Below are 54942 nucleotides of genomic sequence, written 5' to 3'. Positions count from 1 at the left end.
GGTTAACGTAAGCCATGGCTTACTCTTTCGTAAGTGTTCGGTTTTTCTACCGGGTAGTGGTCGTCTATCTTTGTTGGCTTAATTATGTAAATTATTGATTTATAACAATATTTTTCATAGATAAACATGTCGTTTCATTCGGGCTTACCCGTGGCAGGTGATTGCTCTTACCGGGGAACTCTTTAATATCAGCCCTGTGTCGACGGATAGACACAGCCATCAAGGATGATGGTCAAGGAACATCGCAAGGACGTGATTCATCAGGACGATGAAAAGGAACACAAGGAATAGGGAAAAAATGTGGGCGGGTCATACCGCCCCTTTTTTTGCCCGCAGAAAAGGATCGCACCCCCTGAAACGCAAAAAGGCCCGCAAGGGGCCTTTTCAAGAGCGCGACAATGATCAGCGAGCGAGGTCTTTGATCTTGCCTTTAACGCCATCAAACTCTGCCGCGTCTGGCAGCGGATCTTTCTTCTCAGTGATGTTGGGCCAGATCTCGGCCAGTTCAACGTTCAGCTGAATGAATTCTTGCATCTCACTCGGGACTTCGTCTTCAGAGAAGATGGCCACAGCAGGGCATTCCGGCTCGCACAGGGCGCAGTCGATGCACTCATCCGGGTGAATCACCAGGAAGTTCGGGCCTTCGTAAAAGCAGTCCACCGGACACACTTCTACGCAGTCGGTGTACTTGCACTTGATGCAGTTGTCGGTGACGACGAAGGTCATTCTAATTCTCTCCTCAGGCGGCGGCGTGCTGCGCCCCTTCACGGTGGGGTCGCCAGGTTTGGGAGCGATAGTCTGCAGACCAGGCTATTTGCCTGCAGCATCCCAAACCGCGCGAGATTCTAACAGCTTGCAGGCCAGTGCGTTAGATCCGTGTCTTTAATGTATAGAGCATTTCGAGCGCCCTACGGGGGGTTATGTCATCCAGATTAAGCTTGGCAAGTTCATCGAGCACTGGATGCGGCAGGCTGGCGAACATATCGCTCTGCTGCGGTGCGGCCGGTTTGCCTTTGCTTGGCTGCGCCGTTTCGTGAGGCAGTGCCGTGGCTTCCAGTCGCCCCAGATGCTCGCGAGCCCGCACAATCACCTCGGTGGGAACGCCGGCCAGCTGTGCAACCGCCAATCCGTAGCTCTGGCTGGCAGGGCCAGGCAGTACGTGATGGAGGAATACGATGCGCTCGTTGTGCTCGGTGGCATTGAGGTGGACGTTGGCCACCAGCGGCTGGCTTTCCGGCAGTACCGTCAGCTCGAAGTAATGGGTGGCGAACAACGTATAAGCGCGCAGCTGAGCCAGACGCTCGGCCGCAGCCCAAGCCAGCGACAGACCGTCGAAGGTGCTGGTGCCGCGACCGACTTCGTCCATCAGCACCAGGCTGCGTTCGGTAGCGTTGTGCAGGATGTTCGCGGTTTCGCTCATCTCGACCATGAAGGTCGAACGGCCACCGGCCAGGTCATCACTGGAGCCGATCCGGGTGAAAATCCGGTCCACCAGCGACAATTCGCAGCTGGCGGCAGGCACGAAGCTACCGATATGCGCCAGCAGCACGATCAGCGCGGTTTGCCGCATGTAAGTGGATTTACCGCCCATGTTCGGGCCGGTAATCACCAGCATCCGCGTGCTGTCGTCCAGGCTCAGGTCGTTGGCCACGAACGGCGTGGTCAATACTTGTTCAACCACCGGGTGACGGCCCTGGCTGATGCGCATGCACGGCTCGCTGACGAACCGTGGGCAGTTCAGGTCAAGGTTCAGCGCACGCTCGGCCAGGTTGCTCAAGACATCCAGCTCGGCCAGCGCCGCGGCAGTGTCCTGCAGCGGTGGCAGTTGGCTGATCAGGTCTTCGAGCAGGGCTTCGTAAAGCATCTTCTCGCGGGCCAGCGCGCGGCTCTTGGCTGACAGGGCCTTGTCTTCGAAGGCTTTGAGTTCTGGCGTGATGAAACGCTCGGCACCCTTGAGGGTCTGGCGGCGGATGTAATCGGCCGGTGCCTGCTCGGCTTGCTTGCTTGGCAGCTCGATGAAGTAACCGTGAATCCGGTTGTAGCCGACTTTCAGGTTGGCCAGGCCGGTGCGAGCCTTCTCGCGGGCTTCGAGGTCGATCAGGAATTGTCCGGCGTTTTCGCTCAGCGATTGCAGCTCGTCGAGTTCGACGTCGTAACCGGTTTTCAACACGCCGCCGTCGCGGATCACCGCCGGCGGGTTGTCGATGATGGCTTTTTCCAGCAGGGCGGCCAGCTCGGGATAGGTGCTGGTAGTCACCGCCAGTTGGTGAAGGTGTGGCGCCTCAAGCTCGGTCATCGCCACTTGCAGTTCTGGCAGGGCACCGAGAGCGTCGCGCAGGCGAGCCAGGTCACGCGGGCGAGCGTTACGCAGGCCGATACGCGCCAGAATTCGCTCGATGTCACCGATCTCTTTCAACTGCGGTTGCAGTTTCTCGAAGCGGTAACCGTCGAGCAGGCAGGTGATCGAGGTCTGGCGTGCCAGCAGCACGCTCAAGTCGCGCAGTGGGCGATTCAGCCAACGGGTCAGCAAGCGGCTGCCCATGGCAGTCTGGCAACGGTCGACCACCGATTGCAGGGTGTTCTCGCGGCCACCCGCCAGGTTGGTGTCCAGCTCCAGGTTGCGACGGCTCGCACCGTCCAGCACCACGGTATCGTCCAGACGCTCATGACGCAGGCTGCGCAAATGCGGCAGGGCGGTGCGTTGGGTTTCCTTGGCGTAGCTCAACAGGCAACCGGCGGCACCGATCGCCAGGGTCAGGTTCTCGCAGCCGAAACCTTTGAGGTCCTGGGTGGAAAATTGCTGGCAAAGACTTTTCAGCGCCGAATCACGCTCGAAATCCCACGGTGCGCGACGACGAACGCCACGGCGCTTCTCCGCCGGCAAGTCTTTTGGCCAATCGTCCGGAATCATCAGCTCGACCGGATTGACCCGCTCCAGCTCCGCCAGCAGGTTTTCCCAGCCTTTGATCTCCAGCACGCTGAAGTTGCCGCTGGTGATGTCCAGCACGGCCAGACCAAACAGGCGCTCGTCACCCAGCACCGCGGCAATCAGGTTGTCGCGGCGCTCATCCAGCAGCGCTTCATCGCTGACGGTGCCGGGGGTGATGATCCGTACAACCTGACGGTCTACCGGACCTTTGCTGGTCGCCGGGTCGCCGACCTGTTCACAGATCACCACCGACTCACCGAGCTTGACCAGTTTCGCCAGGTAACCTTCCGCCGCGTGGTAAGGAATCCCGCACATCGGAATCGCCTGCCCGGCCGATTGCCCACGGGCAGTCAGGGTGATGTCCAGCAACTTGGCGGCCTTCTTCGCGTCTTCATAGAAGATCTCGTAGAAGTCACCCATGCGGTAGAACATCAACTGGTCAGGGTGCTGGTTCTTCAGACGCCAGTACTGCTGCATCATCGGAGTGTGGGAAGACAGATCGGAGAGTGCTTTATTCATCAGGTAATCAGGCGAATTCGTTGAAAGGGGTGGGGCAAAAGAGGGACATCAGCCCGGCTTTTCCGCGATGGGCGCAAGGTTACCATGGGCAGTCCGACCTACGCAGGGATGAAAGGCCCGATGCACAACTCTGCGATTTATGCACTTGTTATGCAAAACAGCATTTGTCATCTTCGATAAGAACAAGCACTATGCGCGTTATGCAAAAACGCAATGTTTCTACCGTCTTAAGAGCACTGCTCGATCAGCACGGGATCTCCCCCACGGAGCTTCACCGTCGCACCGGCGTGCCTCAATCTACCCTCTCGCGGATTCTCAGCGGGAAGATCGTCGATCCTTCGGATAAACACATCTCGAAGATCGCCGAGTACTTCCGTGTGAGCACTGACCAGTTGCGTGGCCGCGCCGATGTTGCGTCGGCCAATGCGCCTGCACGCGAAGAGTCGCATTCGGAACTCAAGGACATAAGTCTGTGGGATGACGATACCCCCGTCGATGACGACGAGGTCTCGGTCCCCTTTCTTCGCGAGGTTGAATTGGCTGCTGGATCAGGAAGATTCGTCATCGAAGAAAGCGAGCGCTCAAGCTTGCGCTTCGGCAAGCGCAGTTTGCGGCATAACGGTGTGCAGTTCGACCAGGCCAAATGCGTGACCGTGCGCGGCAACAGCATGTTGCCGGTGCTGCGCGACGGCGCCACGGTTGGGGTCAATGCCGGCAAGTCCGGGATTGGCGATATCGTTGATGGTGATTTGTATGCCATCAACCATAACGGCCAGCTGCGGGTGAAGCAGCTCTATCGTCTGCCAACCGGTATTCGTCTGCGCAGCTTCAATCGCGATGAACACCCGGATGAGGACTACACCTTCCAGGAAATCCAGGAAGAGCAGATCGTCATCCTCGGCCATGTCTTCTGGTGGGGCATGTACGCCCGCTAACGCTTAGCTGTCAGACAAAACCCGCTATCAAGCGGGTTTTTTTTCGCCCGACGAAAACCATCCCACCCTTTGTTTACGGGGCTTTCATGCGTCAGTGCATTTCTGATGCGTAAATAAATGCATTTATGCATTGACTGTATATGCATCCATGCATATTCTTTGTCTCAAGCCGCTCAACAACGGCTCGCAACGAAGCTCTTTAGTTCCACAGCAAAGGCAGCGATGAACCGGCCTCAACGGTTCAGAGGGTTGGCAACTGACCCGGGTGTGCAGCGTAAAGCACCGTAAGCAGTTATCCGGCGGACAGGGTCGCGGTCGGAGGAACAATTTGAATGGATCCGTACCGCGCCAGTAGCGCCGAAAGATCGGAAGGACCGTATTACTGAAAAGCCCGGGCGACCGGGCTTTTTGGAATGCCTACCTACCGTCAGGCACATCAAGAGACAGCGTTTGAACAACACACAAACCCATCACCTATTTATCAACGCAGGAGGCGTGACATGACAAACGAGCAGCAAGCGTTGGCGGACATGCCTATCTGGCTGGTCATCGCTCTGGCGGTGGTCGGCGGGGTGTCCGGCGAAATGTGGCGCGCCGACAAGGAGGGCGCTCGCGGCTGGCCACTGTTGCGGCGTCTGGTGCTGCGCTCCGGGGCCTGCATGGTCTGCGGGGTCTCGACCATCATGCTGCTGTATGCCGCTGGCGTGTCGATCTGGACCGCCGGCGCTTTCGGTTGCCTTACCGCGATGGCCGGTGCCGACGTCGCTATCGGACTTTACGAGCGCTGGGCGGCGAAGCGGATTGGTATCGATGAAATGGCGCCGCGTGATTCCAGCCAGGACCGCTAATGGTACTGGCAGCAAAGAGGTCACCGCTGAACAAGTCCAATGGACTGGCTGACGGGGGGCGTAGACAACGACCCCGACCTGCAAGGATGCAGGTCATCGGCGGTAATTTCCCTTAACTCAACAACTGACACTGTGACACTTGAACAGGAAACCGCTTTATGTCTCCAAGCGTTATCAATAAACCCTCGGAGCTGATTCTCGCTATCGGTGAGGCACTTCGGCCGATTTATCCAGGCCTGAAGGTTGGGGGATATCAGGATTTCGATGGGGTTGTCGATGATGCCTGGGTCCTGATCGCGATTCAGCGCGATGCCGCGGGCACCCGCGCCAACGACGGGCGTATCGCTCATGTCCTGACGATCTCGCTGCAAGGCGTGGTCGCCGGGAAGAGCGGGCATTCAGGGTTTGAGGCCTGCAATCTCGCCAGCGCACTGAAGGACATCGTCACGGATAACCGTTGGGGCGTATCGGGAGGGCAATGCGACCTGCCGATGAGCATCGAGGCAGTGCCGTCGACGTTCACCAGCGGTGAGCAGGTGTACGACGCATGGACGGTTTCGTTTTCCCAGACGTTGTACTTCGGTCCGCCGTTGCTCGATGAGCCAACGGGGACGCCAAAGTTCGCGTTCACCTCGCAAGTCTCGAACATCGACGATCCGGATCAATACACAACGCTTGTTTAACAAGCACTCAAGGAGTGGCCCATGTTTGACGCTCTTCTACGTATGCAGCTCGGTCCGATCATTGAGCGTTTGGCTGAGATGGAGACCGAGTTCGAAGACCTGCACCGGCGTGCCGACAGCTTCTGTCGCATCGGCGTGTGTGTAGAGGTCGATGCCGCCAGCAACACCTGCAAGGTCAGCCATGGGGATCTGCTGACGCCGGCGATCAGGTTCTTCAACCCGAGTGCTGGCGAACAGAGTGAATCGCGCATTCCTTCCGAGGGTGAGCAGTGCTTGCTGCTGAACTATGGCGGCGGCGATAGCGCCGGGCAATCGGTCGCCTTGTTCGGCCTCAACAGCAACCGGTTCCCGCCGGTTTCGACCGTGGCCACGCTGACACGTCGTCGACACAAGGACGGCACCGAAAGCAGCTACGACGATGCAAGCCATGTCCTGAGCTGGACCAATGGACAGACGACGTTCAAGGGCTCGCGTGAGTCGGTCGAGTTGACTGTCGGCCCGGCCCGGCTGGCGCTGACCCCTGAGGCCATCGAGCTGAAGCTGGGCGCAGTCGGCGTGCTGCTCGACGCCTCTGGCGTTCACTTCCTCGGCCCTTTGGTGGATCACCAGGGACGAGTCATCAGTACGGCATAAGGGACTTCCCATGATTGGAGTCGATAGAAATACCGGAGCAGCGGTCGACGACTGGCTGCAGTTTGTGCAGCGCGCAACCCGCGCACTGACCACCCCGCTGGGCACTCGTCAAAAGCGTCCGCTGTATGGATCGCTGGTGCCCGATTTGCTGGGGCAGAACGTTGGCGACGACATGTTGATCCTTGCGCAGAGCCACGCAGCACAGGCGTTTTACAACAAGGCAAACGGTATCGATGATTTTCAGCCTGAGGTCATCGTCGCCAGTCGTCGAGGGGCGGGGCTGTTGTTGCGCTTCGCCGGCACCTGGAAAAACCGCAAACAGACATTCGAGGTCGTGACATGAGCATGCTGATACCCGGTCAAAACCAGTTGGCTGAGCCGGCGATTGTCACGGTCGAGGCGTTCGAGGCGCTGCTCGCAGAATTCAAGGCGTTTGTCGTCGACTACGTGGCCGCCCGTTCACCGGAAACTGCCGCCAAACTGCAAGTCAGCCTCGACAACGAAAGCGAGCTGCTGACCCTGGCCCTTGAGGCCTTTTGTGTGCGGCTGCAAACCCACGAACGCAAATACAACGCCCGCATCAAGCAGATGCTCGCGTGGTGGGCGACCGGCAGCAACCTCGACGCCCGCCTCGCGGACATGGGTCTTGAGCGTCAGGTGCTGAACCCGGGAGACCCGACGGCATTCCCGCCGATCCCACCCACTTATGAAAGCGACGACGATGCCCGGCTGCGTTACTACCTGGCGCCGCATGCACCGGCAGCGGGTTCGCGGATGCAGTATCGCCGCGAGGTGTTCACCCTCGGCGAACGGCCCGCAGTGAAGGTCGACACCACGGCCCCGGGTGTGGTGACGGTGACCTACAGCTTTGATCCGGATGGCTACGCGGCGCAGGTCAAGGATGGCAACGGGCGCCGAACAGCGCCTGGCGAGGTGAGGGTTACCGTGCTGTCGCGAGAGGCTGACGGCACGCCGTCTGCGGACCTGCTGGACGGGGTTCGCCGGCACTTTGCCCGCCCTGACGTGAGGCCCGAAACGGATCTCGTCACGGTGCAGGCCGCCGAAATCAAACGCTACAAGATTCGGGTGGTCGCGAAGATCAACGCCGGACCGGATTCGGGTCTGACCAAGGTGGCCGCTGAGCAGCAGTTGCAGGCATATGCCGATGCGTGCCATCGGCTGGAAGGGCGGGTCGATCCGAGCTGGATCGATTACACGATACATACCGCCGGCGCGGTACAGCTGGAGATCCTTGAGCCAGTGGAGCCTATCGTGACCACGGCCTTCCAGGCACCGTACTGCACGGGCGTCGAGGTTGAGGTGCTGACGCTATGAGTGATCAAGCTTCTCGTCCGAGCCTGTTGCCGGCGAACAGCTCGCCGCTGGAAAAAGCGCTTGATCTCGGTTTTGGTCAATTGCTCGATCGTATTGCTCTGCCGTTCCCTGAATTGATGAATCCAGTGAAGACACCGTCGGCGTTCTTGCCGTATCTCGCCGCGGATCGTGGTGTCAGCGAATGGGACGCGGGCGCCAGCGAGTCAGAAAAGCGTTTGACCGTCTCACTGTCCTGGCAGATCCAGCGGCAGGCCGGAACCAATAAAGCGTTGAGTCATGCCGTCGAATCGCTGGGTTTCACACCGAATATCTCTGCCTGGTACGAGCAGCGACCTCTCGGTAACCCCTACACCTTCGACGTGCAGGCGATCATCGGTCGAAGCTGGTCGAGTGGCGATCACAATCGCTTGATACGCCGCGTCAATGCGGCGAAGAGCGAGCGAGACGATGCAACCATCACCGTCGTTCACGAGACGAGCGGCGGCCTGCGTGTTGCTGCGGGTGCTGATCCTGGGCTGAGTATCAGCGACGACAGTCAACCGGGCGCATTGCCTGAAGTGAGGCTGCACGCTTGGCTTGCAATGCACAGCGCCGCACACACGCCGCTTTCCGATGGCGAACTATTCCTTTTTGGGGCGCTGCCTGAATGCGACTGACAGGCGCTGGGGTGTCTCAGCGCTACACCATTAACGATTACGACCTCAGGGCGCAGCTATGACAGAAGACATTACGCGCTTGGTTCGCTTCACTTCCGCCGGTCTGGATGAAGTGTTGCAGGCAAAAAACCAAGGCTTGAAAGGTGAGATTACTCACATCGGTGTGGGCACCGCTCGCTATGACCCGAATGGCTCGGAAACGGCCCTTCGCGATGAGCGGCAACGGGTGGCGATTGTTGACTACGAGGACCTGGGTTCCCGGCAGCTACGGATGGCCGCGCTGTTCAGCGGTCCGGATGAATACGAGATTGGCGAGTTTGGCTTCTATCTCGCCAGCGGCACGTTGCTGGCGGTTTACTCGGTCGCTGGAAAGCTGCTGACGTATAAGGCCAGCGCCGCTCGTGTATTGCAAAAATTCACCCTCGATATTTCGCCATTGCCGGCGGACAGCGTGACCATTGTTGTCGGTAGTGAAAACCTCAATGTGTTGCTGGCTGAGGAGATCTCGATCATGGCTGCGGCCTCGATCGGCAACATGTCCCGCCATGTTGATCTGATGTTGCGGGTTATGAATCTTGAAGCGAAATAGGAGGGTATAAGTGTTCCGCATGTGACGAACTTCGACGGTGCCATTTTTAGCTTTAAGTAGTTTGCGCATCTGCTGATCGCGTTTCAATGCTGGACGCGAATATGAACTATGGCTTTCATTAACTTGTGGCGGCGTTTAACGCTGGTGCTGAAAAGATAAACTTTACCAGGGGTTGATTATGGGAATTGAAACAACTATCACAAAGGTTGTAGATGCATGTGAAAAACTTACCCAGACGGTGACTGATCAGATCGGCAAGATCGATGCACGTATGGACGCGGCATTAGGTCAGTTCACTGCATGGCGTGGCGCTGTACAGGCAAAGGATATTAACGGGCGGGCCTCTTACTCACAGATTATTGATCTGACCGGGTTGTCTACTAATATTTTTTATCCGGTTTGGTGGCGAATGCCTGGCAACGAGCAGGGAATCTCCGAGATTCTGATATCCAGGAACTACAGTCTCGACAGTGAAAAAAATCCGTTCAACAACAATTTTGAAGTCCACGTGGCTGGCTTGAATTTGCAGATGGAGGGGTGTGGGATTCCCTGGAATGGTGATGCAAACTTTCTGGCAGTAAAACGGGTTTCTCAAACGTATCGGGAAACCGTTCGGCGCGTTGAGTTTGGGATGCTTTCGTACGTCCGTCCGGTAACAGGTGTTAAACCGATTTATCTTAATCAGGTTTCCGGTGCGTTGGTGAACTCTCCGCAGGAGTCGGGATGCTATTTGCGTGGCGGACTGTCCTATATCATTACAAAAAGTTTTGAAGCGCCGGTGAAGTACAGTCGTTCTGATGCTGAAGTTGAACTGAGTCAAGCTGTAACTTCTGAATATGAGATTTCGTGGAAGGTAAAACCTTTTGCAGTTACCGCGCCTGAGTTGGGCACAACGTATCCCGAAAACAGAATGGCTTATACGTTTGACAACGATAAACGCTATGCAGCAAAAGGGGTTTAAAGATGACCGGTTTTATCAAAGAGCTATTGCTTGACTCGGGTGAGACGCTGATCAATGTGCCAACTGATCGCCCCACATTGGTAGCGCTTGGATTCAGTGAGGCCCGAGCCGATGAGCTCTGCCTTGAAGCTGAGCGCGTAGCGAAGTCGGTGGCAGTCGGGGTTGCGCGTCGTGCCCTGTACGTAGCTGAGGCTGATCCGTTGTTTCTTGAGTGGCAATACGACGAAACACCTGAAAAGGAAAAAGCGTGGCGCGATAAAGTGGCCGAAATCAAGGCGCTCTATCCGTTACCTGATCGCACCTGAATCCCCAACCGCGTAAGCGGTTTTTTTTTCGCCCGCACAAAGCCCCTGCAATGGGGCTTTTGTGTTGTTGAGTCTGGAGAAATTCGTAAATGTCCAATCGTCAGAAATACACCGTCCTCATCCCATTCCCCACCGGTGGTGGCCATTGGTCGAGTGTCGGCCAACAGCTCGAACTGCTCGACGTTGAGGCCAATGCGTTGCGCAGCGCTGGCCGTCTGGAGCTGACCAGCGTCCTCGAGGCCGAGGCCTCCCCAACCACCCCGGCCAAAAAGGCCACCATCAAGAAGGCTGAATAACCATGGCTGAGGTTTTGAACTTCGAGCACAACGGCATCACCGTCAATGCCACCGAATCCCCCGAGGCCATGGGTGGCCTCGGTGACAACGTCATCGGTCTGGTCGGCACGGCGCCGAATGCCAACCCGCTGATCCCGAAAAATACCCCGTTCCGCATCAACAGCTTCACCACCCACGCGCAGCTCGATCCGACCGGCGCCGAGGCGGGCACGCTGTATCAGGCGGTTTACCAGATCCTGAAAGTGGTCAAGGTGCCGGTGTATGTGGTCATCGTCGAAGAGGGCGCGACCCCGGCCGACACCCTGAACAACGTCATCGGCGGCAACGAAGCGCTGACCGGTCGCAAGTTGGGCCTGGCCGCATTGAGCGGCGTGCCTGAAGACCTGACCATCATCGGTGCTCCGGGCTTTACCGGCACCAAAGCGGTGGCCAGTGAGTTCGCCTCGTTCGGCAAGCGCATCAAGGCCCGTGTGGTACTCGATGGCAAGGACACTTCGGTCGCCGATCAGGTGACCTACAGCAAGGAACTGGGCGGTGCGGATCTGGGTTTCGACCGCTGCCTCGTCGTACACAACATGCCTGCGGTGTACTCCAAGGCGGCGAAGAAAAACGTGTTCCTGGCGCCGTCGAGCCTGGCCATCGCGGCACTCGCCAAGGTCAAGCAATGGGAAAGCCCGGGCAACCAGGTGACCTACGCCGAAGACGTTTCGCGGACCGTGGAATACAACATCCTCGACACTTCGACCGAGGGCGATCTGCTCAACCGCTACGGCATCAGCTACTACGCCCGGACCGTCCTTGGCGGCTTCTCGCTGCTGGGTAACCGCTCGATCACCGGCAAGTTCATCAGCTACGTCGGCCTGGAAGATGCGATCAGCCGCAAGCTGGTCAAGGCCGGCCAGAAAGCCATGGCCAAGAACCTGACCAAGTCGTTCATGGATCAGGAGGTCAAGCGCATCAACGACTGGCTGCAAACCCTGGTCGCCGACGAAACCATCCCTGGCGGCAGCGTGTACCTGCACCCGGAATTGAACAGCGTCGAGAAGTACAAAAACGGCACTTGGTTCATCGTCATCGACTACGGCCGCTACGCGCCGAATGAACACATGGTTTATCAACTCAACGCCCGCGATGAAATCATCGAGCAGTTCCTGGAGGATGTTCTCTAATGTTTACCAACCGCGTAAGACAGGCCATCGCGGCCACCCTGCAAGGCCTGCCGTTGTCGGCGACCGTGGAAGAATTTACCCCGCCGAAGATCGAATTCGAGATGGAAAACATGGTCGGCGGCCGCTTTATCGGCGAGGAAATGGCCAAGAGCGGGAAAGCGCTGACCTCCAAGCTGATTCTGCAAGGCGCCGGCCCGGAAATCATGCTTGCTCTGGGCGTGAAGCTGGGCGACGACATTCTGCTGAACGTGCGTGAAGCCGGCCAGGATCAGGATGGCAACACCTGGTTCACTTACCACACCGTCGGCGGCAAGTTGAAATCTCTTGAGGAAGCCGTTCTCAAAATGAACGAGAAGCCCAAGACCACCCTCGAGCTGTCCTGCCGCACCTACAACCGTCTGGAAAACGGCATCCCGGTGATCGACATCGACGTGCGCACCCAGAAGTTCGTGCTCAACGGCGTCGACATTCTCGGCGACGCACGCCGCGCCGTGCTGTTGCCTTAAGCGACCGCAACACCTTCCTGTATCGCCGTCTTCACCTGCTGGTTTCCGGCTTGCTGCGGACGGCTTTTTTGTATGAGCAAGGAATCATTTCATGTCCTGGATGCCGCCTAAACATGTCCTGTTGTCGCCGATTACCGGTGACGATGAGTTGCAGATCGAGCAGATCCAACTCAAGCCGCTGCACTACGCCGCGCAGAAAGAGGCGCTGGCCCGCGCCGGCGAGGATGAGGACGATCAGTTCTTCGAACTGGCCAAATTGGCCACCGGCCTGTCGGTCAAGGAACTGGATCAGCTCAAACGCCCGGACTACGTAAGCATTGCGCAGTACGTGCACGAAATGTCGACCCGCCCGGCGTCGTACTTTCTACAGCAGGCTGACGAAGTTTCGGACGACGATCCCGATCAGGTGCAACTGCTGCAACCGCTCAATGTGGCAGGCCGTAGCATGACTTCGCTGACCCTGGAAATGCCGGTGCTGCGCGCCACCAAGGCGATGAAAAAACTGAAGACGGCCAAGGAACGCGCCGAGTTCATCACCGCTCACTGTACCGGCCTGATGCTTCCCGACCTGGCCTCGCTGACCGTGCCCGACTGGACCCAGCTGCAGGTGCGCATCGACGATTTTTTAAACAAACCGGCGGACTTCTTTCGGAACGCGACATCGAAGTAATCCTCGATGTGGTGCCGCTCATTTACCCGGTAAGTGAGGCGGAAATTCTGGAGTGGGACGCTGGCAAGGCATTGCGCCGCTACGACATCGCGATCACTCGCCTTGGCGTGAAACAGGAGTAGAGCGGGATGGCGGACGATAGATATTCGCTCAAATACGCGGCCCTCAACGACAGCGGGTTGGCGTTCGGTAATACCAGCCTGACTACGGCAGCCACGAGTGTTGCGTCAGCACAAGGTACGGGCACGTCCGCCAGGGATCAGATGTCTGGCCTCGGTCTGGCGCTGGAAAACGTCGGGCTCAAGCTCGGTCTGCTGACGACGGCTATCGAGTCGTTGACCTTGAAACTTTCGTCGCAGCGATTGTTGTCCCAGGCGATGGGCGCCGGTGCCAAGAGTGAGCCGGCCAGCGAGCAAAAGAGTGCGGGCAAGCCGGGTAGCGGTATCGAACCGCCGGACCTGCTCAAACCCGCGATAGCGATGGATTCGGCCATGGCCGATCTGAAGCAGGCAGCCCAATTTACCCCGCGCCAGAGCGAAGAGATGGTGCAGTCAACCCAGCACATCGCCAGCGCTCCGCTGGTGGCGGCCGGGGGGACCAAGGCAGTTGATTTGGTGAAGATTGAAAGTCTGGCGGCCAGGGCAGGAATCGTTAGCGATCTGCCCAATGCATCCGACCGACAGTTAGAGTTGCAGCGCTTCGCCAGCGACGCCGGCGTCGCCGCGTCGGCGTTCAAAATGCCGGCCATGGATGTCGCCGAGATGATGGTCGGCTGGCGCACCTCCATGAAGCTCAACGGTGCTGAAACCTTTGACTTGGCGGATGCAACCAACCATCTGGGCAAGATACCCAATGGTGCAAAAGCGGCCGATATCGGTGCCGTCTTGCAGCGTGACGGCGCTGCGGCTACGGCGGCAGGCCTGTCTCCTGCGCTAGCCGCAGCGTTGACGGCGGCATTGCTCAATACCGGTACGCAAAAGGCTGATGCCGGCGTAGCGCTAAAAAGCATCACCACGGTCATGGGCAAGGGTGATCAGGCCTCGGCAACCGAGCAAGCGGCCTGGAAGCAGCTGGGGCTGGAGCCGAAAGCGGTGGCGAGCGGCCTGCGTGACAAGGACGCCGCGCCTGGCACGGTGATGTCGGTGCTTGCGGCCTTGAACGCGCAACCTGCCGAGAATCGCGCGAAGCTTGCCTCCACGCTATTTGGCGATGGTGATAAGCCCGCGCTGAACATGGCGCAAAACCTTACCGATGTGAATGGCGCCTTCTGGCAGGTAAAGGACAAAGCCCAGTACGCCACGTCGGAGCTGGGTGACAAGGGCTCGGTAAGGCAAGACGCACTCGCACTGTCGAAAACCCGGCAAGGCCAGTGGAACGTCTTGAGTGCAAGCAATGATCGTCTGTCGGTGGCCACGGGTAATGCTCTGGCGCCCGTGACGGATAGTTCGCTCCACTCGCTTGGTTCGCTGGTGGACGGCTTGAGTGAATTGGCTGAAGCCTCCCCGAAAACCACCGCTGCCATTGTGCTGGTTGCAGCGGCGATCAAACCGCTGGTGGGGGCGCTATTCAAGGCCATAACGGATGAGCTGACCAATCGGATGGCCAAGCGAGTCTTGGGTGGGGTGGCCGCACGGCTCCCTGATCGATTGGGTGAGGCGATTTCCGACGATTTCAGAAACAAAGGCCGGACGGACAAACCGAATGCCAGCGAGACAAACAGGAGTCCAGAACCCAGAAATGGTCCGTCTGTGCGTGTGAGTCCGCGAGGCTCGCGTGCGAGCACTCCTCGCTGGGGCGGGTTGACTGCCTCAATGCGTTCGATACCCCGCAAGCTTCCCGGTCCATTGAAAGGAGTCAGCGCCGTCGCTGATGTGACCGAGGGTCTGCTTGTCGGCAACACCCGGATGGTGGGAGCAGGCCTTGGGGCTGCAGGCGGTGGCTGGGCGGGGGCTTCGGCCGGTGCGGCCGCGGGTGCCGCCTTGGGCAGTGTCGTTCCGCTGTTGGGTACTGCCATCGGTGGAGTTCTTGGCGGGCTGGTAGGCGGCTGGATGGGCAGTGAGTCAGGTGCCTGGCTGGGTGAAAAGCTCGCAGCGCCTGCCGACAAACTCGCCGCTCCGGACCAGGTCAGTAAAGACCTGACCAACACCCAGGCCACCAGTCAGCAAAATGCACTGACCGCGAACATTTATATCAATGGTCAGGATCAAGCCAGCGCCGCTCAACTGGCAAACCTGGTGGTGCAGCATATTTCCGGGCAATTCGGACTGATGACAACGACTAATCAACTCGCCGTGCGACGTGACACGGCCCTGACTGACGGGGTGGCTTGATGAGGCAGCAAATGGCACTCGGAAGCTTCATTTTCGGCTTGTCACGCAACTTCGCCTACAGCGGTCTGGTGCGCAAGTCGGACGGCGGCTGGGTGAAGGTGGATATCCTGACCAGCAAGCCCAAGTCCAGCCAGACCGGTCAAGGCCTGCAAAGCCTGACGATAACCGGCAAGGCGATGTACGCGGTGGCCATGGACCGGCTCGATGAATTGCGCGCCTTGCAAGCAATGAGAGTACCGCTGCCGTTGGTCGATGGCATTGGCCGCAACTGGGGTTTATGGCGGATCAATGATGTGACGGAAACCCAAAGCGATGTGATTGATGACGGCACGGCGATGTTGATCAATTGGTCGATTACGTTGGAGGAATTCGTCAATGCGTAAGGTACGAACGGTGGCCGGTGACTCGGTGAATCTGTTGCTCTACCGCGAGCTTGAACGTTGTGATGATTTGGCTGAAGAGGCGCTGTGGCGCCTCAACCCGACGCTGGCCGAGCAAGCTCCGGTACTGCCAGCAGGCATCTGGGTGGTGCTGCCGGAACTTGAATCCAGACCCGTAGCGACCACACCGGTAACCGCGTGGGATTAAGGAGGTTACATGGCATTGGGGTTCACGCCAGCGGTAGAAATTTACGGGGCCAACGCGGCCCTGATCAATCAGCGCCTGATCAGTTGGGAGCACATCGATGCCGCCGGTATCGAGTCCGATCAACTGACTCTGGTGCTCGATCTGGAAGGCCTTGAAGGGCTGCCGAGCCTGGGCGGGAAAGTCGGCTTGCTCGTGGGTTATCTGGAATCCGGGCTGGTGGATAAAGGCCAGTTTCTGGTAACCCGACGCACGCCGACGCTGTTCCCGTTTCGCGTGTCTTTGGTGGCTACCGCCGCGCCGTTCAGTGCGGCAGACGAGAGCGGATTTCAGCAGCGCCGCTCGGCCAGCCATGGCCCGACTACCCTCGGCGCATTGTTTCGCGAGCTGACAGCCAGGCACGGCTTTTCGCCGAGGGTGGACCCGGCATTGGCGCTGAAAAAGGTCGAGCACATCGACCAGTCGAATGAAACCGACATGGGTTTTATCACGCGCTTGGCGAGCAAGTACGGCGCCATCGCCAAACCGGTCAATGAGCTGTATGTGCTGGCTCGGCCAGGCCAGGTCAAATCGTTGTCGGGCAAAGTATTGCCGGACGTGAAATTGTCGGTCACTCACAACAATCGCCCCGGCGATCATGCGTTTATCACCGCCACCCTCGATGACTCCGCCCGGGGCAAAAGCCAGGGCTGCAAGATCAGTTGGTGGGACGCCGCAGCCGGTTTGCTGCGGGTGGTTGAAACCGGGCTCGCGCCGTTCAAGACCGTGCGCCAGCGCTGCCAAAGTGCGGAAGAAGCGCAGGCGGTCGGCGAAGCCGAAGTGCGCAAAATGGGCCGTGAAAAGCTCAGGGTAAAAATCAGCTGTCCGGGTAATCCTGACTTTTCGGCTGAAGGGCTGGTAGTGCTGGACGACACGTGGCCGGGCTTTATGCGTGGGCGCTGGTCGATCGATAAAGTCACCGCCAGCGGCGATCGCACCAATAGCTATCGCTGCATGATCGAGGCGACTTGCCTTGACCCGAATGCTGACGCCATCGCCTGATCCAGGCTCCGGTCAGATCGCCTGCGGCAGCACATTCAACATCACCGCGACTGACGCACCGCCATCGCGAGCAAGCTCTGCTCCTACAAGAGCGGTGCCTTTCATAAAACGCTGGAGCGCCCTCATGAAGATCACGCCGATCCTCACGCAGTTGCGTGAGCAATGCCCAACCCTGGCCAATCGCGTGGCCGCAGGCTTAGACCTCGCCACGCTGCAAACCAACACACCGCTGCAAACCCCATGTGCCTACGTCGTGCCGCTCGCCGATCTGGCGAGCAAAAGCTTGGCGCAAAACCTGATGTTGCAACCGATCCGCGACCGTTTCGAAGTGACCCTGGTGCTCGACACCACGGACGCTACAAAAGCGCTGGATCTGTTGCACGACCTGCGCGCCGAACTCTGGCGCGCACTGGTGGGTTTCAAGCCCGGTAGCGGTTACGACGCCATCGTCTACGACGGCGGCGAACTGGTTTCCATCAACAGCAGTCGTGCGCTGTATCGCCTGCGCTTTTTTACCGAGTTTCAGCTCGGCCGCAATCTGCCAGGTCAGCCGGCAGAGAGCTGGCACGAGCGTGAACTGGACGGATTGTCGTCCTTTGCCGGGGTGACCGTGCGGGTCGATGCGATCGATCCGGCGGACCCCAACCTGAAACGTCCGGGGCCTGACGGGCGCCTGGAACTGACTTTTTCTGGAGACGTAAAGCAATGAGCAAACGCATCACTGTGCTGCCGGCCGAAGGCCGTGCCGTGCCCGACCCGGAAGCGGGCGATCTGTTGCCTCTCGAAGGCCGTGAAGTGCCGGACAACGCCTGGTGGCGTCGACGTCTGGCCGATGGCGATATCACTACCAAAGCCGTGGAAGCGGCAACACCACAGGGAGCCAAATAATGGCGATCGGATTCAGCAACATTCCTGCGGACATTCGTGTTCCGCTGTTCTACGCCGAGATGGACAATTCGGCAGCCAATAGCGCGTCGTCGGCCATGCGCCGGTTGATCGTCGCTCAGGTCAACGACAACGTTGCCAGCGCCGAAGTCGGCAAACTGGTGCTGGTGTCCAGCGTGGCGCTGGCCAAAAGCATCGGCGGCCAAGGCTCGATGCTGGCCTCGATGTACGAGACCTGGCGCAAGACCGACCCGGTCGGCGAAATCTGGTGCCTGCCGGTGCACAACACCGTGGGCAGCATTGCCAAAGGCGTGCTGACCCTGACTGGCACCGCAACCGAAAGCGGTGTGCTCAACCTGTATGTCGGTGGCGTGCGTGTTCAATCGGCTGTCGTTAATGCCGCAACCGCGGCTCAGGCCGCAACGGCACTGGCCTTGAAAATCAACGCCAGTGCCGACCTGCCGGTCACCGCCGCGGCGGTTGAAGGCGTGATTACCCTGGCCGCTAAATGGACCGGTGACAGCGCCAACGACATCAGCCTGCAGTTCAATCGCCTCGGCAAGAGCAATGGCGAAGACACACCGGCTGGCCTGACCACCGCCATCACCCCAATGGCCGGTGGCGCTGGCGTGCCGGATCAGGTGGCGGCAGTCGCTGCACTCGGCGATGAGCCGTTCGAATTCATCTGCATGCCGTGGACTGACACTGCGACCCTCAATACCTGGCAAGCCGTCATGGATGACAGCGTCGGTCGCTGGTCGTGGGCCAAGCAATTGTTCGGTCACGTCTACACCGCCAAACGCGGCACCGTTGGCACCCTGGTTGCCGCCGGTCAAACCCGCAACGACCAGCACATGACTATTCAGGCGCTGGAGTTGGGTGTCCCTCAACCGTTCTGGGTTCAGGCTGCCGCACTGGCTGCGCGGACTTCGGTGTTCATCTCTGCCGACGCCAGCCGTCCGACCCAAAGCGGCAGCCTGCCGGGCGTTGAACCGGCTCCGGCCAGTGAGCGCTTCACCCTGACCGAGCGCCAGTCGTTGCTCAACTACGGCATCGCTACCGCGTACTACGAAGGCGGCTACGTGCGCATTCAGCGTGCGATCACTACCTATCAGAAGAACGCTTACGGTCAGGCAGACAACTCCTACCTGGACAGCGAAACCATGCACCAGTCGGCGTTCATCGTGCGTCGTCTGCAAAGCGTGATTACCAGCAAGTACGGCCGCCACAAACTGGCCGCCGACGGCACCCGTTTCGGTGCCGGCCAGCCGATCGTGACCCCGAGCACCATTCGCGGTGAGCTGATCGCCCAGTACGCCAAGCTCGAACTGGAAGGCCACGTCGAGAACGCCGAGCTGTTCGCCGAACACCTGATCGTCGAGCGCGACAGCCAGGACCCGAGCCGCGTCAACGTGCTGTTCCCGCCGGATTACATCAACGGCCTGCGTGTGTTCGCGCTGCTCAACCAATTCCGTTTGCAGTACGACAACGCGGCCTGAGTGCCGCGTTTCACTGTGTGATTTGTGCCCACCTCGCGTGGGCTTTTTATTGAAGGGAGAAACACCATGGGTCAACTGATTGCGGGCACCTGCTACGTCAAAGTGGACGGCGCTCAACTGACCATCAACGGTGGCTGCGAAGCGCCGCTGATGTCCACCAAACGCGAAACACTGGTGCCGGGTTTCTACAAGGAAACCGATATCACCCCATCGTTCAAGGTGACGGCACTGCACACCCCGGACTTCCCGCTCAAGCAGCTGATCGCCGGTACCGACATGACCGTCACCTGCGAATTCAGCAACGGCAAAGTCTTCGTGCTGGCCGGTGCCTACCTGGTCGATGCGCCGATTTCCAAGGGCGATGACGCGTCTATCGCGTTGGTCTTCGAAGGTGTGAAGGGGACCTGGCAATGACTCAAGCCGTGAAGCTGCAAGTGGCCATCGAGGCCCACGGCGAGCCGCTGACCGAACTGACCCTGCGCCGTCCGACGGTGCAGGAAGTGCGGGCGATCAAAGCGTTGCCGTACAAGATCGACAAGAGCGAAGAAGTCAGCCTGGACATGGATGTCGCGGCCAAATACATCGCAGTCTGCGCCGGCATCCCGCCGTCGTCGGTCAACCAGTTGGACCTGGCTGACCTCAACGCGTTGAGCTGGGCCGTCGCGAGTTTTTTCATGAGTGCGGCATCGGCGCCATCTCCGACCTGATCGCTGTCGCCTATGACCTGGCCTGGTTCTGGAAGGTTGACCCCGAACAGATGATGGCCCGGCCACTGGACGTGCTCCGCGAATCACTGGAGCACGCGCAACGGATCAATGCGATGCAGCAGGTGCAGTGATGGCAGAGACAGAAAAGATTGAGAAAAAAGCGGTCTTGCTGACAGGCATCGATGAACTGTCACCCAAGCTCGCGGCCCTTCGGGCGAAAGTCGATGGCTTCAAAAACAACCTTGAGCAGGCCGGCCTGGGCAAGCTGGATATCAGCGGGTTGTTCAAGGGCGGTAGCGTGGTCACGCCCTTCGTCGAAGGTATCAAGTCGGCGGCAGCGTTCCAGGGCAAATTGGCTGAGGTCGGTGAGACGGCAAAAAACGTCGATGTACCGAGCGTACCCAAAAGTGCTGCGCAAAACCTGAACGTTTTCAGCGCTTCGATGGACAAGGTCTCGGTCGCGGTTGACGCCGCATTGCTGCCGGCAGTCAGCGCGGTGGTGGTCGGTCTCGAGCCGTTGCTCAATGGCGTCGGAACGTTGCTCAACGACAACCCGGAACTGGTCCAGGGCATTGCCGCGGGCGCTATCGCGTTCTCGGCCATTCAATCGGCGGTTACGGGGGCTTCACAAGCGCTTGATCTGATGAGCACGGTGCTCAAGACCAGTCCGCTGATGCTGATAGCCATGGGCATTGCGTTGGTGGCTGGGGTAATCGTTGCAAACTGGAAGCCGATCTCGGCGTTTTTCGCCGGGCTCTGGCAAGAGATTGCACCGGTTGTCATGCCGATGGTCGAGTTCTTCAAGACGATGTTCGCCTTCACGCCGCTGGGGCTGGTCATCAATAACTGGGGGCCGATCAGTCAGGTGTTCGCCGCGCTCTGGGACGCTATCAAAGCGGCGGCTTCGCTGCTGTTCGACGCGTTCAAGGTGATCTTCAGCTGGACACCATTAGGGATGATCATCGCCAACTGGCGTCCGGTCAGCAGCTTCTTCAGTTCGCTTTGGCAAGGGATCAAAGCCGTTGCTGTGCCGGTCATCGACTTCTTCAAGACACTGTTTTCCTGGACTCCGTTGGGGATGATCGTTAGCAACTGGCAACCGCTGGTTGGATTGTTTTCAGCGATCTGGGATTTGCTCCGGGCTTTGGCTGTGCCAGTGATGAGCTTTTTCAAGAAGCTCTTCGACTGGTCGCCGCTGGGCATGGTGCTCAACAACTGGAAGCCACTGGTTGGTTTTTTCTCGGCGACCTGGGATGTGTTGCGTGCACTGGCGGCGCCAGTAGTCGACTTCTTCAAAGGTCTGTTCGACTGGTCACCGATGGCGCTGGTCAGCGCAGTTTGGGACCCGCTGAGCAACTACTTCTCGGGGTTGTGGCAAACCCTGGAGGTGATGGCTCAACCGGTGGTGGACTTCTTCAAAGGTCTGTTCGACTGGTCGCCGATGGTGCAGGTCAGTGCGGCGTGGGAGCCACTGAGTGAATTCTTCTCGGGCTTGTGGGACTCGCTGAGCAGTGTCACGGCCCCGGTCGGGGAACTGTTCAAAACGCTGTTCGACTGGTCACCGATGGCGATGATTACCGAGCACTGGACGCCGATCATCGCGTGGTTCAGTGGGCTGTGGGAAAAGCTCAAGGCGATTATCGAACCGATCAAGGACCTGTTCGGCGGCAGTGTCAGTGGCTTCATCGCGAAGATCACCGGCAAGGTCGAAGGCTTGACCGAGGCGCAACAGAAAACCAACGCCGAAGGCAAAGGTGAACTGGCGCCAGCGTTTTTCGGTGCCAGTAGCGATCAAGCGTCGCTGTCGAGCGATTTGCCGAAAGGCTCCAACGCCCTGGTGCAACAAAGCGTCGCCAACAACCGTGCGCAACTGGAAGGCGGCCTGACGGTGCGCTTTGAAAATGCACCGGCCGGCATGCGTACCGATCAACCACAGACCAACCAGCCTGGCCTGGCCGTGACGTCGCAGATTGGCTATCGCTCACTGTCTCTAGGAGGTTCCAATGAGTTGGCGTGATCGTTTGTTGCCGGCGTCGTTTCGCGGCGTCGGATTCTGGGTCGATCAGGCGAAAACCCCGGTCGGCCAGAAAGGTCAGTTGCATGAGTATCCCCAGCGTGACCAGCCGTTCTTCGAGGGCCTTGGCCAACAGGCGAAGATCCACGACCTGACGGCGTTTATCGTTGGGCCCGATTGCCTGGAGCAGCGTGACAAACTGCTCAAGGCGCTGGAGGAGGGCGCGGGTGAGTTGGTTCATCCGTGGCTGGGGCGGATGCAGGTCAAGGTCGGCGAATGCGAAATGACCCAGACCCGTCAGGACGGCGGGCTGGTGACGTTCGCCCTGAAGTTCTACCCCGACCAGCCGCTGCAGTTCCCCACCGCCCAGGTCAACACTCGCGAGCAATTGCTGGTGTCGGCCGACAGCTTGTTGGGGTCGATGGTAGGTCGCTTCGAAGATGCCATGAGCCTCATCAAGGCGGCACGGATCGGCATCAAGGAACTGCGCGACAGCCTCAAAGACGTCTACGAGGTCATCGAGCATGAGTTCAAGGAGGTTATCGAGACCTACAAGGAACTCAGTTTGCTGGTCAAGGCGATCAAGGAACTGCCCCGTGAAGTGAGCGCGGAGTTCAAGGGTTTGCTGGGTGACATCAAGGAACTCGGGGACTTCGCTCGTGAGGGTTACCGTGGCGTGCTCGCCAGCGCTTCGCAGCAGGTTGAAGCGGTGAAAAAGATCGACGCTCCCAAGCTCACCACTGGCAAGGACACGGTGGCGGCGGCTCAGGCCATGGCCAATCTGGTGCAGGACGCGTTGTTGGTGAAGCTCGGCTATCAGGTGGCGCGGATGCCGGTGGCGACTCCGGTGGTCAAATTGAACTCCACGCCGTCCCTCGCGCAGCAAGCCGTGCAACCGGTGCAGCGGGTGGACGTGCCGGTGGCCGACGATGTGCTGACCTTGCGCGATGCGCTCAATGAAGCGATCTGGCAAGCCGCGCTCAAGGCGGACGCTGTGCATTATCAAGCGCTCAACGCCATGCGCCAGCAACTGTTCGGGCATCTGACGGCGGTGGCATCTTCCGGTGTGCGGCTGATCACGTTGTCTCCCAATCAGAGCATGCCGGCACTGGTGCTCACCTACAAATACCTGGGGGATGCCACTCGGGTAAGTGAAGTGACGCAACGCAACGGGGTGATCCACTTTGGATTCCTGCCCCCGGGCGGCCTGCAAATCGCCCGGGAGTAGACCATGACCGACCTTGCAAACGCCGTCAGCCTGACCGTTAACGGTCTGGATTATGGCGGCTGGAAAAGTGTGGAAATCAGTGCGGACCTGGAGCGTCAGTTCCGTACTTTCACACTCAACATCACCTGGCAATGGCCGGGGCAAACCCTGGCGGTGCCGATCAAACCCGGCTCACGTTGCCAAGTGCGGATCGGTTGCGACCTGGTGCTCACGGGACACGTCTACAAGGCACCGGTCAGTTACGACGGCAAGCAGATCAGCCTGAGTATCGAGGGCAGTTCGCTGACCCGGGACCTGGTGGATTGCGCGGCGATCAACCGTCCGAGCCAATGGCAGGAACAAAGCGTACTGAGCATCGTCCAGGCCCTGGCATCGCCTTATGGCGTGAGCGTGGTCAGCGAGATCGCACAAACCGCCAAGTTGAATAAACACAGCATCGTCCCGGGAGAAACGGTGTTTCAGTCCATCGACCGCTTGCTGACCCTGTACCGGGTGTTCTCCACCGACGATGCCGAAGGCCGCGTGCTGTTGGCGAAACCCGGCAGCGGCGGGCGGGCCAGTGATGTGCTGGAACTGGGCAAGAACATTCTCTCGGCCAACGCGCCGATGGATTTCAGCCAGGTGTTTTCTGAATACCGGGTGATTGGCCAGCACAAGGGCAGCGACAGCAAAAGCGGCAGTGCGGTGAGCGAGGTGTCGGGTGTGGCGACCGATGCTACGGCCCAACGCAAACGGGTCACGGTGATCAGCGAAAGTGCGCAACTGACGCCAGAACTGGCGCAACAACGCGCCGACTGGGAAAGCGCCACCCGCACTGGCAAGGCCCTGACGACGACCTATCGCGTGCAAGGCTGGCGGCAATCCAACGGCGATTTGTGGCGGCACAACACGCAGGTCAGGGTGATCGACAAAGTGCTGGGTTTTGATCAGGACATGCTGATCTCGAAGGTCACTTACTCGCTCTCTGAACAGGGCTCCATTACCACCCTGCAAGTGGCGCCGCCGCATACCTTCGACGCCAACCCGGCCCCGCTCAAAGCCTGAGTCCACATAAATTCGTAGCAGCTGCCGAAGGCTGCGTTCGGCTGCGCAGCAGTCGTGAATTCAGGCACTGCGGTACTTCAGGTTAATCGTCGATACAGGTTTCACGGCCGCTACGCGCCCGAACGCAGCCTTCGGCAGCTGCTACGGGGGCATCGCCATGCCGGGCCTCACCCGATATTCAAGGAAAACCCAATGAGCCTACTGACACGCCTCTTGGCGCGCGGCACCGTCGTGCTCGCCAATTCGGCGACCAAGCTGCAATCGCTGCAAATGCGCCTGACTGCCGGCGAAGTGAACGACGACATGGAGCACTTCGAGCCCTACGGTTTCACCAGTAACCCGCTGGCCGGTGCCGAAGGTATCGCGACCTTTCTCGGCGGCGATCGCTCCCACGCCGTGGTACTGGTGGTCGCCGATCGCCGCTATCGCCTCAAGGCGCTGGCGCCCGGTGAAGTGGCGATTTACACCGACGAAGGGGACAAGGTCCACTTCAAGCGCGGACGGATCATCGACATCGAAACCAGCACGCTGAACATCCGCGCCAGCAGCGCTGTGAACATCGACACGCCAACCCTGACCCAGACCGGCAAGATCGTCTCCCAGGGGGACCAGATCGCCGGCGGTATCAGCCAGATCAAACACGTGCATCCGGGCGTCCAGCCGGGCAACGGCCAGACCGCTGCCCCCGCAGGAGGCCAGTGATGTTTATCAGTCATGACCTCAAAACCGCATTGACCCGTTCGGTGCTGATCAGCCTCTTCACCTGGCGCCGCGCCGCCGACGATGACTTCCTCGATGACGACGAACGCTTCGGCTGGTGGGGCGACAGTTTCCCCACGGTGGCCGACGACCGAATCGGCTCGCGCCTGTGGTTGTTGCGCCGGGTCAAGCTGACCCGGCAGACCCAGCTCGACGCCGAATTTTATGCCCGCGAAGCCCTGCAATGGCTGATCGACGACGGCCATTGCAGCGCCATCGAGATTCTCAGCGAACGCCTCGACGACCAGCGCTTGAACCTGCGCACGGTCCTGACCCTGGCCGACGGTGAGCGTCTGGACATCAACCCTGAACACAGTTGGCAGGTGACCTATGCCGTTTGAAACGCCTTCGCTGCCGGTGCTGATCAAGCGCACCCAAAGCGACCTGGCCAGCGATTCGCTGCGCCAGTCCGATGCGCAAGTTCTGGCCCGAACCCTCGGCGGTGCAGCCTTTGGCCTGTATGGCTATCTGGACTGGATCGCCGAGCAGATTCTGCCGGACAAAGCCGATGAACCGACCCTGGAACGCATCGCCGCGCTACGCCTCAACCAGCCGCGTAAAGCGGCGCAATCCGCTCGCGGAGCCGTCAGCTTCAGCGCCACGGCGGGCGCGGTGCTGGATGTCGACACCCTGCTGCAATCGAGCGACGGTCGCACCTACAAAGTGACCGCCGCGCTCACCACCAGCAATGGTCTCAACAGCACCAGCATCGCCGCGCTGGACGCCGGATCGCTCGGCAATGCGGATGCAGGCATGACGCTGATCCCGGTGCAACCGATCCAGGGCATCGGCGGAGTCTTCACCGTGCTGGCGCCGGGCCTGACTGGCGGCATTGCCCGCGAAAGCCTCGAATCGCTGCGCTCGCGGGTGATTCGCTCGTACCGCATCATTCCTCACGGCGGCTCGGCGCAAGACTATGAAACCTGGGCGCTGGAGTGCCCGGGAATCACCCGCGCCTGGTGTCGCGGCAGCTATCTGGGGCCAGGCACTGTCGGTTTGTTCGTCATGCGTGACGATGACCCGCAACCGGTTCCGGACGCGACGCAACTGGCGTTGGTCCAGGCGTACATCGAGCCTCTACGCCCGGTTACCGCCGAGTTGCATGTGCTGGCGCCGGTGCAGATGCCGGTGACCTACCGTCTGCGCCTGACCCCCGACACCAGCGCCGTACGCGCTGCCGTCGAAGCGCAGTTGCGCGACCTGCACAACCGTGAGGCCGGGCTCGGGGAAACCTTGCTGTTGACCCACATTGCCGAAGCCATCAGCAGCGCCACTGGCGAAAGCGATCACAAACTGGTCGCGCCAGCCGCCGACGTTACGGCCGCGAGCAATCAGCTGCTGACGTTCGGAGGCTGCGTATGGCTGCAATAAGAACCGCCGAGCAATACCAGGCCCAACTGCGCAGCCTGCTGCCCAGCGGCCCGGCCTGGGATCCGGAGCGAGTGCCGGAACTGGAGCAAGTCCTGGAAGGCGTCTCCCAGGAACTGGCACGTCTCGACGCCCGCGCCGCCGACCTGCTCAACGAAATGGACCCGGCCGGCGTCAGCGAACTGGTGCCGGACTGGGAACGGGTGATGAACCTGCCCGACCCATGCCTGGGCCTGACCCCGCTGTTCGACGACCGCCGCCTCGCGGTACGCCGGCGGCTGCTCGCAGTCGGCAGCCAGGCAATCAGCTACTTCGTCGAAATCGCCCGCACCCAGGGCTACCCGAACGCCACCATCACCGAACTCGAAGCCCCGCGCATGGGCCGCTCGCGTTTCGGTGCGGCGCACTTCGGTACCTGGCAGGCGCAGTTCATGTGGACACTGAATACCGGTGGACGATTGTTGCTGGGCCGGCGTTTTGGGGCGAGTTATTGGGGCGAGCGCTTTGGCATGAACCCGGGCTCGGCGCTGGAGTGTTTGATCCACCGCAGTGCGCCGGCTCATACGCTGGTGCACATTAATTATGACTAGGGGATAGGAAATGGATTATCCGAAGAGTGTGCCCAGCGCCGGGTTGATCAGCGGCAAGTTTGTCGATGAAAACCCGCTGACCGGAACTCCGGGTTCGCTGATTCCGGCGGCGTGGGGTAATGGGGTGACGAGTGAAATTCTCGAGGTGATCACTGCTGCCGGCCTGACTCCCAGTGAGTCCAACCTTGCTCAGCTCTTGAGCGCCATTCGCAGCATCAGTCGTTCGACTGCCGGTCTCGGCATCCAGCGATTCACCTCGAACGGTAATTTCACTGTTCCGGACGGGGTGACGAAGATTTGGCTCAGTGGTTGTGCTGGGGGAGGCGGCGGAGGTGCTTGTCCGGGGGGCTCTAGTGCAACAGCTTCGGGGGGCAGCGGTGGTGGGGCGGGTCAACCAGTTATCAAACTGCTGGTGGCTGTGACGCCCGGGCAGGTTATCCCCATTGTCATCGGGGCCTCGGGAGTTGGAGGGAGTCCAGGCGTATCAGCAACAGCTGGTGGTAACACACTGGTCGGCTCTTCAGGTGCTTTGCTGGTGCTGACTGGTGGCAGTCCAGGTTATCCGGGCGTGAATGCAGCGGGCTTTGTTCCGGGGCCTAGAGGCGGTGAGGGCTTTCCTGCGGGTGGGGATGCGACAGATACCACGGCCAATATGGCTGCTGGCTATGGGGGGCAAGGGGCAAGTGGGCCTTTTGGCGCAGGAGGCAGTTCTTCTCGCTCCGGTATGAGTTCGGGTCTTGTCGGGAGATCGGCCTATGGCTTCGGTGCCGGAGGTGGCGGTGCTGGCGGTTACTACATTCCAGGGCCTGGCACTGCTCAGCCCGGAGGTCCGGGTGCGCCTGGCCTTATGATTATCGAGTGGTAAAAGTATGACTAAACAAGTGCTGTATTGCCGTACATCCGGTGCAGTTATCGAGTGGCAAGACACGGAGTTGTATGCCTACGCTACCCCCTCTGTGATGCTGGGTATTCTGCCGGTCACCGATGAACAGTGGGTCCAGAAAGAGACTCTGCACTGTGTCTCCAATGACGAATTAACCAAAATTGATACCCCTCAGCCTTCTTCAGGCGATGAATGGGATGGCGCTGAAAGGATGCTGACCCCTGCCAGAGTGACAACGGTAGAGCGTCAGGAAACAGAAAACCTTTGCTCCCGAGTGGACGCGGCAGCAGACAGCGTCCGCAAGGCTCTGACCGGGGATCCGCTGCGCGCGATGGAATATGCGAGCGCTGCCGCCGATGCACGGGCCTTCAAGGACGCGGGTTACCCCAAAAAAGCCGTCCCACTGTCCGTGAGCGCATGGGCCGTCAAAGGTCGAACAGCCCAAGAGGCTGCTGACGACATTCTTGGCAAATCGGCCGAATTCAATAACAGCTTGTTGACCCTGCGCACCCTGCGCTTGAAAGCCAAGGAGCAGATCAGGGCTCAAGTCGCCAAGGGCAAGACTGAACGGGCGAAAGAAGTGTGCGATGCAGCCATTCTGGCCTTGCATAACGTCGTGAGCGATCTGTCGCAGTAGAGCGCAGCGGGTTAGCCCCGGCCACGATGAGTACGAGTTTCTTTAAAGACATGTCTGACGCTCACTAACCCAGTGGGCGTTTTTGTTTTCGTTCAAATATCCCGGTCAAACAAGGCTGGAGGACAAACATTATGGATTATCCAAAAAGCACACCCAGCGTAGGGTTGGTGAATGGCAAGTTTGTAGATGAAAACCCGATCGCCGGAACACCTGGGTCGTTGATTCCTGCGAGTTGGGGCAATGCGATGACAGAGGAAGTTTTGAATGTCATCAACGCCGCCGGCCTGACGCCAGACGAGACATCAAATAATCAGATGCTTAGTGCTTTACGCAGCACAAGCCTGTTTGTGACAGCATCGCAGTTCGATGCGGGGAAGTCTGTGGCTACCACGGAATTTGTTCAGCGAGCGCTTGGCAATAACGCCAATGCTCGGGGGATAACGGCGGCGACTCAGCTTACGGTAGCAGATTTGGGTTGCTCAATAGGGCTGGGGGGGACTTCTGGTTATACGGTGACCTTGCCGGATACCGCAACGGTTCCCAGCGGCTCAACAATTAGTCTCCATTGCCGTAGTAATGGATCTATTACCGTCGCGAGTAAGGTCGGTGCGCAGATTAGTCCCCAAGGCGCATTTTTGAGCTCCATCACGATGAATAATGGAGAAAATGCAACCTTTGTTAGAGAGTCTGGGGTTTGGACAGTCTATGGTACGGCCAGTCTGAAGTATTCAGCGTCATACAGTGCATCGCTTAGCGGCGTCGGATTTCAAAAGTACCCCAGCGGCCTGATTGAACAGTGGGTAGTCGGTTCTTCTGATGTGAACGGTAATATGTCGCTTTCTCTTCCCATTCAGTTTCCCAACGCGGTTTTGGGGGGGGTTGCCAACGAAGCATCTCCATCGGGTTGGGTTGCCAATAGCGTTACAGTGTGGGCGTTCGATTCCGGGGCTAGTAATAAGTCCGTCGTTGTTGCTCGTGTCAGGAATATTGTGAGTAATAACGGTCCTGTCGTTAACAGTGGTATCGCCGGCCGGATTCTCGTGTGGGGATATTAAATGAGTAAGTATTTTGTAGCAGAGACGCTTGGGTTCCTTTGTTCGGAAGAACACGATAGAAAGTTGCTGGATAGTGCTGTTGAAATTACTGATGCTGAGTATTCCGTACTTTTTGAGGGGCAGCGTAATGGAAAACTAATTGTTGCTGATGGCGAAAGGCGTCCCATCCTTGTTGATCCACTGCCCCCCTCTGAAGAAACTCTCGCCGCTATAGAACGCTCTTGGCGTGATACCCGGCTTCTTGATACGGATGGCTTGGTCGCTAGGCACCGTGATGAGTTGGAAGCAGGCGTTGGCACGACATTGTCAATGAGTGAATATGAAAGTTTGCAAGCCTATCGCCGTGATTTACGAAGTTGGCCGACGTCCTCAAAGTTTCCCTCGACTGCTGGGCGGCCAGTGCTGGTTATTACTTCAGTTGTTGTGAGTGCTCCGGTTAGAAAGAAGAGGATCAGGAAGCCTGTGCAGCCTATAGAGGCTGCACAGGCTGAGATTATTTCCAGTGTTTAGATAGGTAGATTCTCTAACTGTTGGCTATAACGGTCAGCACTGTTGGGGGGTGAAATTCATCAGGAGTTAAATCTTGGATTATCCAAAAAGTGTCCCCGGCATAGGGCTGGTGAATGGCAAGTTCGTTGATGAAGATGTGGTTTCTGGAACGCCGGGCTCTTTGATTCCTGCGACGTGGGGTAACAGTGTTACCCAGGAACTGTTGGCGGTTATTACGAGCGTCGGTTTGGCACCGTCTGAGGCTGACAACAGTCAGTTGCTCAAGGCGTTGCAAATGATCACGGCGAAGGCGAGCCCCATGCGTTCATTGGTAACCAGTGTCTCGGGCTCCAAAGCATTGCTGGCTGAAGAGTTGGGACTGGTGTTGGTTAGTGCCGGGACAGATGCAGCCACCTTGCTGCTGCCTGCCGCCGACGGAGCACTGGGTGTGCGTGACGTCATCGTGAGGCGATTGGATAACAGCGGCAACCGGCTAACAGTCCAGTGCATGGGGACGGACACGATCAAGTTTCATACCCACCTTCGTCCCGCCGGTTATCCATTTCTGGTGTTGATGGGGGCGGGAGACTGGTGGCATTTGCGCAGCGATGGCCTCGGTAGCTGGTGGCCCGTCGGGCGCTTCGATGGTGTTCCGCTGGGACGACCCTTCTTTGAAACGACAACGCTCCTGAGCCCTGGTGGGTACGGTGCGCTAAACGGTTCTGTGTTGAGTCGAGCTGAATGGCCATGGCTGTGGGATCACGCCCAGCAGTCCGGGATGCTGAAAACCGAGGCGAGTCGGCTCGGTAATGAAGGCGGATGGACCACCGGTGATGGTGCGCTGACATTCCGCGGACCTGAGGGGCGAGGGGAGTTTTTGCGGATACTGTCCGAGGGACGAACGGTCGACACTGGACGTGTACCGGGATCGGCTCAATCCGGTACTTACCATTCCTATGCGTTTGGCGCTCAGGGCGCGGGTGCCATGGGGTCCCGATGGTCCGACAGTCTTACAGCGGTTGGCGCGGATACGCAGGAAGAAGCGCGCATCTTTGCAGTCGTCAATGGTGGGCCTATTTTTCCTGTAGGAACTTCCTATCAGATGGATACCGCTAATACCCAGCTCTACTCCTTTAAATCCCGGCCGCGAAATATTGCTTATCCAGGTCGAATCAAGATTATCTGAGGTGTCCATGTTTCATTATTTAGTTGACGATTCAGGTGTTCTGAATGGTCCAGTAGAGCTGTTTGTCACGCCGGGTCTCGGAGTGCAACTACCGAGTAATGCCGTCGAGTTATCTGACGCGCTTGCCGAACCCGAAAGCGGTTTTGTATGGGCCTGGGTTAACGGAGCTCCGCAGGCATTGCGTGACCGCCGCGGCACAGTATTTCAAATGCAAACAGGCGCATCGACCACCTGGGAACAATTGGGTGAGTTACCTGATGGCCTCACCGATAAACCTTGGCCCGGTCAATATTACGTTTGGCTCGATGGCGACTGGCAACTTGATCAATCGGCGAAAGAAACAGCCGAATCGGCAAGTGTTCTGAAAGAGCGAGACAGCCGCTTGCGCGACGCCGCCATGCGCATCGCCCCTCTTCAATACGCCGTCGATCTGGGCGATGCCACACAACAGGAGCAATCCGCGCTGCTGGACTGGAAACGCTACTGCGTTGCCTTGAACCGCATCGAACAGCAAACAGGGTACCCCCTGGAAGTCGAGTGGCCGATTCTGACGTTTTCTGAACCCAAGGAGTCGACAAATTCGCTGCGCTCGCTCTTCGGCCTTAAACAAAAGTAAATCAAGGACATCCTCATGCCTGTAACAGAAGGGCAGCTGCTCAAAATAATGCCCAACGCCCGCCTCCAAGCGGGCGTTTTCGTTTCTGCCCTCAACACCGCCATGACCCGCCACAACATCAACACCCCCAAGCGCATCGCCGCGTTCCTTGCACAAATCGGCCATGAGTCGGGGCAGTTGCGTTATGTGCGTGAGTTGGGCAACGACCAGTACCTCAGCAAATACGATACCGGCACGCTGGCCGTCCGCTTGGGCAATACGCCTGAAGCTGACGGTGATGGTCAGCGCTATCGGGGGCGTGGGCTGATTCAGATCACCGGGCGCGATAATTATCGTCGATGCAGCCTTGGACTGTTCGGTGATGAGCGTTTGCTGACCCTGCCTGAGTTGCTCGAGCAGCCGCAATGGGCGGCCGAATCGGCGGCCTGGTTCTGGGAGCTGAACGGTTTGAATGAACTGGCCGATCGTGAGCAGTTCAACAGCATCACCCGCAGGATCAACGGCGGGTTGAATGGGCTGGAAGAACGTTTGCAGCTCTGGACACGGGCGAGGGCGGTGTTATGCCAGCCTTCGGTCTGATGCCACTTTCGTACCGGGTGATCGGCGTCGCTGTGCTGCTGGCCATTGTGGCTGGCAGTGCTGCGGCAGTGTCCTGGCACCTTCAGGATTGGCGCTACGGTCGGCAACTGGCGGAACAAGCCAGGTTGCACGGCGAGGCGCTGAACCAACTGACCCTGGCGGCGGCGAATCAACAGCGCACCGAACAGGACAAGCGCCTGGCCCTGGAGCAGCGTCTTCAGGCCAGCGATCAAACCTATTCAAAGGCCTTGAGCGATGCACAACGTGATCAAGGTCGCCTGCGCGACCGTCTTGCCACTGCTGATTTGCGCCTGTCAGTCCTTGTCGACCCCCGTGAAGCCGACACCGGTTGTGGTGTGTCAGCCGCCTCCGGCACCGGCGGCGTGGTTCATGGAACCCTACGAGCCCGACTTGAGCCGGCGCATGCTCAACGAATTATCGGCATCACCGACACAGGCGACCGCGGACTGATTGCCTTGCAGGCCTGTCAGGCCTATGTCAGAGCGCTTGCTCGCTAACATTTTGATCCAGCCTGCGTCTTGCAAGCGTGATTCGCTCGTGTACGGTAGTGCGCATGCCCGCCTGATCGAGGAGAGAGTCGTGAACGAAATCACCCAGCTTGCCGCGCAACTAGGCCGGCGTTTGCAGGTGCTCAATGCCCACGTCAGCACGGCCGAGTCCTGCACTGGTGGCGGGATCGCCGAAGCGATCACCCGAATCGCCGGCAGCTCGGCGTGGTTCGAGGCGGGTTACGTCACCTATTCCAATCGGCAGAAGACCCAGCAACTGAATGTGCCCGCCGAGTTGTTCACCGAGGTCGGGGCGGTCAGTCGTGAAGTGGTCGAAGCCATGGTACGTGGCGCCCAGCACAAGAGTCGCGCGCGTTTTGCCGTGGCGGTCAGCGGTATTGCAGGACCGGACGGCGGTACGTCGAACAAGCCGGTGGGCACCGTGTGGTTGGCCTGGGGGATCGGAGATGCCGTGTATTCGGAGTGCCGACACTTCCCCGGTAACCGCGGTGAGGTCCGCCGACAAACGGTGAAGGCCGCGCTAGAGGGGTTGCTGCAGTATACCGCCGGAGAAATCTCAAATGAGGGGTAGGCGATCCCGAAACGCTGTGGAATAATACTGGCTACTTATACAGGTGTTGGCCGTCAGGCCTTATTGATTACGTGAGGACTTTAATGGACGACAACAAGAAGAAAGCCTTGGCTGCGGCCCTGGGTCAGATCGAACGTCAATTCGGCAAAGGTGCCGTGATGCGTATGGGCGATCAAGACCGTCAGGCGATCCCGGCTATTTCCACTGGCTCTCTGGGTCTGGATATCGCACTCGGCATTGGCGGTCTGCCAAAAGGCCGTATCGTTGAAATCTACGGTCCTGAATCCTCCGGTAAAACCACGCTGACACTGTCCGTGATCGCCCAGGCTCAAAAAGCCGGCGCGACCTGCGCATTCGTCGACGCCGAGCACGCCCTGGACCCGGAGTACGCCGGCAAACTGGGCGTCAATGTCGACGACCTGCTGGTTTCCCAGCCGGATACCGGCGAGCAAGCCCTGGAAATCACCGACATGCTGGTGCGCTCCAACGCGGTTGACGTGATTATCGTCGACTCCGTGGCGGCCCTGGTTCCGAAGGCTGAAATCGAAGGCGAAATGGGTGACATGCACGTGGGCCTGCAAGCCCGTCTGATGTCCCAGGCGCTGCGTAAAATCACCGGTAACATCAAGAACGCCAACTGCCTGGTGATCTTCATCAACCAGATCCGGATGAAAATCGGCGTGATGTTCGGCAGCCCGGAAACCACCACCGGTGGTAACGCGCTGAAGTTCTACGCTTCGGTTCGTCTGGACATCCGCCGCACCGGCGCGGTGAAAGAAGGCGACGAAGTGGTCGGCAGCGAAACCCGCGTCAAAGTCGTCAAGAACAAGGTGGCTTCGCCGTTCCGTCAGGCCGAGTTCCAGATTCTTTACGGCAAGGGCATCTACCTCAACGGTGAGATGATCGACCTTGGCGTACTGCACGGCTTCGTTGAGAAATCCGGTGCATGGTATGCCTACAACGGCAGCAAGATCGGCCAGGGCAAAGCCAACTCGGCCAAGTTCCTGCAGGATAACCCGGACATCGCAGCCACTCTTGAGAAGCAGATTCGCGACAAGCTGCTGACGCCGACTCCAGACGTCAAGGCTTCGCCGGTCAAAGAGACTGCCGATGATCTGGCTGACGCTGATATCTGATTGATCCGATGACCGCCGTACTCGATACCCTCGTCGCGGTGCGGCGAACCGCAATGGACCTGCTCGCACGACGCGAGCACGGTCGAGTCGAGCTGACGCGTAAACTGCGTCAGCGCGGCGCTTCTGATGAAATGATCGATACAGCACTCGACCGTCTGACGGAAGAGGGGCTGCTGTCCGAATCCCGATACCTCGAAAGCTTCGTTTCCTACCGTGCCCGTTCCGGCTACGGTCCTTTGCGCATTCGCGAAGAGTTGAGCCAGCGTGGTTTGCAACGTGCCGATATCGAACTTGCCCTGCGTGAAAGCGGAATCAGTTGGCAGGAGAACCTGGAGGAGACCTGGCGACGCAAGTTTGCCGGGCATTTACCGATAGACGCCCGCGAGCGCGCCAAGCAAGGGCGCTTCCTCGCCTATCGGGGATACTCCATGGAAATGATTGGCCGCTTGTTCAGCGGCCGAGGAATGGATGACTGACTGAAAGGGCCCGACTATTGAAATAGTCGGGCCTTTTTTTGCTCAAGTAACCTTGATCTGTTCCCGTTTGCGTTGTGGCGTCTGAGGCGGCTGAGCCGTGGCCCAGTTTTCCGGCTGGTTGATGTAGTCGACCAGTTCACGCAGGCGTCCGTGATCACGGGCGTTGAACGTGAAGGACAGCCGTACCAGATGGCTGAACTGAGCCTCGTCGTGCTCCTCGCCAGCGTAAGTATGTTGATGAAAGTGATCGCTCAGGCACAGGTCGGCAAAGGCCTCCTGTATATGCTCGAGCGCCTGGTCGCTGAGTTTGTGATTCATGCGGATCACGAACTGATGTTTCAGCCAGCGGCTGGAGTGGAAGTTGCTGTAGAACTGATTGATTTCCGCCACAGCGTCATCGACGGTGTACACCAGACGAATCAGCTTCAGGTCGTTCGACAGGATGTAATGGTTGGCCTCCAATTGATTGCGGATGAAGTTCAGCGCACTTTCCCAGAACGTGCCGCCAGGAGCATCCAGCAACACCACGGGAACCAGCGGGCTTTTGCCAGTCTGGATCAGGGTCAGTACTTCCAGGGCTTCGTCCAGCGTGCCGAAGCCGCCAGGGCAGAGCACCAGTGCGTCGGCCTCTTTGACGAAAAACAGTTTGCGGGTAAAGAAAAAGTGAAACGGTAGCAGGTTGGCAGTGCCGCCTACGGTCGGATTCGCATGCTGCTCGAAGGGCAGGGTGATATTGAATCCAAGGCTGTTATCCCGACCTGCACCTTCATGGGCGGCGGCCATGATGCCGCCGCCGGCACCGGTGATGACCATCAGGTTCGATTGGGCGAGTTTTGCGCCCAGTTCACGGGCCAGGGCGTACAGCGGATGTTCAACCGGCGTACGTGCCGAGCCGAAAACGGTCACTTTGCGCCGTCCCTTGAACTGCTCCAGCACACGGAAGGCGTGCTCGAGTTCGCGCAGGGTTTGCTGGGTAATCTTGGCGTTCCAGCGATTGTGGTCTTCTTGCGCCATGCGCAAGACCGTCAACATCATGTCGCGATAAATCGGAATATTCGGGCTATTGGGTGAAACCAGGTTGAGTTGCTCTTCGATCTTGCTGGTGAGATCGACGCCGATGCTCTGAAAATGACGCACCAGAAGCTCATTCGGTTGGTAAGGCATTCAACTTCTCCTTCTACACAGAACCTTCGGCTCGAACGAGAAATTCGCCTGAGCCGCGACACCGCTTGTGTCGCTCTCAGCCCGCAAGAGGGCTGGGCACTACACCCGACCCGACCTGACCATGAAGCGTTGAAGTGGCGGTCGAGTCATCCAGACGGGTTCTGCTTATCCCTTGGATGAAAGAAACGTTCGCACGACAGGACTCTGAATGGGCAGCCCCTTTTCTGCCCCGGACATTAAACACCAATACATTGAATCTAGACGCTTGTGGTGAGTTGCGCTGACTTGATCATGGTCCTCGAAAGTCTTCGCTGGCAATCACTTATTGAGAGTTCACAACCGACTGTCACCGCTCGTCAGAACCTGTGCCGGACGGCCAAGGCTCTGATTTACTCAGTTACAGACACAACACGACAGCATTGCGTCCAGGGCAAGGCGCAAGGCTTCAGGAGCTGTAGGGGATCATCGCGCAATGATTGGCGATCAAGTGCAAGGAGGCAGGCTATGAGCCTGGTAATTCTGGAGGTCGATGCGCAACTGTATCGATTGCTGCAGTCGGCGGCCGCGCGCAATCACGTGAGCCTTGAAGAGGAATGTCGTCGGCGCCTGGAAGGCCAAGAGTGGCGCTCGCCTTATTTGCAGGCGCTGGTGGCGGAGCTGCGCGCCGATGATGAGCAACGACGCGCAGGTTCTCACTGATTCAAGTGATTACTTTTTCTTTTGTGCCGTTTGCGCAGGGCAATCCGATTCCTGGTAGCTGGCCGAGCCTACAGGGCGATTGGTTTTGTTTTCCGAAAAGTCGTAACGCATGATCGCGCCCTTGGCCATCAGCTTGCGGTAGTTCACGTTGCGGCAAACGCTGGCGCCCAGTTGCAGATAAACCACTTTCGGGTTGGCGCGCATTTCGTCGGCATAAGCCGATTGCACGCTAATGTGGTCGATCAACTGTTTGCCATCGACCGTATAACCTTGGTCGAGAAGGTTCTCATTGATTTCTCGAGGCAGGCCGACGTTACTTTCAGCAGCAACCTTTTCCAGCATCTTGCCCAGATTCAAGTCATTCAGGGAGGCTGCTTGAGCGCTGAAGGGCAGGGCCAGCAGAAGGGCAGCGGTGGGGACGATAAGGCGCAGCATGAAACTCTCCTGGTTCAGTGACTGGTGCTTCGACCAGCCACATGGCGGTGCGTTCAGTGGCGGCGGATTATAGGCGAGCGGGGGGTAGGCGGTACAGGTTTGGGCGAGCTGCTCTGGTAAACTGCCGCGACTTTCTGCCTTGCCGAGTGTTTTTTGTGTCGATATCCCTTCCCTGCCGGTGCTGCCTGCGATGAGCAATGCAGCCCCACGTTTTGCCACGAACGCCGTAGCCCGTCTGCGCGATGAGCGAGAAGAGGAGAGCACCAAGCCTTTTCTGGCCCGCGGTTCACGGGCGCCCCGTTGCCATACGTGCCGGGTGATCGAAAGCCACTGCCTATGTAACTGGCGTCCCCAGGTCGAATCACGGGCCGGTGTTTGCCTGATCATGACCAGGAAGGAAGTGTTCAAACCGAGCAACACCGGCTGGCTGATCGCAGACGTGGTCAGGGATAACTTTGCCTTTATCTGGTCGCGTACCGAGATCGACCCTCAATTGATCAAGCTTTTGTCCGACCCGCAATGGCAGCCTTATCTGGTCTTTCCCGGCGAATACGTTGCTCCCGAACGCGTGACTCATACCGTCGAGGCGACCAGCGAGAAGCGCCCGCTGTTCATCCTGCTGGATGCAACCTGGACCGAGGCGAGGAAGATTTTTCGGAAAAGCCCTTATTTCGACGGGTTTCCGATTCTGAGCCTGCTCCCCGAAAAGCTCTCGCGGTACCGCCTGCGAAGGTCTACCCGCAGCGAACACCTGTGCACCGCGGAAGTGGCTGCGTTGTGCCTGGATCTGGCAGGGGATGTAGACGCTGCGTCGGCACTGGATGCCTATTTCGATGTGTTCAGCCAGCATTACCTCGATGCGAAACATCAACTGGAAATGAATGTCTCGACCCCGGCCCATACAGAATTGCTGCCTTTCGTTGAACACACCGCGCCGGTCATGTCCTGAGAGTCGCCCATACTGACAGGTAACCGCGGTTTTGCGGCTTGACCACCCAGGCTTCGCTGGGCATCCTTGGCGCCGATTAGGGTGCGGCCGAAGATTGAAACGCCGGTTTTATGGGTTCTTGGCGTTGAACGTGCCCTGTTGGTGCCGCTGTCTGGCGGTACCTCGAGTTGCCTTGGCGATACCTGAATGCATCAGGTCTGCCATAAAAAACAGGATCATTTGAAAGATGGCCACATACGAAATCCTGATTGCCGATGACCACCCTCTCTTTCGTAGCGCGCTGCACCAGGCCGTGACCCTGGGCCTTGGCCCCGAGGTTCGTCTGGTGGAAGTGGCGAGCATTGCCGAACTGGAAGCCCGTCTGACCGAAAAGTCTGACTGGGATCTGGTGCTGCTGGACCTGAACATGCCGGGCGCGTACGGGTTCTCCGGGCTGGTGCTGTTGCGCGGTCAATACCCGCAGATCCCGGTGGTGATGGTGTCGGCTCAGGAAGAAGCCTCGATCATGGTGCGCTCCCGTGAATTCGGGGCCAGCGGTTTCATTCCCAAATCCAGTTCACTGGAAGTGATTCAGCAAGCGGTGCGCTCTGTGCTGGATGGCGATGTCTTCTGGCCGCCGCAGGCATTTGAAGCGGTCAGCGTTTCGGACGAGGCCAAGGCTGCCAGCGAAGGCTTGGCCAGTCTGACGCCACAGCAGTTCCGTGTATTGACCATGGTCTGCGAAGGTCTGCTGAACAAGCAGATTGCCTACGAGTTGAGTGTGTCGGAGGCGACGATCAAGGCGCACGTGACGGCGATCTTCCGCAAGTTGGGGGTGCGTACCCGGACTCAGGCGGCGTTGTTGTTGCAACAACTTGAGTCAATTTCGAGCCACTAACGGCGCTTTCATTCACGCTTTTTTAACTTCTGTTGATCTAGCTTTTCTACTTCTTCTGGTTCAGTTGCCTACTCTATGTCGCCTTTCAAAGGTCAAACCGGTCTCAAGCGCATTCTCAATGCAGGTGGTTATTCTCTCGACGGCCTGCGTGCAGCCTTCACCGGCGAAGCTGCTTTCCGTCAACTGGTGCTGCTCAATGTCATCCTGATTCCGCTGGCGTTTGTGCTGAACGTCAGCCACGTCGAGCGTGCCTTGCTGATTGCCGTCTGCATGCTGGCGCTGATCGTCGAGTTGCTCAATTCGGCCGTGGAAGCGGCCATTGACCGGATTTCCCTCGATCGGCACCCGTTGTCGAAAAATGCCAAGGATATGGGCAGCGCTGCTCAGTTAATGGCCCTGAGCATGATCGTGATGGTGTGGGCGGTGATTCTGCTTTAGGCAATCGTCGGCAGAACGATCTCGTCGCTGCGCTGAACCCCGGCGGTGAAAGCGCGGCACAGTTCAAGAAACTCGCGCATGGCCGACGTCTGATATTTCTGTTTATGCCAGATGAAATAAAACTGCCGCGCCAGATCCAGGTCTGGTGTTTCAACCGCCACCAGGCTGCCGCGGCGGAACGCGTCGCGTAGCGCCAGCCGCGAAATACAACCAATCCCCAGGCCAGATTCCACCGCGCGCTTGATCGCTTCGGTGTGTTCCAGCTCAAGCCGGATATTCAAGGCGCTTCGGTGGTGACGCATGGCCTGGTCAAAGGTCAGGCGTGTGCCTGAGCCTTGTTCGCGAAGGATCCACGCCTCGTGTGTCAGCTCCTCCATGCTGGCCTGGCCACGGGTGGCCAGCGGATGTTGCGGGGCGCAAAACACCACCAATTCATCCTCGACCCAGCTTTGTACCTCGATGTCCGGGTGGCTGCAGTCGCCTTCGATTAGACCCAGATCAATTTCATAGTGGGCGACTTGTTGCACGATGTTGGCAGTGTTCTGCACATGCAGCTTCACTTGGCTTTCCGGATGGCGCTGCATGAAGCTGCCGATCAGCAACGTTGCCAGGTAGTTGCCGATGGTGAGCGTGGCGCCGACCGCCAGCGAGCCGAAACCGGACTTGCCGTTGAGCAGGTCTTCGATTTCCTTGGCCTGGTCGAGCAAGGCCACCGCCTGCGGCAACAATTGTTTGCCCATGGCATTGAGGCTCAGCCGCTTGCCGGCGCGGTCGAACAATTGGCAGCTGGATTGACGCTCGAGTTCGGTGATCGAGGTGCTGGCCGCTGACTGTGAAAGGTTGAGCAGGCCGGCAGCACGAGACACACTCTCTTGCTGAGCGACGGCGACGAAGACTTGAAGTTGACGTAGAGTAAATCGCATATCTATATAACCGATAACCCTTATCTTAATAATCCAGTTAACAGATATTGTCGCTGCCATTAGAATGCGATGCAATTGCGCACTGCTCTCTTGGCGCAGAGCATGCGCAGACAAAATCTCCAGGAGTCCCCCGTACATGAGCAACATGAACCACGAGCGTGTCCTCAGTGTTCACCACTGGAACGACACTCTGTTCAGCTTCAAGTGCACCCGCGATCCGGGCCTGCGCTTCGAGAACGGCCAGTTCGTGATGATCGGCCTGCAACAGCCCAACGGCCGCCCGCTTATGCGCGCTTACTCGATTGCCAGCCCGAACTGGGAAGAGCATCTCGAGTTCTTCAGCATCAAGGTTCCCGATGGTCCGCTGACTTCCCAGTTGCAACATCTGAAGGAAGGCGACGAGATCATCATCAGCAAAAAACCGACCGGCACCCTGGTGCTGGACGATTTGAAGCCTGGTAAACATCTGTACCTGCTCAGCACCGGTACCGGTCTGGCGCCGTTCATGAGCGTCATCCAGGATCCGGAAACCTACGAGCGTTTCGAAAAAGTGATCCTGTGCCACGGCGTACGTTACGTCAACGAAGTCGCTTACCGCGAGTTCATCACCGAGCACCTGCCGCAGAACGAGTTCTTCGGCGAGGCCCTGCGTGACAAGTTGATCTACTACCCGACCGTGACCCGCGAGCCGTTCGAAAACGAAGGTCGTCTGACCGACCTGATGCGCAGCGGCAAGCTGTTCAGCGACATCGGCCTGCCGCCGATCAATCCTGAAGACGACCGCGCCATGCTCTGCGGCAGCCCGAGCATGCTCGACGAAACCAGCGAAGTACTGAACAGCTTCGGCCTGAAAGTTTCGCCGCGTATGCGTGAGCCGGGTGACTACCTGATCGAGCGTGCGTTCGTCGAGAAGTAAGCAGCACTGAAAATGTGGGAGCGAGCCTGCTCGCGATGACGGACTGACAGCCAACACAGATGCTGAATGTCAAACCGCTATCGCGAGCAGGCTCGCTCCCACATTGGATTTGCGTACCCCAAAGCCCGCGTTGCCTGAAGAAGGCAGCGCGGGCTTTTGCGTTTCTGGCGTTCAGGCTTTCGCGGGGATGACTTCGAGGACGCGGATCAGCCCGGCTTGCGGGTAATGCCAGCGTACGTCCAGGTCCCAGAACTGTGCGCCGTATTCGCGTTCGGGTGCGGGTGTCTGGTAAGCCGGGCGTGGGTCTTGCGCCAGGCATTGCTCGATCAGCTCGACCAAGGGCTCTTCAAGGCGCTGAGCGTGCGTATGCGCCTGTTGCAAGGCTGAATCCGCCCACTGCACGGGAATCAGTTGCGGCGCGGCGCTGGCGATCTCGTTGGATGCGCCCGGGATGATATCGGCATAGGGCACGTAGGGTTTGATGTCGAGAATCGGTGTACCGTCCAGCAGGTCAATGCCGGAGATCCACAGGCGATTGGCTTCAACCTTGTCCAGCTTGACCACCGATTGGCCAATGCCGTTGGGCCGATGGGTCGCGCGCGTGGCAAACACGCCCATGGACTTGTTACCGCCCAGGCGCGGTGGGCGGACTTTGAGTCGCGGCTTGTCTTCCAGTGCCTGATGAAACAGGAACAGCAGCCAGACATGGCTGACCTGCTCCAGGCCTTGCACCGCATCACCCTGATCGAACGGTGCCACCAATTCCAGAATGCCGCGAGCGGCCGGCGCCAGTTGCGGCTGACGCGGAATGGCGAACTTCTCCTTGAAGCAGGAGCGCACAAAGCCGATCGGGGAAACGCTGTAGGTCATGGTCTGGGGTCGAGGCGAGAAAGAGGTGGGCATGATAACCCACGCTGCCTCTGTGGCGAGGGAGCTTGCTCCCGCTGGGGTGCGAAGCGCCCCCAAAACCTGTGACCGAGTCCTTCCCGATCAATTAAGGTGCCAATTTTACGGCTGCTGCGCAGCCGAACGGGAGCAAGCTCCCTCACCACAAGAGCGTCAGAGGCTGAACCCGCCATCCAGTGGAATGATGTTCCCGGTCACCGCAGGTCTGGGATCAGCCGCGAACGCGCAGGGTCAGGCCCTTGAGGAAATTGCGCAGCAACTGGTCGCCGCAAGGGCGGTAGTTGGTGTGGCCGAACTTGCGGAACAGTGCGCTCAGCTCAGGCTTGGAGACCGGGAATTCGGCGGCCTTGAGGATGGCGTGCATGTCGTCTTCTTTCAGTTCGAAGGCCACGCGCAGTTTCTTCAGGATGATGTTGTTGGTGACTGGCAGCTCGATCGGCTGCGGTGGACGGCTTTCGTCCTTGCCGCGCTTGAAGAACACCAGGCCATCGAGGAAGTGCGCCATGACCTCGTCCGGGCAGCGTACGAAGCCTTCCTCGTCTTCTTCTTTCTTGTCGAGGTACGTCACCAGGTCGGGCAGGGTGACATCCATGCCGCCGAGCTTGATGATCTCGATGACTTTTTTGTCACTGATGTCGAGCATGTAGCGCACGCTGCGCAGTACGTCGTTATGAATCATGTGTGCAGTCCTGATCATTCAGCTGTGGGCGTTGCCGTTAACGGCGACGCCGAGATGTGTGGCGGCCTTAGAATTTCTCTTTGGCAGACAGATAGCGCCATTGGCCCACCGGCACTTTGCCGATGGAAACACCGCCGATACGGATGCGGCGGATGGCGACGACCTTGAGGCCGACAGCCTGGCAGAGCAGGGCGATGATCCCCGGTTGCGGGTTTTTCATCGCGAAGCGCAGGCGATTTTCGTTTTGCCAGCTGGCTTTGACCGCTGGCAGTTCCTTGCCTTTGTACGACAGGCCGTGGGTCAGGCGGTTGAGCCCGTGAGCGACCATGTCACCTTCGACCTCGACCACATACTCTTGCTCGATCTTGCTGGCATCGGCAGTGAGTTTGCGCAGGATCTTCCAGTCCTGGGTGAACACCAACAGCCCGCTGGCGTTGGCCTGCAGGTCGGCGCTGGCGGTCAGGCGCAGGAAGTGGCCCTTGAGCGGACGTTTGCTGAAGCGGTGTTCTTCGCTCAGGGTCTCGGGGCCGATCAGTTGCAGGGCGGTCTCGGCGTCCATGCCCGCTGGCGCGTGCAGCAGGATGGTCACGGGTTCCGGTGCGGTAGCCTTGGCTTCGGGGTCGAGTTCGACTTTCTGGGTGTCGACCTTGAATTGCGGCTCATCGATGACTTCGCCGTCCACGGTGACCCAGCCGCCCTCAATGAACAGCTCAGCCTCCCGACGGGAGCAGCCGACGAGCTCGATGAGGCGTTTGGAGAGACGAATCGGGTCAGTCATGACAGGGGGCCGTTACAAAAGGGGGGAGGCATTGTACCTGCCTCGCGCCGGTTAATCGCGGGTCCATTTGCCTCGTGTGGCTTTTAGCCGCGCCGGGCCTGTTGATTGGCCTGCTTCAAACGCATGTGCAACAGCGGATAAGGCTGGCCCATGCCATCGACCTCCGAGCGTCCGATGACTTCGAAACCCTGCTTGAAATAGAACCCCAAGGCTTGCGGGTTTTGTTCGTTGACGTCCAGTTCATCGGCGTTCAGGTGTTCCATGGCGTAGTTCAGCAGTTGTTTACCCAGGCCCTCGCCACGGTGTTCGGGGGCGATAAAGAGCATTTCGATCTTGCCTGCCGCAACGCCGGCGAACCCGGTGATGTGCTGGTGTCGGTCGCGGGTGCAGATCAGCATGACGGCATCCAGATAGCGGGTAAGCACCAGGTTTTTCAGCAGCTCGATGTAACTGTCCGGTAAAAAGTCATGCGTGGCGCGGACCGACGCCTCCCAGACCCGGGTCAGTTCTTCATAGTCGCTGTGTTTTGGTGTGTGGATGACCGAATGATGGCGCATGCCCGCCTGCCCCTTGTGCCGTGAGTGAGGTTGAATCCTCTTGCTGAACAATACGATAGACGTAAAAAAGCCCCGCATCTCGTGAAGAGAGCGGGGCTTTTCATATTTTTTGCGTTTAGATCTGTTCAGCCCACAGGTCGTACTCGTCGGCGTCGGTCACTTTGCACCAGACCTTGTCGCCCGGCTTGAGGTTGCTGCCGTTGTCGATGAATACGTTACCGTCGATTTCCGGGGCGTCGAAGAAGCAACGGCCAACCGCGCCTTGCTCGTCGACTTCATCGACCAGCACTTCGATTTCACGGCCGATGCGCATTTGCAGGCGCGCCGAGCTGATGGCCTGCTGGTGCGCCATGAAGCGATCCCAGCGGTCTTGCTTGACCTCGTCCGGAACGATCTCCAGATCCAGATCGTTGGCCGGTGCGCCTTCAACCGGCGAGTACTGGAAGCAGCCGACGCGGTCGAGCTGGGCTTCGGTCAGCCAGTTCAGCAGGTACTGGAAGTCTTCTTCGGTTTCGCCGGGGAAGCCGACGATGAAGGTCGAACGGATGATCAGGTCCGGACAGATCTCGCGCCAGTTCTTGATGCGCGCCAGGGTCTTGTCTTCAAACGCTGGACGTTTCATCGCCTTGAGCACTTTCGGGCTGGCGTGCTGGAACGGGATGTCCAGGTACGGCAGGATTTTCCCGGCGGCCATCAGCGGGATCAGCTCATCGACGTGCGGGTACGGGTAAACGTAGTGCAGGCGAACCCAGACGCCGAGGGTGCTGAGCGCTTCGCAGAGTTCGGTCATGCGGGTTTTCACCGGCGCGCCATTCCAGAAACCGGTGCGGTACTTGACGTCAACGCCGTAGGCGCTGGTGTCCTGGGAAATCACCAGCAGCTCTTTAACGCCGGATTTGACCAGGCGCTGGGCTTCGTCGAGCACATCGCCCACTGGACGGCTGACCAGTTTGCCGCGCATCGACGGGATGATGCAGAAGCTGCAGCTGTGGTTGCAGCCTTCGGAAATCTTCAGGTAGGCGTAGTGACGCGGCGTCAGCTTGATGCCTTGCGGCGGCACCAGGTCGATCAGCGGGTTGTGGTCCTTGCGCGGTGGCACGACGTCGTGCACGGCGTTGACCACTTGCTCGTACTGCTGCGGACCGGTGACGGCCAGCACGCTCGGGTGTACGTTGCGGATGTTGCCTTCTTCGACGCCCATGCAGCCGGTGACGATGACCTTGCCGTTTTCCTTGATGGCTTCGCCGATCACTTCAAGGGATTCGGCCTTGGCCGAGTCGATGAAGCCGCAGGTGTTGACCACCACGACATCGGCGTCCTGATAGGTCGACACGACGTCATAGCCTTCCATGCGCAGTTGGGTAAGGATGCGCTCGGAGTCGACCAGTGCTTTCGGGCAACCCAGGGATACGAAACCAACTTTAGGGTTGGCCGGCGTTGTGGTGGACATGTCTAACCTCGGTGTTTTGTGACGCCTCCAGCCGACAACGGCAAGGCGACAGACGGGCGCTTGACGCGCCTCTGATCAAAAAGTGCGCAATTCTAGCGGTGGTCAGCGCAGTTGACCAGCTTTATGGAGGGAAATACGACGAGTGCTGCGCTATGCTTCGCGCCGTTACACCCAGGCGTATTTTTTAAGTCAATAAATCGCCTGTATCAATAAGTAAAACAGCGCATGCTGCACGGCAGTCTGCGCAGATTGGCAAAGCTCAGGCGCTTGTTCGTGTCGTGCTTTTTACATGAAGCCCCGGTCTTGGTGGCAGGAGTGGTTGATGGGTCAGGCAAGTAGTCAGGCAGTAGGCTCAGCGCATTCCGGGGCAGCAAAGCCCTTGGGAATGTTGGTGGCGGCGGTCGGGGTGGTTTATGGCGATATCGGTACCAGCCCGCTCTATACCCTCAAAGAGGTGTTTACCGGCGGCTATGGGGTGCAAGCCAACCATGACGGAGTATTCGGGATTCTGGCGCTGATTTTCTGGTCGCTGATCTGGGTCGTCTCGATCAAGTACGTGTTGTTCATTCTGCGTGCCGACAACCAGGGCGAAGGCGGGATCATGGCCCTGACCGCGTTGGCGCGGCGAGCCTCGGCATCGTATCCGCGGCTGCAATCGGTGCTGGTGATCCTCGGTCTGATCGGCGCTGCGTTGTTCTATGGCGACAGCATGATCACCCCGGCGATTTCCGTATTGTCGGCGGTGGAAGGTCTGGAGCTGGCATTCGAGGGCCTCGAACGCTGGGTCGTGCCGTTGTCGCTGATCGTGCTGGTGGGGTTGTTCCTGATCCAGAAACACGGCACTGACCGCATCGGCAAGTTGTTCGGTCCGGTGATGGTGTCGTGGTTCCTGGTGCTGGGTGTACTGGGGGTACTGGGTATCTCCCGGCATCCGGAAGTGCTGCAAGCGCTGAACCCGATCTGGGGCGTACGCTTCTTCGAGGTTCACCCTGGCATAGGCATCGCGATTCTTGGCGCGGTGGTGTTGTCGTTGACCGGCGCTGAAGCGTTGTATGCGGACATGGGCCACTTTGGTCGCAAGCCGATTGCCCGTGCCTGGTTCGCATTGGTGCTGCCGGCGCTGGTGCTCAACTACTTTGGTCAGGGCGCGTTGCTGCTGGAGAACCCGGACGCCGCGCGTAACCCGTTCTATCTGCTGGCACCGGGCTGGGCATTGATTCCATTGGTGGTGCTGTCGACACTGGCCACGGTGATCGCTTCCCAGGCGGTGATTTCCGGTGCGTTCTCCCTGACCCGTCAGGCGATTCAGCTCGGCTACATCCCGCGCATGTACATTCAGCACACCTCGAGTGCCGAGCAAGGCCAGATCTACATCGGCGCGGTGAACTGGACGCTGATGGTCGGCGTTATTTTGCTGGTGCTGGGTTTCGGGTCGTCCAACGCCCTGGCCTCGGCTTACGGTGTGGCGGTCACCGGGACCATGTTGATCACCAGTATTCTGGTGGCGGCGGTCATGCTGTTGCTGTGGAAGTGGTCGCCTATCCTGACGGTGCCGATCCTGGTCGGCTTCCTGCTGGTGGACGGGCTGTACTTCGCCGCCAACGTACCTAAAATCGTGCAGGGCGGTGCCTTCCCGGTATTGGCGGGGATTGTGCTGTTTATCCTCATGACCACCTGGAAGCGCGGTAAAGAGCTGCTGGTGGATCGACTGGATGAGGGCGGTCTGCCGTTGCCGATTTTCATCAGCAGTATTCGCGTGCAGCCACCTCACCGGGTCCAGGGTACGGCGGTGTTCCTGACCGCGCGGCCGGATGCGGTGCCCCATGCGTTGTTGCACAACTTGCTGCACAACCAGGTGCTGCATGAGCAGGTGGTGTTGCTGACGGTGGTTTACGAGGATATTCCGCGGGTGCCGACTCAGCGACGGTTTGAGGTCGACTCCTACGGTGAGGGCTTCTACCGGGTGATCCTGCACTTCGGCTTTACGGACGAACCGGATGTGCCGCAAGCGCTGAAGTTGTGCCATCTCGATGAACTGGACTTCAGCCCGATGCGCACGACGTACTTCCTCAGCCGGGAAACGGTCATCACCTCCAAGCTCGTCGGCATGGCTCGTTGGCGCGAGGCGTTGTTCGCCTTCATGCTGAAAAACGCCAACGGCAACTTGCGGTTCTTCAAGTTGCCGGTGAACCGGGTGATTGAGCTGGGTACACAGGTAGAAATGTAAGCCTCACAAAAAGCCCCCGTTACCAGTTTGGTAACGGGGGCTTTTTCGTCTCTGTGCCTTTAGTTGCTTTCAGGCCGCGGGTCTTCGGATTTGGTCTTTGTCCGGGCCGGTCGCGGGGTCAGGACCTTTACCACGTCATCAATCACTGCCTTGCTCATTGCCGTCAGATAATGCGCGGCCCAGGCGTGGCGGTCGGTGCCTTTTGCGAAGGCGGCATCCTGAGCAAATGATCGGGCGAGGAACAGCAGATCAGAGGCCTGTGACAATGCATCAACGATGGGAACACCGGCGCGGACGTTGAATAAGGCCTGGTCCGAGCAGTAGATGAGAGGGGTCAAACCGATGGTTTTCAGTTCTGAAGTCGCGGAAGAATCTGTTTTGGTCATGGTGTTACTCCTGGGTTCAAGGAGCCGCCACATTCGTTTCCAAGCGAATGGGTGACGGCTGTACGCAGGTTGGAAAACCGGGAACCTAGGAACCGGCACGCCCGAAGGCGTCCCACGCACAGCCGCCATAACACAGGATTGCAGTCGTAAAAAACTCTGCAGTCATGGTGGGGTGCTGTTGCGCTACGGTTCGACGGGTTTCCAAGCCCGATCGCTGAATGGTCAGCGACGTCCGGAGAGTATCCCGTCGAAGAAAAGCGCAACAAGGCATCAAAGTGCCCAAACGCAAGATTCGGAGTTTGCCTACAAGGTCTGCGAGCGTCATCCGATATTTCGACACCTTGAGTAAACGAAAGTAAACGCGGCGAGCGATTTACGAGTCGCTGGGGGCTTGTGGAGTTGTTATTCCAGCGACAGTGCGTTGACTGTTCTTTTGGCCTGGGTTAGCGACTGTCCTTTGTCCAGGGACTGAGGACAGTGCTCACAAAAAAGCCCCCGTTACCTTGCGGCAGCGGGGGCTTTTGTTGAACCCGGTTCAGGTCACTGTTCTGCGACCTTGTCCTTGTTCTGACGCTTCTCGATCGCATTGACCAGGCGTTTGGCCAGGGCCGGGTAGTTCTCGTCGAAGTGGTGGCCGCCCGGCAGCTTCAAGGCTTCACCCACAGCGGTCTTGTCGGTGCAGCCACTCTCGGCGATTTCTTCTGCGCCGTAGATGCACAGCACCTTGTCGGCGGGCAGCTTGGCCATTTCCGGGCCGGTGTCGGCCTCTTTGCCGGCGTTGCCGAGCCAGCCTTCGACCTGGATTTCGAAGCTGCCGGTGCGGGCAAAGGCCAGCAGGATGATTGCATCGACCCGTTGCTGTTCGCTTTCCGGCATGCGGTTGTAGATCGCCGGCAAGACATCGGCACCGAACGAGTAGCCCGTCAGGATGAAGCGTTTGGTGCCCCACTTCTGACGGTAGTGCTGCATCAGTTCGGTAAGGTCAATGGCGCTTTGCTCAGGGCTCTTGTGCTGCCAGTAGTAGCGCAGGGTGTCGATGCCGACCACCGGGTAACCGATCTTAGCCATTTCACCGGCTACGTCACGGTCCAGGTCACGCCAGCCGCCGTCACCGGAAAGGAACAGGGTGACGGTGTCCTTGGCTTGGCCGGCGGGCACTTCGACCACCGGAATGTTCAGGCCGCCGTTGCCCTTGTCAGCGCCGACGAGGAGCTTGCGCAGTTCGTTGTTGAGGACTTGCGGCAGGTTGATGTCGTAGTCGCTGATGCTGGTTTCGGCATTGGGTTGATCGCGCACGAAACCGGCGCTGGTGTCGTCCGGGTTATCGTTCCATGCGACCAGCCAGTGGCCGTGAGCTGCGCTTTTTGGCAGCGAGTGGGTGCAGCCGGGTTTTTCCAGCGCCAGGTCTACTGAAACGGCCTGGGACTTGTCATCTTTCTGCTCGGCCAGCCAGCGCCAGGCCAGGATGGCGCCAGGGCCGATACCGCTGACCAGGGTCGCTGGGCCCTTGAGCTGCTGGAAGGCCGCCTGCAGGGCATTACCTTGTTGGGTGCAGTCCGTGGGCAGGACCACCTGAACGATTTGCGCGGCACCGCCACGGCTCAGGGTCATCAGTTGCTTGTCGCTGAGCTTCTGATCTTCGTTCACCGCGACAACCACCTGGGCGCGCGGCGTGGTGCCGGGAATGACCCGGGTCATTGCCGGGCCATCAACGGGCGTCAGCAGTTCGAGGGTGGGCTCGGGTGCCGGGCGGCTCCAGTACCAGTAACCGCCACCGAGGATCACAGCCAGCACCACCAGAGTGGCCAATACATACCGCCAGGAGCGTTGAATCATCAGCGTTTCACCAATCCAGTCAAGCCGCCCGCAATCAGGGCGGCGGTATCGGCCAGTGCCACCAGCGGATCGAGTCCGGCGGGCACGGCCATGTAACGAGGTTCCCAGTCAGGCTGGAATTTGTCCTTGAAGCGGCGCAGCCCCTGGAAGTTATAGAGCTGCTCGCCACGGCGAAACACCATCGAGCCGAGGCGTTGGGTCAGTGGCGCGCCACGACGGGGTTGCAGACCCGACAGCGGCACCATGCCCAGACTGAAACGTGCATATCCATGATTTTTATAATGTTGAATCAGGCCGACCATCATGAACTCCATGGTCAGCTTGGGCGCATCCGGGTGGGCACGCATCAGGTCGAGGCTGGCCAGGTCGTGGCTATACGTCTCGAGCAGGTTGGCGAATGCCACCGGGCGACCTTCAAAGTGAATGATCGCGATACGGAAGTGCTTGAGGTAATCGTCGCTGAAACGGCCGAGGGAGAAGCCTTTTTCGCGAACGTTCTTGCCGGTCAGCCAGGCATCGGAAATGACCTTCAGCTCCTCCATGGGGGCTTGACCCGGTTCGTAGATTTCCAGCGACAGGCCATCGCGGGTGCCACGGTTCCAGGTATAACGCAGGTCTTTCATCTCTTTGCCCTTGGCCTCGAGATCAAAGCGATGCAGGTCAACCCGCGCTTCTTCGCCCAGTTTGATCGCGGTCAGGCCGATGTCCATGTAGTACGGCAGGTTTTCGGCGCGTACCTGATAGAACACCGGACGGGCGTGATGAAGGTCGCAGAGGTCACGGAACTGCCAGATCATTTCCGCGCGTTGCTGGGTCGGGCCGATCGGGTCGTACAGGGCCACCAGACTGCGGCCACGACGCGCATACATCAAGAACGCTTCGTCGTTAGGGTGAAACAGTAGCGCCTTGTCACCGGTCAGTGCGAGGCCGCCGTCCGGTTGCGATGAGGCCATCAGGATCTTCAGCGCCTTATCCAGTTCTGCGGCGTCGGGTTGATGAATCACCGGGCGCGCGGTGCGCAGCAGCCAGGTCAGAGACACTACTACCAGCAAGACGGCCGCGCCGAGCAGTGAGCGCAGGCCGCGCGGGGCATCGGAATCCAGGGTGAACTGCCACCACAGTTGATGGCTGTACGGTACATCCTGATAGGCGAACAGCAGGAGCCAGATCGAGGCACCCAACACGCACAAGCTGGCCACCAGGTACAGCGGCGAGAACGGCACTTCGGTCAAGCGGCTTGGGCGGTAGAAAGAGCGACGGAAGATCGCCAGCAGGCTGGCGGTCAGGATCATCAGGCAGGCTTCTTCCCAGTCGAACCCTTTGAGCAGCGAGAGCACGGCACCGATCATCAGCAAGATGGTGGTCAGCATCCAGGCGGCCGAGAGGCGACGGCGCAGGCCTTGAGCCAGCAGCAGGCAGAGCACGCCGATCAGGCTGGCACCGAAGTGCGAGGCGTCGACCAGGCGATGGGGGATCAGGAACCCGATGTGTTCCAGGCGGGTGTCGATTTCCGGTGTCGCACCGGAGAACAGCAATACCACACCAGACAGGAACACCAGGATCGCCAGTACCGGCGCGGCCATGCCCGAGGCGGCGCGCAGCGATTGACGGGTGTTGAACAGGCGTTGTGCTTCATTGATCAGCAGCAGGACGCAAGCGACCAATAGCGGCAGAACCACATAGATCAGGCGATACAGCAGCAGGGCGGCGGCCAGTGGCGCAGCGCCGAGTTTGTCGGCGAAGGCCGCCAGCAGAATCGCTTCGAATACCCCGACGCCGCCCGGTACGTGGCTGAGCACGCCAGCGGCCAGGGCCAGCAGATAGACCAACAGGAAGGCGCCGAACGGTGGCGCTTCCGGCAGCAACAGATACAGCACGGTCGCGGCGGCTGCCACGTCCAGTGCGGTAATCACCAATTGCAGGAAGGTCAGGCGACGACCCGGCAAGCGTAGCGTGCGTCGTCCGATGCGAACCAGCAGGTTGTCGGTATACGGTTGTTCTGGCAGGCGGCGGCGGTAGAGGCCAATGGCCAATACCGAGCACAGCAGCAACACGGCAATCGCAATGGCGCCCAGCAACGGCTGCGACACATGCAGCGCGATGGAGGCAGCAGGCAGGTTGCTGAGTGTCGCCAGGGCCGCGAGCGGCGGCAGGGCGCAGCCCAATGACAGGCTGGCAAACAGCGTCATGTGGGCGACTTCCGACGCCCCGAGCCCGTGACGTGCGTACAGGCGGTAACGCACCGAACCGCCGGACAGCAGCGAAAGGCCAATGGCGTTACCGATGGCGAATGCGGTGAAGCCACCCAGAATCATGGTGCGCGGCGGCAAGCTCACGCCAGCATAGCGCGTGGCCGACCATTCATAGCCGAGCAAGATGATGAAGCCGGCAATGGTTGCAGCCAATGCACCGAGCAGGGCGGGCTTCGGCACTTCCAGAATCGAGTCGTGCAGGGCGTAGAGATCGAGTTCGCTTAATAGATGGCGACAGGCAATCAGCGCGATAGCGAACAATAGCAGCGTGACCGCCAGGCCAATGGGCTGACGGTACTTGCTGACCAGATCCAGCCAGTGCAAACGGGTGGCCGTGATCGGTTGTGTCGCTGTGACGGTGTCTTGTAAATCAGACGAGTTGGCGCGCATCAATCACCTCTTGGATTGTGCGCGACAGGATGGGGGTATCCAGCCAAGTTACCAATCCCTGTAGAAAAAAATAATCACAAATATTAACGCGTATCACCGAGCATTGGGGATTACGCACATTCAATCGTAGAGAGGCTTGCCTGCGACTCAGCATAGCCTGATCTGGTGGACCCTGAAGGGTGCCAAAGGTTCGTAGAACATTGCCAGATCATTGTTGCGAAAGGACTTTTCTACAGATACAAAAAAGGCCGCTCTTTCGAGCAGCCTTTTTTGATGTTTGGTTGCGGGAGCCGGATTTGAACCGACGACCTTCGGGTTATGAGCCCGACGAGCTACCAGACTGCTCCATCCCGCGTCTGTGTGGCGGCATTCTACAGGCGATCGCCTGAGTGTCAACCGTTAATAGTACGCTGGGTCAAATTAACGTTAATTAGCTTCAAGCGATTGCTGCGCTCAGGTTAAGTATAAGAAGCGCAAAGGGTTTTTTCCTGGCTCTGGCGACAAGAGGGAAGGAGGGGTGACGAAAAACACACGCGCACAAAAAAGGCCACTCTTTCGAGTAGCCTTTTTTGATGTTTGGTTGCGGGAGCCGGATTTGAACCGACGACCTTCGGGTTATGAGCCCGACGAGCTACCAGACTGCTCCATCCCGCGTCTGTGTGTCGGCATTCTACAGAGGATCGCCGGGCTGTCAATTGCTAATTGAGAAAAATCTGTTCCTGTTCAATCGCTTAGCGTATCAGTCAGACAGTCGAATTGGGCTTGAGGGCTTGCTGTATAAGGCTTTCAGCTCTATTGACGGGTTTGTTTCGATTGAAAAAATAAATTCAGTGTAGGCATTTTCTTCTGCTATGAGATAAGAAATCAGGCACTGGTGCTATATACAGTTGTCAGTGAGATACTGGCGATCCGGTTCGCCGTAGTCCTTTTTCCTTCATTGAACACTGCCTTATATGACGCAGCGCAAAATCATCCACGTCGATTGTGACTGCTTTTATGCCGCCATCGAGATGCGTGACGACCCGACTCTGGCGAGCAAGCCGCTGGCGGTGGGTGGCTCGGCGGATCATCGCGGAGTTATCGCGACGTGCAACTATGAGGCGCGGGCTTACGGGGTGCGCTCGGCCATGTCCTCACGGCATGCCTTGAAGCTGTGCCCGGACCTGGTCATCGTCAAGCCGCGCATGGATGCCTATAGAGAAGCGTCGAAAGAGATCCAGGTGATTTTTCGCGATTACACCGACCTGATCGAGCCACTGTCGCTGGATGAGGCGTACCTCGACGTGTCGGAAAGCACGCATTTCGCTGGCAGTGCCACGCGAATTGCCCAGGACATTCGGCGCCGCGTCTCCAATCAGCTGCATATCACCGTCTCGGCGGGTGTAGCGCCGAACAAGTTTCTCGCGAAGATCGCCAGTGACTGGAAAAAGCCCAACGGATTGTTTGTGATCACGCCGGATCAGGTCGAGGACTTCGTCTCGCAGTTGCCGGTGAGCAAACTGCATGGTGTCGGCAAAGTCACTGCCGACAAGCTGGCAAAGCTCGGTATTGCCGATTGCCTGCAGTTGCGTGAGTGGAACAAGCTGGCGCTGGTGCGCGAATTTGGCAGTTTTGGCGAGCGTCTGTGGAGTCTGGCGCGTGGGATCGATGATCGGCAGGTGCAGAACGACAGTCGCCGGCAGTCGGTGAGTGTCGAAAATACCTACGATGTGGATCTGCCGGATCTGCTTAGTTGCCTGGATAAACTACCGGACCTGCTGGAAACCCTTAACGGGCGTATGGCGCGGATCGATAGCAGCTACCGGCCGGGCAAGCCGTTCGTCAAAGTGAAGTTCCAT

The 54942-nt window shown here is 58.9% G+C and carries 61 protein-coding genes and 2 tRNA genes (1 of these 63 cut by a window edge); 48 read left to right on the top strand and 15 right to left on the bottom strand.

From position 1 onward, the window contains the following. Window positions 1-402 precede the first annotated feature (402 nt). Window positions 403-726: a ferredoxin FdxA gene (gene fdxA / locus AC1RJ3_RS04920; protein WP_019692115.1), complete on the bottom strand. Its 324-nt coding sequence runs from the start codon at window positions 724-726 to the stop codon at window positions 403-405. Between the two features lie 142 nt (window positions 727-868). Next, window positions 869-3448: a DNA mismatch repair protein MutS gene (gene mutS, locus AC1RJ3_RS04915; RefSeq protein WP_493077714.1), complete on the bottom strand. Its 2580-nt coding sequence runs from the start codon at window positions 3446-3448 to the stop codon at window positions 869-871. 200 nt (window positions 3449-3648) lie between these two features. Between mutS and AC1RJ3_RS04910 the strand changes: the two genes are divergently transcribed. The 41 genes from AC1RJ3_RS04910 to recX all read left to right on the top strand — a co-directional run bounded on the left by AC1RJ3_RS04910 (window position 3649) and on the right by recX (window position 35242). Beyond that, window positions 3649-4383 carry an XRE family transcriptional regulator gene (locus AC1RJ3_RS04910; RefSeq protein WP_054598255.1) on the top strand — a complete coding sequence of 245 codons (735 nt, stop codon included), beginning with the start codon at window positions 3649-3651 and terminating at the stop codon, window positions 4381-4383. Window positions 4384-4883: 500 nt separating this feature from the next. Further along, a complete protein-coding gene (locus AC1RJ3_RS04905) occupies window positions 4884-5231 on the top strand; it encodes a phage holin family protein (protein WP_493077712.1) in 348 nt (115 codons plus the stop codon). Window positions 5232-5389: 158 nt separating this feature from the next. Continuing rightward, entirely contained in the window at window positions 5390-5914 is a 525-nt protein-coding gene (locus tag AC1RJ3_RS04900) for a hypothetical protein (RefSeq protein ID WP_103315503.1), read from the top strand. 21 nt (window positions 5915-5935) lie between these two features. Then, the gene (locus AC1RJ3_RS04895) at window positions 5936-6547 is read left to right on the top strand and encodes a phage baseplate assembly protein V (protein WP_347929091.1); all 612 of its coding nucleotides are present in this window, start codon (window positions 5936-5938) and stop codon (window positions 6545-6547) included. A gap of 10 nt (window positions 6548-6557) precedes the next feature. Further along, complete coding sequence (locus tag AC1RJ3_RS04890; protein ID WP_054595937.1) at window positions 6558-6890, top strand: hypothetical protein; 333 nt, start codon at window positions 6558-6560, stop codon at window positions 6888-6890. After that, on the top strand, window positions 6887-7882 hold the full coding sequence (locus AC1RJ3_RS04885) for a baseplate J/gp47 family protein (protein WP_493077709.1): 996 nt from the start codon (window positions 6887-6889) through the stop codon (window positions 7880-7882). The genes AC1RJ3_RS04890 and AC1RJ3_RS04885 overlap by 4 nt, the downstream gene beginning before the upstream one ends. Further along, on the top strand, window positions 7879-8538 hold the full coding sequence (locus AC1RJ3_RS04880; protein ID WP_493077707.1) for a phage tail protein I: 660 nt from the start codon (window positions 7879-7881) through the stop codon (window positions 8536-8538). The genes AC1RJ3_RS04885 and AC1RJ3_RS04880 overlap by 4 nt, the downstream gene beginning before the upstream one ends. A gap of 58 nt (window positions 8539-8596) precedes the next feature. Next, a complete protein-coding gene (locus tag AC1RJ3_RS04875; protein WP_493077706.1) occupies window positions 8597-9127 on the top strand; it encodes a hypothetical protein in 531 nt (176 codons plus the stop codon). Between the two features lie 178 nt (window positions 9128-9305). After that, window positions 9306-10088 carry a hypothetical protein gene (locus tag AC1RJ3_RS04870; RefSeq protein WP_054598256.1) on the top strand — a complete coding sequence of 261 codons (783 nt, stop codon included), beginning with the start codon at window positions 9306-9308 and terminating at the stop codon, window positions 10086-10088. A 2-nt stretch (window positions 10089-10090) separates the two neighbouring features. Continuing rightward, a complete protein-coding gene (locus AC1RJ3_RS04865) occupies window positions 10091-10393 on the top strand; it encodes a hypothetical protein (RefSeq protein WP_493077705.1) in 303 nt (100 codons plus the stop codon). 89 nt (window positions 10394-10482) lie between these two features. Beyond that, the gene (locus AC1RJ3_RS04860) at window positions 10483-10689 is read left to right on the top strand and encodes a hypothetical protein (RefSeq protein ID WP_347929096.1); all 207 of its coding nucleotides are present in this window, start codon (window positions 10483-10485) and stop codon (window positions 10687-10689) included. A 2-nt stretch (window positions 10690-10691) separates the two neighbouring features. Continuing rightward, window positions 10692-11858 (top strand): phage tail sheath protein, encoded by a 1167-nt coding sequence (locus AC1RJ3_RS04855; RefSeq protein ID WP_347929097.1) that lies wholly within the window; start codon window positions 10692-10694, stop codon window positions 11856-11858. Beyond that, window positions 11858-12364, top strand: coding sequence for a phage major tail tube protein (locus tag AC1RJ3_RS04850; protein WP_347929098.1), 507 nt, complete (start codon window positions 11858-11860; stop codon window positions 12362-12364). The genes AC1RJ3_RS04855 and AC1RJ3_RS04850 overlap by 1 nt, the downstream gene beginning before the upstream one ends. A 91-nt stretch (window positions 12365-12455) precedes the next feature. After that, window positions 12456-13034, top strand: a complete 579-nt coding sequence (locus AC1RJ3_RS04845; protein WP_347929099.1) for a phage tail assembly protein — start codon at window positions 12456-12458, stop codon at window positions 13032-13034. 128 nt (window positions 13035-13162) lie between these two features. Then, window positions 13163-15364, top strand: a complete 2202-nt coding sequence (locus AC1RJ3_RS04840; protein ID WP_493077702.1) for a phage tail tape measure protein — start codon at window positions 13163-13165, stop codon at window positions 15362-15364. Then, window positions 15364-15747: a phage tail protein gene (locus AC1RJ3_RS04835; RefSeq protein WP_054595947.1), complete on the top strand. Its 384-nt coding sequence runs from the start codon at window positions 15364-15366 to the stop codon at window positions 15745-15747. Before AC1RJ3_RS04840 ends, AC1RJ3_RS04835 begins: the two co-directional genes overlap by 1 nt. After that, complete coding sequence (locus tag AC1RJ3_RS04830; RefSeq protein ID WP_054595948.1) at window positions 15740-15952, top strand: tail protein X; 213 nt, start codon at window positions 15740-15742, stop codon at window positions 15950-15952. Before AC1RJ3_RS04835 ends, AC1RJ3_RS04830 begins: the two co-directional genes overlap by 8 nt. Window positions 15953-15961: 9 nt before the next feature. Continuing rightward, a complete protein-coding gene (locus AC1RJ3_RS04825) occupies window positions 15962-16990 on the top strand; it encodes a phage late control D family protein (protein ID WP_493077699.1) in 1029 nt (342 codons plus the stop codon). 124 nt (window positions 16991-17114) lie between these two features. Beyond that, a complete protein-coding gene (locus tag AC1RJ3_RS04820) occupies window positions 17115-17699 on the top strand; it encodes a phage tail terminator protein (RefSeq protein WP_493077697.1) in 585 nt (194 codons plus the stop codon). Continuing rightward, window positions 17696-17878: a DUF2635 domain-containing protein gene (locus tag AC1RJ3_RS04815; RefSeq protein ID WP_054595951.1), complete on the top strand. Its 183-nt coding sequence runs from the start codon at window positions 17696-17698 to the stop codon at window positions 17876-17878. Before AC1RJ3_RS04820 ends, AC1RJ3_RS04815 begins: the two co-directional genes overlap by 4 nt. Further along, window positions 17878-19374, top strand: coding sequence for a phage tail sheath subtilisin-like domain-containing protein (locus AC1RJ3_RS04810; RefSeq protein ID WP_427533347.1), 1497 nt, complete (start codon window positions 17878-17880; stop codon window positions 19372-19374). The genes AC1RJ3_RS04815 and AC1RJ3_RS04810 overlap by 1 nt, the downstream gene beginning before the upstream one ends. Before the next feature lie 66 nt (window positions 19375-19440). Continuing rightward, window positions 19441-19788, top strand: coding sequence for a phage tail tube protein (locus AC1RJ3_RS04805; RefSeq protein ID WP_054595953.1), 348 nt, complete (start codon window positions 19441-19443; stop codon window positions 19786-19788). Further along, complete coding sequence (locus AC1RJ3_RS04800) at window positions 19785-20081, top strand: phage tail assembly protein (protein WP_054595954.1); 297 nt, start codon at window positions 19785-19787, stop codon at window positions 20079-20081. The genes AC1RJ3_RS04805 and AC1RJ3_RS04800 overlap by 4 nt, the downstream gene beginning before the upstream one ends. Window positions 20082-20211: 130 nt before the next feature. After that, window positions 20212-22098: a phage tail tape measure protein gene (locus tag AC1RJ3_RS04795; RefSeq protein ID WP_493077694.1), complete on the top strand. Its 1887-nt coding sequence runs from the start codon at window positions 20212-20214 to the stop codon at window positions 22096-22098. Next, complete coding sequence (locus AC1RJ3_RS04790) at window positions 22085-23323, top strand: DNA circularization protein (RefSeq protein ID WP_427544602.1); 1239 nt, start codon at window positions 22085-22087, stop codon at window positions 23321-23323. Before AC1RJ3_RS04795 ends, AC1RJ3_RS04790 begins: the two co-directional genes overlap by 14 nt. A 3-nt stretch (window positions 23324-23326) precedes the next feature. After that, on the top strand, window positions 23327-24367 hold the full coding sequence (locus AC1RJ3_RS04785) for a phage baseplate assembly protein (protein ID WP_493077692.1): 1041 nt from the start codon (window positions 23327-23329) through the stop codon (window positions 24365-24367). A 192-nt stretch (window positions 24368-24559) separates the two neighbouring features. Further along, window positions 24560-25069 carry a phage baseplate assembly protein V gene (locus AC1RJ3_RS04780; RefSeq protein WP_054595958.1) on the top strand — a complete coding sequence of 170 codons (510 nt, stop codon included), beginning with the start codon at window positions 24560-24562 and terminating at the stop codon, window positions 25067-25069. After that, window positions 25069-25467 carry a phage GP46 family protein gene (locus AC1RJ3_RS04775; protein ID WP_054595959.1) on the top strand — a complete coding sequence of 133 codons (399 nt, stop codon included), beginning with the start codon at window positions 25069-25071 and terminating at the stop codon, window positions 25465-25467. The genes AC1RJ3_RS04780 and AC1RJ3_RS04775 overlap by 1 nt, the downstream gene beginning before the upstream one ends. Further along, complete coding sequence (locus AC1RJ3_RS04770) at window positions 25457-26497, top strand: baseplate J/gp47 family protein (RefSeq protein ID WP_493077689.1); 1041 nt, start codon at window positions 25457-25459, stop codon at window positions 26495-26497. Before AC1RJ3_RS04775 ends, AC1RJ3_RS04770 begins: the two co-directional genes overlap by 11 nt. Beyond that, window positions 26485-27084, top strand: a complete 600-nt coding sequence (locus AC1RJ3_RS04765; RefSeq protein ID WP_347929107.1) for a YmfQ family protein — start codon at window positions 26485-26487, stop codon at window positions 27082-27084. The genes AC1RJ3_RS04770 and AC1RJ3_RS04765 overlap by 13 nt, the downstream gene beginning before the upstream one ends. A 10-nt stretch (window positions 27085-27094) precedes the next feature. Continuing rightward, a complete protein-coding gene (locus AC1RJ3_RS04760) occupies window positions 27095-27949 on the top strand; it encodes a glycine-rich domain-containing protein (RefSeq protein WP_493077687.1) in 855 nt (284 codons plus the stop codon). Between the two features lie 4 nt (window positions 27950-27953). Continuing rightward, a complete protein-coding gene (locus tag AC1RJ3_RS04755) occupies window positions 27954-28604 on the top strand; it encodes a hypothetical protein (RefSeq protein ID WP_493077685.1) in 651 nt (216 codons plus the stop codon). A 131-nt stretch (window positions 28605-28735) separates the two neighbouring features. Further along, window positions 28736-29659 carry a gp53-like domain-containing protein gene (locus tag AC1RJ3_RS04750; protein ID WP_493077683.1) on the top strand — a complete coding sequence of 308 codons (924 nt, stop codon included), beginning with the start codon at window positions 28736-28738 and terminating at the stop codon, window positions 29657-29659. Beyond that, the gene (locus tag AC1RJ3_RS04745; protein ID WP_493077681.1) at window positions 29660-30169 is read left to right on the top strand and encodes a hypothetical protein; all 510 of its coding nucleotides are present in this window, start codon (window positions 29660-29662) and stop codon (window positions 30167-30169) included. It begins immediately after the preceding gene. Between the two features lie 73 nt (window positions 30170-30242). Next, a complete protein-coding gene (locus AC1RJ3_RS04740; protein WP_493077679.1) occupies window positions 30243-31334 on the top strand; it encodes a phage tail protein in 1092 nt (363 codons plus the stop codon). 7 nt (window positions 31335-31341) lie between these two features. Then, entirely contained in the window at window positions 31342-31950 is a 609-nt protein-coding gene (locus tag AC1RJ3_RS04735; protein ID WP_493077677.1) for a tail fiber assembly protein, read from the top strand. Between the two features lie 15 nt (window positions 31951-31965). Beyond that, window positions 31966-32529 (top strand): glycoside hydrolase family 19 protein, encoded by a 564-nt coding sequence (locus AC1RJ3_RS04730; RefSeq protein ID WP_493077675.1) that lies wholly within the window; start codon window positions 31966-31968, stop codon window positions 32527-32529. Next, the gene (locus AC1RJ3_RS04725) at window positions 32511-33047 is read left to right on the top strand and encodes a lysis system spanin subunit (RefSeq protein ID WP_493077673.1); all 537 of its coding nucleotides are present in this window, start codon (window positions 32511-32513) and stop codon (window positions 33045-33047) included. The genes AC1RJ3_RS04730 and AC1RJ3_RS04725 overlap by 19 nt, the downstream gene beginning before the upstream one ends. A gap of 82 nt (window positions 33048-33129) precedes the next feature. After that, a complete protein-coding gene (locus AC1RJ3_RS04720; protein WP_103315479.1) occupies window positions 33130-33630 on the top strand; it encodes a CinA family protein in 501 nt (166 codons plus the stop codon). An 83-nt stretch (window positions 33631-33713) separates the two neighbouring features. Beyond that, the gene (recA, locus tag AC1RJ3_RS04715; protein WP_054595966.1) at window positions 33714-34766 is read left to right on the top strand and encodes a recombinase RecA; all 1053 of its coding nucleotides are present in this window, start codon (window positions 33714-33716) and stop codon (window positions 34764-34766) included. An 8-nt stretch (window positions 34767-34774) separates the two neighbouring features. Further along, complete coding sequence (gene recX / locus AC1RJ3_RS04710) at window positions 34775-35242, top strand: recombination regulator RecX (protein WP_054595967.1); 468 nt, start codon at window positions 34775-34777, stop codon at window positions 35240-35242. A 42-nt stretch (window positions 35243-35284) separates the two neighbouring features. Here recX and AC1RJ3_RS04705 read toward each other — a convergent pair whose 3' ends face one another. Then, entirely contained in the window at window positions 35285-36406 is a 1122-nt protein-coding gene (locus AC1RJ3_RS04705; protein ID WP_054595968.1) for an LOG family protein, read from the bottom strand. A gap of 504 nt (window positions 36407-36910) precedes the next feature. On the opposite strand from AC1RJ3_RS04705, the gene AC1RJ3_RS04700 reads away from it, so the two are divergent. Next, window positions 36911-37105, top strand: coding sequence for a hypothetical protein (locus tag AC1RJ3_RS04700; RefSeq protein ID WP_054595969.1), 195 nt, complete (start codon window positions 36911-36913; stop codon window positions 37103-37105). A 9-nt stretch (window positions 37106-37114) separates the two neighbouring features. On the opposite strand, the gene AC1RJ3_RS04695 is transcribed toward AC1RJ3_RS04700, so the two are convergent. Then, window positions 37115-37540, bottom strand: a complete 426-nt coding sequence (locus AC1RJ3_RS04695; RefSeq protein WP_019692124.1) for a PA3611 family quorum-sensing-regulated virulence factor — start codon at window positions 37538-37540, stop codon at window positions 37115-37117. A 190-nt stretch (window positions 37541-37730) separates the two neighbouring features. Here AC1RJ3_RS04695 and AC1RJ3_RS04690 point away from each other — a divergent pair, with 190 nt between their 5' ends. From AC1RJ3_RS04690 to AC1RJ3_RS04680, 3 genes are all read left to right on the top strand, one after another. Beyond that, window positions 37731-38489 (top strand): tRNA-uridine aminocarboxypropyltransferase, encoded by a 759-nt coding sequence (locus AC1RJ3_RS04690; protein WP_493077669.1) that lies wholly within the window; start codon window positions 37731-37733, stop codon window positions 38487-38489. 226 nt (window positions 38490-38715) lie between these two features. Beyond that, window positions 38716-39366: a response regulator transcription factor ErdR gene (gene erdR / locus AC1RJ3_RS04685; RefSeq protein ID WP_493077667.1), complete on the top strand. Its 651-nt coding sequence runs from the start codon at window positions 38716-38718 to the stop codon at window positions 39364-39366. Window positions 39367-39441: 75 nt separating this feature from the next. Continuing rightward, complete coding sequence (locus AC1RJ3_RS04680) at window positions 39442-39804, top strand: diacylglycerol kinase (RefSeq protein WP_054595972.1); 363 nt, start codon at window positions 39442-39444, stop codon at window positions 39802-39804. On the opposite strand, the gene AC1RJ3_RS04675 is transcribed toward AC1RJ3_RS04680, so the two are convergent. Beyond that, on the bottom strand, window positions 39801-40727 hold the full coding sequence (locus AC1RJ3_RS04675; RefSeq protein ID WP_347929117.1) for a LysR family transcriptional regulator: 927 nt from the start codon (window positions 40725-40727) through the stop codon (window positions 39801-39803). The genes AC1RJ3_RS04680 and AC1RJ3_RS04675 overlap by 4 nt on opposite strands. A 136-nt stretch (window positions 40728-40863) precedes the next feature. Between AC1RJ3_RS04675 and fpr the strand changes: the two genes are divergently transcribed. Further along, window positions 40864-41643 carry a ferredoxin-NADP reductase gene (gene fpr, locus AC1RJ3_RS04670; RefSeq protein ID WP_003189055.1) on the top strand — a complete coding sequence of 260 codons (780 nt, stop codon included), beginning with the start codon at window positions 40864-40866 and terminating at the stop codon, window positions 41641-41643. A 171-nt stretch (window positions 41644-41814) separates the two neighbouring features. On the opposite strand, the gene tsaA is transcribed toward fpr, so the two are convergent. The 5 genes from tsaA to rimO form a co-directional block, all read right to left on the bottom strand. Next, window positions 41815-42513: a tRNA (N6-threonylcarbamoyladenosine(37)-N6)-methyltransferase TrmO gene (gene tsaA / locus AC1RJ3_RS04665; RefSeq protein ID WP_347929118.1), complete on the bottom strand. Its 699-nt coding sequence runs from the start codon at window positions 42511-42513 to the stop codon at window positions 41815-41817. Window positions 42514-42760: 247 nt separating this feature from the next. Then, window positions 42761-43228 (bottom strand): YehS family protein, encoded by a 468-nt coding sequence (locus AC1RJ3_RS04660; protein WP_019692130.1) that lies wholly within the window; start codon window positions 43226-43228, stop codon window positions 42761-42763. A 67-nt stretch (window positions 43229-43295) separates the two neighbouring features. After that, window positions 43296-44006 (bottom strand): rRNA pseudouridine synthase, encoded by a 711-nt coding sequence (locus AC1RJ3_RS04655; RefSeq protein ID WP_103315474.1) that lies wholly within the window; start codon window positions 44004-44006, stop codon window positions 43296-43298. 83 nt (window positions 44007-44089) lie between these two features. Continuing rightward, window positions 44090-44563 carry a GNAT family N-acetyltransferase gene (locus AC1RJ3_RS04650; protein WP_103315473.1) on the bottom strand — a complete coding sequence of 158 codons (474 nt, stop codon included), beginning with the start codon at window positions 44561-44563 and terminating at the stop codon, window positions 44090-44092. Between the two features lie 115 nt (window positions 44564-44678). After that, on the bottom strand, window positions 44679-46013 hold the full coding sequence (gene rimO / locus AC1RJ3_RS04645; RefSeq protein ID WP_054595977.1) for a 30S ribosomal protein S12 methylthiotransferase RimO: 1335 nt from the start codon (window positions 46011-46013) through the stop codon (window positions 44679-44681). Between the two features lie 385 nt (window positions 46014-46398). On the opposite strand from rimO, the gene AC1RJ3_RS04640 reads away from it, so the two are divergent. Further along, the gene (locus tag AC1RJ3_RS04640) at window positions 46399-48240 is read left to right on the top strand and encodes a potassium transporter Kup (protein ID WP_371917631.1); all 1842 of its coding nucleotides are present in this window, start codon (window positions 46399-46401) and stop codon (window positions 48238-48240) included. 59 nt (window positions 48241-48299) lie between these two features. Here AC1RJ3_RS04640 and AC1RJ3_RS04635 read toward each other — a convergent pair whose 3' ends face one another. From AC1RJ3_RS04635 to AC1RJ3_RS04615, 5 genes are all read right to left on the bottom strand, one after another. After that, complete coding sequence (locus AC1RJ3_RS04635) at window positions 48300-48626, bottom strand: DUF3077 domain-containing protein (protein WP_103315469.1); 327 nt, start codon at window positions 48624-48626, stop codon at window positions 48300-48302. A 540-nt stretch (window positions 48627-49166) separates the two neighbouring features. Continuing rightward, a complete protein-coding gene (locus AC1RJ3_RS04630; RefSeq protein ID WP_103315468.1) occupies window positions 49167-50462 on the bottom strand; it encodes a virulence factor family protein in 1296 nt (431 codons plus the stop codon). Next, complete coding sequence (mprF, locus tag AC1RJ3_RS04625) at window positions 50462-53104, bottom strand: bifunctional lysylphosphatidylglycerol flippase/synthetase MprF (RefSeq protein ID WP_493077662.1); 2643 nt, start codon at window positions 53102-53104, stop codon at window positions 50462-50464. The genes AC1RJ3_RS04630 and mprF overlap by 1 nt, the downstream gene beginning before the upstream one ends. 278 nt (window positions 53105-53382) lie before the next feature. Further along, window positions 53383-53459 (bottom strand) — tRNA-Met (locus AC1RJ3_RS04620). Window positions 53460-53681: 222 nt separating this feature from the next. After that, window positions 53682-53758 (bottom strand) — tRNA-Met (locus AC1RJ3_RS04615). 299 nt (window positions 53759-54057) lie between these two features. Between AC1RJ3_RS04615 and dinB the strand changes: the two genes are divergently transcribed. Next, on the top strand, window positions 54058-54942 hold the 5' portion of the coding sequence (dinB, locus tag AC1RJ3_RS04610) for a DNA polymerase IV (RefSeq protein WP_489111085.1). The gene runs 177 nt beyond the window's last position; 885 of the gene's 1062 nt are visible here — the first part of the coding sequence; the start codon lies at window positions 54058-54060; the stop codon falls past the right edge of the window.

It is taken from the genome of Pseudomonas sp. GW822-FHT04C11 (assembly GCF_058800905.1).
Note: the sequence above shows the minus strand (reverse complement) of the source record. Positions and strands in the feature narration are given on the sequence as shown.

Excerpts from the sequence above, each read along its gene's own strand:
- fdxA (WP_019692115.1), bottom strand. The coding sequence starts at position 726 with ATGACCTTCGTCGTCACCGACAACTGCATCAAGTGCAAGTACACCGAC.
- mutS (WP_493077714.1), bottom strand. The coding sequence starts at position 3,448 with ATGAATAAAGCACTCTCCGATCTGTCTTCCCACACTCCGATGATGCAG.
- AC1RJ3_RS04910 (WP_054598255.1), top strand. The coding sequence starts at position 3,649 with ATGCAAAAACGCAATGTTTCTACCGTCTTAAGAGCACTGCTCGATCAG.
- AC1RJ3_RS04905 (WP_493077712.1), top strand. The coding sequence starts at position 4,884 with ATGACAAACGAGCAGCAAGCGTTGGCGGACATGCCTATCTGGCTGGTC.
- AC1RJ3_RS04900 (WP_103315503.1), top strand. The coding sequence starts at position 5,390 with ATGTCTCCAAGCGTTATCAATAAACCCTCGGAGCTGATTCTCGCTATC.
- AC1RJ3_RS04895 (WP_347929091.1), top strand. The coding sequence starts at position 5,936 with ATGTTTGACGCTCTTCTACGTATGCAGCTCGGTCCGATCATTGAGCGT.
- AC1RJ3_RS04890 (WP_054595937.1), top strand. The coding sequence starts at position 6,558 with ATGATTGGAGTCGATAGAAATACCGGAGCAGCGGTCGACGACTGGCTG.
- AC1RJ3_RS04885 (WP_493077709.1), top strand. The coding sequence starts at position 6,887 with ATGAGCATGCTGATACCCGGTCAAAACCAGTTGGCTGAGCCGGCGATT.
- AC1RJ3_RS04880 (WP_493077707.1), top strand. The coding sequence starts at position 7,879 with ATGAGTGATCAAGCTTCTCGTCCGAGCCTGTTGCCGGCGAACAGCTCG.
- AC1RJ3_RS04875 (WP_493077706.1), top strand. The coding sequence starts at position 8,597 with ATGACAGAAGACATTACGCGCTTGGTTCGCTTCACTTCCGCCGGTCTG.
- AC1RJ3_RS04870 (WP_054598256.1), top strand. The coding sequence starts at position 9,306 with ATGGGAATTGAAACAACTATCACAAAGGTTGTAGATGCATGTGAAAAA.
- AC1RJ3_RS04865 (WP_493077705.1), top strand. The coding sequence starts at position 10,091 with ATGACCGGTTTTATCAAAGAGCTATTGCTTGACTCGGGTGAGACGCTG.
- AC1RJ3_RS04860 (WP_347929096.1), top strand. The coding sequence starts at position 10,483 with ATGTCCAATCGTCAGAAATACACCGTCCTCATCCCATTCCCCACCGGT.
- AC1RJ3_RS04855 (WP_347929097.1), top strand. The coding sequence starts at position 10,692 with ATGGCTGAGGTTTTGAACTTCGAGCACAACGGCATCACCGTCAATGCC.
- AC1RJ3_RS04850 (WP_347929098.1), top strand. The coding sequence starts at position 11,858 with ATGTTTACCAACCGCGTAAGACAGGCCATCGCGGCCACCCTGCAAGGC.
- AC1RJ3_RS04845 (WP_347929099.1), top strand. The coding sequence starts at position 12,456 with ATGTCCTGGATGCCGCCTAAACATGTCCTGTTGTCGCCGATTACCGGT.
- AC1RJ3_RS04840 (WP_493077702.1), top strand. The coding sequence starts at position 13,163 with ATGGCGGACGATAGATATTCGCTCAAATACGCGGCCCTCAACGACAGC.
- AC1RJ3_RS04835 (WP_054595947.1), top strand. The coding sequence starts at position 15,364 with ATGAGGCAGCAAATGGCACTCGGAAGCTTCATTTTCGGCTTGTCACGC.
- AC1RJ3_RS04830 (WP_054595948.1), top strand. The coding sequence starts at position 15,740 with ATGCGTAAGGTACGAACGGTGGCCGGTGACTCGGTGAATCTGTTGCTC.
- AC1RJ3_RS04825 (WP_493077699.1), top strand. The coding sequence starts at position 15,962 with ATGGCATTGGGGTTCACGCCAGCGGTAGAAATTTACGGGGCCAACGCG.
- AC1RJ3_RS04820 (WP_493077697.1), top strand. The coding sequence starts at position 17,115 with ATGAAGATCACGCCGATCCTCACGCAGTTGCGTGAGCAATGCCCAACC.
- AC1RJ3_RS04815 (WP_054595951.1), top strand. The coding sequence starts at position 17,696 with ATGAGCAAACGCATCACTGTGCTGCCGGCCGAAGGCCGTGCCGTGCCC.
- AC1RJ3_RS04810 (WP_427533347.1), top strand. The coding sequence starts at position 17,878 with ATGGCGATCGGATTCAGCAACATTCCTGCGGACATTCGTGTTCCGCTG.
- AC1RJ3_RS04805 (WP_054595953.1), top strand. The coding sequence starts at position 19,441 with ATGGGTCAACTGATTGCGGGCACCTGCTACGTCAAAGTGGACGGCGCT.
- AC1RJ3_RS04800 (WP_054595954.1), top strand. The coding sequence starts at position 19,785 with ATGACTCAAGCCGTGAAGCTGCAAGTGGCCATCGAGGCCCACGGCGAG.
- AC1RJ3_RS04795 (WP_493077694.1), top strand. The coding sequence starts at position 20,212 with ATGGCAGAGACAGAAAAGATTGAGAAAAAAGCGGTCTTGCTGACAGGC.
- AC1RJ3_RS04790 (WP_427544602.1), top strand. The coding sequence starts at position 22,085 with ATGAGTTGGCGTGATCGTTTGTTGCCGGCGTCGTTTCGCGGCGTCGGA.
- AC1RJ3_RS04785 (WP_493077692.1), top strand. The coding sequence starts at position 23,327 with ATGACCGACCTTGCAAACGCCGTCAGCCTGACCGTTAACGGTCTGGAT.
- AC1RJ3_RS04780 (WP_054595958.1), top strand. The coding sequence starts at position 24,560 with ATGAGCCTACTGACACGCCTCTTGGCGCGCGGCACCGTCGTGCTCGCC.
- AC1RJ3_RS04775 (WP_054595959.1), top strand. The coding sequence starts at position 25,069 with ATGTTTATCAGTCATGACCTCAAAACCGCATTGACCCGTTCGGTGCTG.
- AC1RJ3_RS04770 (WP_493077689.1), top strand. The coding sequence starts at position 25,457 with ATGCCGTTTGAAACGCCTTCGCTGCCGGTGCTGATCAAGCGCACCCAA.
- AC1RJ3_RS04765 (WP_347929107.1), top strand. The coding sequence starts at position 26,485 with ATGGCTGCAATAAGAACCGCCGAGCAATACCAGGCCCAACTGCGCAGC.
- AC1RJ3_RS04760 (WP_493077687.1), top strand. The coding sequence starts at position 27,095 with ATGGATTATCCGAAGAGTGTGCCCAGCGCCGGGTTGATCAGCGGCAAG.
- AC1RJ3_RS04755 (WP_493077685.1), top strand. The coding sequence starts at position 27,954 with ATGACTAAACAAGTGCTGTATTGCCGTACATCCGGTGCAGTTATCGAG.
- AC1RJ3_RS04750 (WP_493077683.1), top strand. The coding sequence starts at position 28,736 with ATGGATTATCCAAAAAGCACACCCAGCGTAGGGTTGGTGAATGGCAAG.
- AC1RJ3_RS04745 (WP_493077681.1), top strand. The coding sequence starts at position 29,660 with ATGAGTAAGTATTTTGTAGCAGAGACGCTTGGGTTCCTTTGTTCGGAA.
- AC1RJ3_RS04735 (WP_493077677.1), top strand. The coding sequence starts at position 31,342 with ATGTTTCATTATTTAGTTGACGATTCAGGTGTTCTGAATGGTCCAGTA.
- AC1RJ3_RS04730 (WP_493077675.1), top strand. The coding sequence starts at position 31,966 with ATGCCTGTAACAGAAGGGCAGCTGCTCAAAATAATGCCCAACGCCCGC.
- AC1RJ3_RS04725 (WP_493077673.1), top strand. The coding sequence starts at position 32,511 with ATGCCAGCCTTCGGTCTGATGCCACTTTCGTACCGGGTGATCGGCGTC.
- recA (WP_054595966.1), top strand. The coding sequence starts at position 33,714 with ATGGACGACAACAAGAAGAAAGCCTTGGCTGCGGCCCTGGGTCAGATC.
- recX (WP_054595967.1), top strand. The coding sequence starts at position 34,775 with ATGACCGCCGTACTCGATACCCTCGTCGCGGTGCGGCGAACCGCAATG.
- AC1RJ3_RS04705 (WP_054595968.1), bottom strand. The coding sequence starts at position 36,406 with ATGCCTTACCAACCGAATGAGCTTCTGGTGCGTCATTTTCAGAGCATC.
- AC1RJ3_RS04700 (WP_054595969.1), top strand. The coding sequence starts at position 36,911 with ATGAGCCTGGTAATTCTGGAGGTCGATGCGCAACTGTATCGATTGCTG.
- AC1RJ3_RS04695 (WP_019692124.1), bottom strand. The coding sequence starts at position 37,540 with ATGCTGCGCCTTATCGTCCCCACCGCTGCCCTTCTGCTGGCCCTGCCC.
- AC1RJ3_RS04690 (WP_493077669.1), top strand. The coding sequence starts at position 37,731 with ATGAGCAATGCAGCCCCACGTTTTGCCACGAACGCCGTAGCCCGTCTG.
- erdR (WP_493077667.1), top strand. The coding sequence starts at position 38,716 with ATGGCCACATACGAAATCCTGATTGCCGATGACCACCCTCTCTTTCGT.
- AC1RJ3_RS04680 (WP_054595972.1), top strand. The coding sequence starts at position 39,442 with ATGTCGCCTTTCAAAGGTCAAACCGGTCTCAAGCGCATTCTCAATGCA.
- AC1RJ3_RS04675 (WP_347929117.1), bottom strand. The coding sequence starts at position 40,727 with ATGCGATTTACTCTACGTCAACTTCAAGTCTTCGTCGCCGTCGCTCAG.
- fpr (WP_003189055.1), top strand. The coding sequence starts at position 40,864 with ATGAGCAACATGAACCACGAGCGTGTCCTCAGTGTTCACCACTGGAAC.
- tsaA (WP_347929118.1), bottom strand. The coding sequence starts at position 42,513 with ATGACCTACAGCGTTTCCCCGATCGGCTTTGTGCGCTCCTGCTTCAAG.
- AC1RJ3_RS04660 (WP_019692130.1), bottom strand. The coding sequence starts at position 43,228 with ATGATTCATAACGACGTACTGCGCAGCGTGCGCTACATGCTCGACATC.
- AC1RJ3_RS04655 (WP_103315474.1), bottom strand. The coding sequence starts at position 44,006 with ATGACTGACCCGATTCGTCTCTCCAAACGCCTCATCGAGCTCGTCGGC.
- AC1RJ3_RS04650 (WP_103315473.1), bottom strand. The coding sequence starts at position 44,563 with ATGCGCCATCATTCGGTCATCCACACACCAAAACACAGCGACTATGAA.
- rimO (WP_054595977.1), bottom strand. The coding sequence starts at position 46,013 with ATGTCCACCACAACGCCGGCCAACCCTAAAGTTGGTTTCGTATCCCTG.
- AC1RJ3_RS04640 (WP_371917631.1), top strand. The coding sequence starts at position 46,399 with ATGTTGGTGGCGGCGGTCGGGGTGGTTTATGGCGATATCGGTACCAGC.
- AC1RJ3_RS04635 (WP_103315469.1), bottom strand. The coding sequence starts at position 48,626 with ATGACCAAAACAGATTCTTCCGCGACTTCAGAACTGAAAACCATCGGT.
- AC1RJ3_RS04630 (WP_103315468.1), bottom strand. The coding sequence starts at position 50,462 with ATGATTCAACGCTCCTGGCGGTATGTATTGGCCACTCTGGTGGTGCTG.
- mprF (WP_493077662.1), bottom strand. The coding sequence starts at position 53,104 with ATGCGCGCCAACTCGTCTGATTTACAAGACACCGTCACAGCGACACAA.